Consider the following 44275-nt stretch of genomic DNA (forward strand, 5'->3'; position numbering starts at 1 on the left):
CATCAGGCACAAGATCATCCGACACCCGCAGAACTCTGCCGCCCACCAGCCCAACTGCCAAGCGTGTGAGCCAAACTCATTCTGAAACGATCAGTAAGGAGTCACCTCTCAACCGATCTTGGAACGTGTGGATCGAACGGAGTTCCTGGTTGGGTGATCTTCCGGCGGTACGCGCATGAAGGCAGGGTCTCCTGGTAGCTCGTGTCGACGCTCACGCAATTCCCCACTTCCGATGGTCTGAGCGTCACGTAATTCCCCACTCTCGCAGTCACGACTCCCCATGGGGACGGCGAACGTGAGCGGTGCTGGTCTCGTTCTCGGCCTTGTGCCGGTAGGGGCGTACAACAGCACCGTGGACGGCCGGGGGAGGCTACCCGCAATGCCTTCCGGCGCGGGCGTGCTGCAGCTTGTGGGTGAAGCGGTGCATGTGGGGGTCGAGCAGCTTGTCCGACTCCTCGAGCACCTGCTCGTCGGTCAGCCACCGGATCGCGTTGAACTCGTCCTGGTCGTAGGCGGTGATGGCAACCGGGATCCCCCACGACGTGGGAGTCCGCGCTGTGAGGGGTACCGGCAGGGACCCCCGAAGACATCCGTAGAGATGACGGCACGCCTGGCGCACGCCGCGCGTGTAGTGCGGGGGCCTGGTGCAAGAGACGAACGACCGCCTCAGGGTGCGAGCAGGGCACGGAGGTTGATGGTGGCGCGCTGCAGTTTCGCGTCGTAGGGTTTGGTGAGTCCGGCGTTAGTGATGTACAGCCGCTTGCCGCTGACCGCGGTGGCGGTGGGCGAGGCGTGGCCGTTGGAGGCGCTTAGCACGGTCTTGGTGGTGCCATTCGGACGGACCACCGCGACCTGGTCCGTCAAATCGTTCTCCGCCGCGAACACCACGTCGGACCCCTCGCTCAGGAAGTTGAAGTCGTCGACGGCAGTGAGGCTGCTGGTGAAGGTGTGGATCCGGTCGGGTGCTCCGGTGGCGGTCAATGCGGCTCTGTCTGGCCTCCCGCACCACCTCCGCGAGGACCCGGTCATGCTCACGCTTCACATAGCCAGGCAGCACCCGGTGCGCCGGCAGGCCGGGACTCTCGGTAGCAACGCTGGCCGGATGAACCGCCAGCGTATGCGGATCCCACTGCCCGATGGGCCAGCCGGGCTCCGGCCGTTCACTGATCTCGCTGCGGGCCGCTACCCGCTGCAGTCTCCGCAGCTCCTCCGACGGCCGCAGTTTCAGCGCACCTGCCAACGCGGTCACTGTGGCTTCCGACGGCACCGGCCCTTCGGCCTGGAACGCCAGCTGCACCGTCGTACGGCTCAGCCTTGTCCGAGCGACGAGATCCGTCTTCTTCAACCCGGCCCGTGCCAAAGCACTCTCTGGAGCGCGTAGAGCATCTGGCCGCGATCGGGATGCGCTGGTCGTAGGACATTGGTACCCGGGCCGGACAGCCTCACTCGATCGGTATGTTCAGCACCATCGTGAGACGTACTCCGCTTCTCAGCGGAAACGTATGCGCGCCCTCGGCGCGCAGCCCGAGTCTGTCGCCTGTGCCGCAGCGGCGGGCTTCGGTGATGCCGGCGGTGTGGAGCACCATGCGGTTGCCGGACTGGAGCTGCCCCTCGTACACGGTGCTGAGAAGTTGCGTTCGGTGCCGGGGTGGGCCCGTCGGCAGGCGAGCTGGACGCTCCAGCGGATGCAGCGGATGCTGATCGGCGGGGGGTGGCCGCGGTTGACCCACTGCAGCACGCCGGTGCGGGTGGCGCGTGGTGACGGCGCCCCTGCACGCAGGCTGCCTCCACGCCGGGCACCTCCCCCGGCCTGAAGTGGCTGCCACTCGCTCTGTACCGTGGTGGTCGGCGGCCGTGCCTCGACGGCGGCAAGGCTCTCACGGGCCGCGTCGGCGACCGCGGCGGCGGTGAGCCGGAACTGCTCGTACAGCACGGTGTAGGCCGAGCTGGTGCCGTAGCGCTACCGCCGGCCGCGCCACGTGTGACCCAGGTCGTCAGACGAGCCGTGCTTGCTGCCGCAGCGGGCTGCTTGCCCGGTGCAGGCTCCTGAGGGCTTGTCCGTAAGAGGCGAGGAGCGAGGTCTGGAGGTATGCCACGCCCAGTTCGTCGCAGTAACGGTGCACGAGGAGTTGTGCCTTGCGCAGATTCGGCGAGGGCATGCTCGGGAACAGGTGGTGCTCGATCTGGTAGTTCAGTCCGCCCAGCACCACGTCCGTGAACCGGTTTCCGCGCACGTTGCGGGAAGTGAGGACCTGGCGGCGCAGGAAGTCGGGCCGGTCACCGTCGGTGAGCGTCGGCATTCCCTTGTGGTTCGGGGCGAAGAGGGCTCCCAGGTAGACCCCGAACAGGCACTGGTGCACCAGGAGGAACACCACGGCCTTTCCCGGAGACAACAGGAGGAACAGTGCGCCGAGGTACAGGACGAAGTGAGCGACAAGGAGAGTTCCCTCGATCCGGCGCTGCTTGAGGGAGCGGTCCGCCAGCGCCCGGATCCCCGCGACGTGCAGGTTGAAGCCCTCCAGTGTCAGCAGTGGGAAGAACAGGTACGCCTGCACCCTGCCGAGCAGGCGGGGCAGGCCGGTGGCCTTGCGGGCCTGGGCCTGACTCCAGACCAGGATGTCGGGGGCCACGTCGGGGTCGAGTTCTTCGTGGTTGGGGTTGGCGTGGTGGCGGGAGTGCTTGTCCTGCCACCAGCCGTACCCCATGCCGATCCCCATGTTGGCGGCGAGCCGCCCGATCAGCGCGCTTGAGCGACTGCGCCGGAACACCTGACGGTGACCGATGTCGTGCGCGACGAGCGCGACCTGTCCGAACACTGCAGCGAGGAACACGGCGGCGAGCAGCGTCCACCAGCTGTCGCCGATCGTCACGAAGACCAGCCAGCCCACCGCGTAGGCCGCGGTCACCAGCGCCATGCGCACGCCGTAGTAGAAGGGGCGACGCCGCATCAGTCCGGCGTCCTTGATCTGCTTGGACAGACGCGAGAAGTCACTGCCTGCGCGGCGTTCCCGAGTTGGTGCGACGGTGTCGCTCGCGCGTTGCGTCGTGTCTGTGGTCATCGTCGATCCTGTCGTTCGTGAACGGAGCGGGGACAGGATGTCGTCGAAGGACTGACGAGGGGTCGGCATGATGTCTCTTTTCCCGGTGCCGGCCCGCACCACGGACGACGTCACAACGGCACGTCGCACACGGAATCGGGTCGGGGCGGTAGGGGGGTGGATCTGTCACGCCACTGCGGCGACGCATCCAGCGGATCGGTTCCACACGGTGCTGGCAGCACTTGGGTTCAGCACGCGTACAAATTTGGCGCGGACACCAGTACTTGCCCAAGAAGGTCCGGGACGAGCAGCCGTGAGCCGGGGCATCCGGACTTCAGAGTACACAAGGCGGTGTAAGGGCCAGGTGTGGCCTGAACTCGGCCACGCCTCGGCCCAGTGCTCGGTCCGCCTCCGTGCCGGGAACCATCCGCTGTGCAGTCGCCCTGAATCAACCGTCGAGATTCGAATCATCCATCGGGATCGGTCTTTTGACGCCCCTGTCCCCCGGATGGCAAAGCCGGTGATCCACGTTCATCCCGTCTGTGCGCCTCCCGCCGGGCGGGCTCACGGGACAACAGTGGTCTATGCCGAGTGCGCGCAGTTCGGACGGCCGAGGCGGATGAGGCGGACGCCTGATCCCGCCCAGGCGGCACAGGAACGGGTAGCGGGCGGCCTCGGCTGCGGCCTTCCCCGCGTCGCCCGCGTGGGTTCTGGTCTCAGCGGTGTCCTCCAGCGACGCCGACAGCTGGCCCTGTGCCTCACGCAGGACGATGTCGGCGAGCGCTCGCGGGCCGCTGTTCCCCGGCAACTGGGTGGCGCGGCGTCGTACGTCGACGGTGACGCGTGGGCGTGGCGAGTCAGTTGGAGGGCGATCTGCTTGTGGCGGCGGGTCGTGACTTCTCGGCGCCGTCGGGCCGCGTCGTCCTGGTTCTCGGTCTGCGTGGGCCAGTAAGGTCAGGAAAGGGACGCGGTAGACAGGTGGCTGGCCACGTGCCCTTCCTCGGAGTTCCAGAGCGCTTCCGCGGTCCGGTCGGTCTCTGCGGCGTTCCCCAGGTGCGCGGCCTCCTCCGTCAACGCGCTGCCGGTGGAGGTGCGTGTCGGGTCGCTCGCGGCGGCCATCAGCCATGCGGCCTGGGCGGGAGGTGTCTGCGGGGGCACCACCAGCAGGTTCCAGCGGCCCACGTGGTACGAGAACAGCAGCAGCTCGTGCTGGTCCTGTTCGGTGCGGAACCAGCCCACCTTCACCACGTGCCCGGTGACGGGCACTTTGCGCGGTATGACCGGACATTGGCCGGGATTGACGGTGATCCGGGTGATCCGTCCCCACAGCGGATCGAGAACGGCCGCGAGTGCGGGAAGTTCGGCGTCGAGGTCGCCCGAGCGCGGCCACCAGGCGCCGTCCAGCAGGGCCGGTGCGCAACCGGTGGGAGCGAGCGAGAGGCGAGGGACGGGTGCGAGCCCGCCTGCGGGTGAAGCCGGGCGGGAGATGGTCGCAGTCATGAACGCGAACCCTGCCTCGGGCCGATCGGAACCTGCCCGGCGTATTGGATCATCGAGGACGACACAGACATGAAGGCCGGTGTTCGAAGGGTCCTGGGTAACTCCAGCGTTTCCTGGTCAGTACGACTTGGACCGGTCGAGACCGGAGCCCGTTCCCTGCCGCTCGCACATTGCGTTGAAGCAGGTCGTACCGATCGTTGTCAACTCCGGAGTCATCGATCCGCTGGTGTGTCGGCCTGCCAACGCGTCCGCGGTTTCGGGCGAGGGTTTGCATGACTGGAAAGGCGGCATGGTGGAGGACATGGGAGATGAGGGGCGGTGCCGGTCGGCGGCCGAGCCGGATTTCTGGCGGCAGGTCGTCCGACGGCTGGGCACGGCTCTCATCGTGGTGGACCCCACCGGACGGATTCTCGCGGCCAACCCGGCCGCCGAGCGCCTGCTGGGCCGTGCCGCCGCCGCCATGCGGGGCGAGGACGCACACGACCTGCTGCACCGGGACGCGGCCGGCGGCCCGGTTCCCCGGGGGCAGTGCCCGCTGCTGCGGTCCCTGGCCGAGAGAGCCGAGGCACGGGGGGAGGGTGAGATCTGTCTGCGCGGTGACGGCCGCCTGACCGCGATCTCCTGGTCCGCTTCCCCTCTGAGGGACGAGGGCGCCTTCCAGGGCATGGCCGTGCTGTTGACCGACGCCGCCGGCGACCGCAGCACGCGTCGGGAGCGTGCGGCCTATACGCGTGCTCTGGAGGACCGTACCGAGCGGCTGACGCTGGTGGCGCAGATCACCGACGTGCTGGGTCAGACACTGGAGATCGACGAGGCCCTCGCCCGGCTGGGCCGCCTGCTGGTTCCCCGCCTGGCCGACTGGGCGGCCGTGGACCTGCGGGTCGGTTCCGGACAGGTCCACCGTGTGGCGGTGACGGGCCCGGGGGGCCGCCACGCCGCGCAGGAGGACTGGCGCGAGCGCCTGCCCCAGGCGGAGGTGGGAGCCCGCTCCCCGCTGGTCCAGGTGCTGAACGGCGGTGATCCCGTCCTGCAGCGCGAAGCTGACGTCGCCGCGCCGGCCGGCTCTGCCCTGGCCGCCGTCCACAGCGGCTTCCTGCGGGCGGTGGGCGCGACGTCCGTCATCACGGTGCCGCTTGGCCCCGCTCGTCAGGTCACCGGCGCCCTGACGCTGGTGCGCACCGACCCGGCGTCCCCCTTCGACACCGACGATCTGAAAGTGGTGGGCGACATCGGCCGCCGGGTCGGCCTGGTCATCGACAACGCCCGCCGGTTCGGCCGCCAGCGTGCCGTCGCCGAGGCCATGCAGCGCAACCTGCTCGCCCCGCTGCCCCGGCTCGGCCGCCTGCGACTGGCCGCCCGCTACCAGCCCGCCCCGGCCGGCTCCCAGGTCGGTGGCGACTGGTACGACGCCTTCGAGCTGAAGGACGGCACGCTCGCTCTGGTCATCGGCGACGTCGTGGGTCACGATCTCACCGCCGCGGCCGGCATGGCACAACTGCACGGCATCCTGCGGTCACTGGCGTGGGACCGCACCGGCCCGCCCGGTGCCGTCGTCGACCGCCTCGACGACGCCCTGCCCGCCATCACCACCGTCCCCATGGCCACCCTCGTCCTCGCCCTGCTCGAAGGCAGCCCGCACACCGGCCCATGGACGCTGCGATGGACCAGCGCCGGGCATCCGCCGCCCCTCCTGCTGACCCAGGACGGGCAGGCTCAGTACCTCGAAGCCGGGCAGGGGCTCCTCCTCGGCGCCGGTTCGGGCACCGTCGGCAGCCGGCCGAACGCCGCGCAGTCGCTGCCGCCGGGTTCCACCCTGCTGCTCTACACCGACGGCCTGATCGAAATCCCCGGCAGCGACCTCGACACCGGCCTCACCCGTCTGCGCCACCACGCCCTCGCTCTCGCCCACGAACCGCTCGACACCCTGTGCGATCAGCTACTCGACCGCATGCCGCCCGGCAGCACCGACGACGTGGCCTTGCTCGCCCTGCGGCTGCCGTCCTGAAAGACCATGCCGTGCTCAACTCTCGCCTTGGCCCAGGTCTTGAGGAGCGGTGGAAGGGATCCGGTGTGACGTGGACGCTGCCGGAGCCGATGCTGAGCACCCCCGCCTCACGCCGGATCTGAGGCCGGGCTGGGCGGGCGAGCCGAAGTGGGATGGGTTCCGGGCGGCCGTCTTGGTTGACGCGGGCCGGGTGGTGCTGCGCTCCCGGCATGGAACGCAGATGGGGCCGGCGTTTGCGGAGATCGTGGCAGGGGCCGTGCAGAAGCCGGATGCGACCGCGTTCGACGGCGAGCTGGTCGTGCAGGACGCCGCGGGTCGCCTCGCGTTCGCGCGGTTGCAGAACCGGCTGGCCCGACGCGGTGGCGGGGCGGTGCGGGCAGCCGAGGAGTGGCCGGCCCACTTCGTGGCGTTCGATCTGCTCAGGTCGTCCGGGACGGACACGACCCGGTGGCCGTACCGGCGGCGCCAGTCAGCGCTGGAGTCCGTGTTCGTCACCCGCCGGCTTTTCGCGCCGTGGGCGCTGTGCCCGTCGACCACCGATCCGGCCACCGTGCGCGAGGGGCTGTCGTGGGCGTCGGTCGGGACGGAGGGCGTGGTCTTCAAGCGGCTCACCGATCCGTACAGGCCGTCGGTGAGGGGCTGGGCAGAAGTACAAGGTCCGCCAGACGAGCGAGGCGATCGTCGGCGCGGTCACCGGCTCCCTGGCCGCTCCGCGGACACTGCTGCTCGGCCGGTACGACGACGAAGGCCGCTTCCAGTACGTCGGCCGCACGACCACGCTGGCCCGGGTGGCGGGCGCTGCCTCGCCGGCCTGTTCGCTGCGGAGCGGGGCGGGCATCCGTGGACAGGCTGGTCGTTTTCCGCAAACTGGGGGACGCAGCGCACGCTCGAGGTTTTCCTGGTGGAGCCCGAGGTGGTGATGGAGGTGGTGATGGAGGTGGCCGTCGACGTCGCCCGGGACAGTGGTGGGCGGTGGAGGCACCCGGCCCGGCCGCACCGCGTGCGCACGGACATCAGCGTTCAGGATGTGCCGCTGTTCGGCGAGGAACGTGTGTGATCGTGCCGCGCGTCGATGCTGTGCACACCGGTGAGTGCTGAGCTGCGGCCAGGAGCCGACCGGTGTCGTACGGTCAGCCGGCAGCAGCTGGACGCACTGGGCCAGCCGATTCCTACAAGGGGCTCCGTCCTGTAATGGCCCCGCCGGGGTCGTCCAGCAAGGCGATGCGAACAGTGATGCGCTTGCCGACCGGCTCCCGCTGGACCTCGAAGCCCTGAGCGACGGCCATCACGATCTCCAGCCCGTGCTGTCCCACCCGTCCGGCATCCGCGGCCCGGGCCACCGGCAGCACCGGCTCGGAGTCCCACACCACCACCTCGACCATGTCACCGGCGATGCGCAGGTCCATCAGCACCGGGCCGGGCGCGTACTTGCGGGCGTTGGTGACCAGCTCGCTGACCACGAGCTGCGTCAGGTCCACGGCACGCTGCGAGACGGGCAGGCCCTGTTCGGCCTGTACCCGGGTGAGGAACTGCGTTGCCAGGTGGCGGGCCTGGGCGATGACCGTGCCGTCACCTTCCAGGGCCACCGTGGTCTGCATGGTCTGCTCGCCTGGTGCGGTGCCGTCCTCATTCACCGGGACTGGTTCCATCACGGCCCGCTTTCGCTACCCCGTTCACACCCCCGCGCGTACCCGCGCCCGCGCGGTACACGCTCCACTCTCCTGCGCCGGCTCCCCACCGGCACAGCAGCATCGCCCGGACGTGCAGGGCAGCACTTCGGGCCGAAGGTCTTGGTGTGCAAGTATCACCGAATGGCCGAGGAACGAATGACGGACACCGGGCAAGCCGAACAGGAAGCCGGGCTGTCGGTCGTGGCCACCTCCACGGACGGCATCCGCGTGTTGTCCCTGGCCGGGGAGATCGACCACCACACCGGCGACCAGCTGCGCCGCGCCCTGGACGTCACCGGCGCCGTCCGGCCCCGAACCGTGATCGACATGTGCCAGGTCACCTTCATGGACTCCACCGGCATCAATATCCTCATCGCCGCCTACCGGGCCGTGACCGAGGCCGGCGGCTGGCTCCGCCTGGCAGGACCCACCGACTCCGTCCTGCGGGTCCTGCACATTGTCGGCGTCGACGACATCATCGAATGCCACCCCACCCTCCACGAAGCCATGGCTTCCTGAGCCGCTCACACCCTCACCGGCGCCCGGCACCCGGGGGGCTCACGGACCGCTGGGAAGGCATCCGGGCATGTCCTGGACACTGCCCAAACCAATGCTCACCGCGGCCGTGAACAGCCCCGACCTGACGCCGGACTGGGCGGCCCAGCCGAAGTTGTCGACAGGGTTTTGTGTTGTCCGTTGTCCATCGCGAACTCGGCCTCTGCCCCGGCCAGGGCGCCTGCATCGGGCAGTGTTGGACAAGGCGTTGTCCGTCGAGGCTGGCACCGTGGTGCTGCGCTCACGCCGGGGCTCCGACATGGGCCTTCCCCGAGATCGTGGCCGCAGCCGGGCGGCTGCCGGACGCGACCGCGATCGACTGCGTCATTGACCCGTGGGGGTGTCTCAGCCCCACGATGTCTCAGGCGGCGCAGCTCCCATAGACGAGACGTGACGGGCGTCGCGGCCACGTGCCGCAGCGGCCGCTCAGAGGTGGCCGTCCAGGAACTTCCGTACGTCGGTGATGGTCATAGGCCCCGTGCCGTGCGCCACCGCCTCTCCCTCCTTCAGCAGGACGCAGGACGGGGCTCCGGTGATCCCGTATCGCTCGGTTGCGGCCGGACAACGCGTGATGTCGGCGCGGACGGCCGTCAGGCGGCCCGTGTAGTCGTCGGCGATGCCACCCACGACGAGGTCCATCACCCGGCAGGGCTCGATTGCTTTGGGCCATGTCCCGGTGAAGTATGCGAGGACCGGAACTCCGCTCATCCCGAGAATGAAATTGAACTCCGCGTCCTCACGGGGTCGGTGAACCCTCTTCGCCATGGAAGCTCCTGACCTCACGTTCCGTCATTCCACCATCATCATCCCTCGCGCGGTGTGCCAGGCCGGCCCGGTCGGCCGTCCGGTTGACCTGTCGGAAGCACGGGGCCGTGGCACAACCACGGTGGTCCCCGGCGCGAGCGGCCCTGCCCCCGGCCCCTGGTGACCCGGCCTGGCCGCAGCGCCGGTCACCCAGCTGCAGCCCGCCGCGCGCCCGTGGGTCAGCTCGTGCCAGGGCAGCGCCCTCCACGACGACATGAAAGCCGTTTTCCAGGGCATAGCGGCCCAGGTCGCTGACCAGATGCTCGATGAGCACGTCGACGAGCGGGCCGGTGCGCATCGTCCACCGGATCCAGTCGAGCCGTATCCACCACCGCACTTCTCGAAGACAGCGCCCCCGACGGGGCTTCCCGAGGCCTTGTCCGGTCTTCACATCACCCCCCGGTCTCAGCTGGCCCATACCGCTCTTTCCCGGGCCGCATGAGCCAGCTGACGGCACCGAGAACGAGGCACGATTCCTGGACCGCTCGCGGACGCAGTCGTGGACGGTCGAAGTACGCGTCAGCTGACCCGAAGACCGACCGCCAGTGTCAGTTCAAGGACCCGGTGCGGCGATGCGAGATCCGGAAACAGCTCCCGCAGCTGCGACATCCGGTACCGGACGGTCTGGGGATGGACGAACAACGCCGCCGCCACCTCGTTCCGCCTGCCCTGGTGCAGCAGCCACGCCCGCAGCGTCTCCTCCAGCCGCCGTGCGGTCGCGACAGGCAAGGCCCGCAACGGTGCGAGGGCTCGGGCACGCAGGTCTGCGAACGCGTCCAGGTCGGCGCTCAGCACCAGCTCGGGCAGGTGGTCCTCGGTGTCGCGAATATCGGAGGAGAGGGAGCGCGCGCGTACGGCTCGTGCGTACGAGGCGGACGCACGAGTCCATGGCCGGGCCGGGCCGACCACGGCGGTGCGGTCGGTCAGCTGCCGCAAGAGATGTGATCGGTCGGCATCGGGGACGAGCAGCACACCGGTGGCGTCCGGCAGATCGTCGAGGACGAGGGTGCTCGGGTCGAGCGCGCGGTAGGCAGGCCGGGCCTGGGCGGCGGGCAGCAGGACCGCGGTCAGCGAAACCGGGGGCTGCCACCCGGCCCGTTGAGCAGAGACAAGCAGTACGTCCGGGCTCGCGCCGGCGAGGAGGTCGCGGGCAAGCTGTTCCAGGTGGCGCTCGTGGGCCCTGCCCTGGGCGGCCAGTTCGTCGGCGTGGCCCGCGGCGCTCGCGGCGGAGAGCTCGTCGATGTAGGCGAAGGTCAGCTCGGCGAACTTGGCGACCTCGGCAGCGGGCAGACCTGCGGGTACGGCGCCGGCGGCCAGGCAGCGCCAGGCTACGCGGGCGCCGACGCGGTAGGCGCTGAGCAGGGCGTCCATCGAACGGCCGTCGCGTACCTCGCCGCGGCCCAGTTCGTAGGCTGCGTCACCGCCGTCGCCGCCCGTGGCGTTGCCGCTCGCGAGGTCCAGGTAGTGTCCCAGGGCAGTGCGGACGGCTCGGCGGATGGTGCCGCCCATGCTGCCCGAAAGGGCGTTGGCGTAGGAAGGGACCTCGTCGATGATCGCCTGGACGACCTCGTCGGCGGTGGTCTTCAGCTCGGCCCGAAGTGCGGTGACCGTCGTCTCGTCCAAGGCCAGTTCGCTGGCCCTCTGGATTGCATGGCTCACGTTTTGTTCCCCGCGAACAATTCAGCTGATCAGATTTACGTCCTGCGGTCAGGACTTTACGCCTTGAGGCGCAGCAAGCTGGAGTCATGACGAGTACAGCCCTGCGCAGCAGGGCGTGGAAACTGCTGGAGATGGTCACGACGCCGCTGCTGCCGTCGGACTACCTGGACCTGGTCAGCCCGCTGCGTGCGGGCGCCGACCTGCGTGGGCGCATCGAGGCCGTGCACCCCGAGACGGGTGACGCCGCGACTGTCGTGATCAGGCCGGGACGGGGCTGGCGCGGCCACACAGCCGGTCAGTACGTGCGGATCGGGGTCGACGTCGACGGGGTGCGCCTGTGGCGTGCCTACTCCATCACCTCGCCGACAAACCGTCAGGACGGCCGCGTCACGATCACCGTGAAGGCGATCCCGGACGGCAAGGTCAGCAACCACTTGGTCCGCAGGGCGAAACCGGGCACGCTGATCCAGCTCGACCAGCCGACCGGTGACTTCGTACTGCCGCAGGCCAAGCCCGCCAAGGTGCTCTACCTGACGGCCGGCAGCGGCATCACGCCCGTGATGGGCATGCTGCGCGACACCGAGTTCGACGACGCCGTCATGGTCCACTGCGCGCCGCAGCCCCAAGACGTGATCTTCCGCGACGAACTGCACGACCTGGTCGCCGACAAGAAGCTGCGGCTCACCGAGGTGCACACCGACACGGACGGCATGCTCGACATCGCCCGTCTCGACGAACTCGTGCCCGACTGGGCCGAGCGCGAGACGTGGGCCTGCGGACCTGCGGGCCTGCTCGACGCCGCCGAAAAGCACTGGAGCGAACACGGCGTCCCAGAGCGCCTGCACACCGAACGCTTCCGCCCCAGCGTCGTCGTCACCGGCGACGGCGGCCAGGTCACCTTCAGCACCACCGGCAAAACCGTCGACGCGGACGGCGCCACGCCGTTGCTGGACGTCGGTGAAGAGGCCGGCGTGCTCATGCCGTCGGGGTGCCGCATGGGCATCTGTTTCGGCTGCGTCACTCCGCTCAAAGCGGGCGCCGTCCGCGACCTGCGCACCGGCGAGCTCACCGAGGCCGAGCCGGGCGTCCTCATCCAGACCTGTGTGTCCGCCGCGGCGGGCCCCTGCGACATCGAACGGTAGGAGCACTTTGACCGCCATTGACCCCACCGCCCACCTGACCGCGCAGCAGATCGAGGAGCTCGGCCGCGAGCTGGACGCGATCCGCGACGAGGTGATCGCCGGCCGAGGCGAGAAGGACGCCGCCTACATCCGCAAGGTCATCTCGGCGCAGCGCAAGCTCGAGTTGGTCAGCAGGGGGGTGCTGCTGTTCTCGATCTTTCCGCCCGCGTGGGTGATCGGCACCGCCGGTCTGTCCGTGGCGAAGATCATGGACAACATGGAGATCGGCCACAACATCCTGCACGGCCAGTGGGACTGGATGCGAGACCCGAAGATCCACTCCACCACCTGGGAATGGGATCACGTCTCGCCGGCCGACCAGTGGAAGCACTCGCACAACGAGCTGCACCACACGTACACCAACGTGATCGGCAAGGACAACGACCTCGGCTACGGCATCATGCGCGTCGACGAAGACCAGAAGTGGCACCCGTTCCACCTCGGCCAGCCGCTGTGGAACTTCCTCAACGCCTGCTTCTTCGAGTACGGCATCGCAGCGTACGACCTGGAGCTCGGCAAGAACCTGCACAAGCGCCGCCGCAAGAACCCGGAGTTCCGCGCGCGGGCCAAGGCCGTGGGCCGCAAGATCCGCAAGCAGGTGCTCAAGGACTACGTGATCCACCCGCTGCTGTCGGGCCCGTCGTTCCTCCCCACGCTCGCCGCCACGTTCACCGCGAACCTGGTCCGCAACATCTGGTCCCACTCGGTGATCATGTGCGGGCACTTCCCCGAGGGCGTGCAGGTCTTCGAGCGCCGGTCGATCAAGGGCGAGACGCGCGGCCAGTGGTACCTGCGCCAGATGATGGGCTCGGCGAACATCAGCGGCAGCAAGGCCATGCACTTCATGACCGGCAACCTGTCGCACCAGATCGAGCACCACCTGTTCCCGGACCTGCCGAGCAACCGGTACGCCGAGGTCGCGGTGAAGGTGCGCGCGCTGTTCGAGAAGTACGAGCTGGAGTACGTCACCGGGCCGCTGCCCAAGCAGGTGTTCTCCGCGTGGCACAAGGTCTTCCGGCTGTCGCTGCCGAACAAGAAGCCCAAGGCCAAGACGCCGGACCGCGAGCAGGAGCTCGTCGCCGCCTGATTCCCGGTATCGGTTCAGATCTGGTTCAGATCTTTCGGCCGTACCGGCGGCACCGCCGGGTTCGGTGAGATCCGTTGCGGACGGTGGGCGGCCGCGACATCGGACCGTACGACACGGGATCCGGGCAGCCCGGTGTCCGGCTGCGCTGCCTGGACGTGCGCCAGAAGCTCAGCACACAGCCCCCGGCGAGGGTGTTGCAGTGCGCTGAACTGCCGTGGTCGGGCCGGTAGTCGGGTGCGTACGCGCACTCGGTTTGCCGACGGGCGGACTGGGTGGAAGGCATGGGCTGTGACGTGGACACTGCCGGAACCGATGCTCGCCGCCCCTGTGTCCGACCCTGCGCTGCTGCCGGGTGGGCGGGTGAGCCGAAATGGGATGGCTACCGTGCTCCGCTCGCCGTGTACGCAGGCGGGCGGGTGCTGCTGCGCTCACGGCGCGGCACGGACATGACGGCCTCGTTCCCCGAGATCCGGGCGGCGACCCTGGCGCAGCTGCCGACGGACACCGGGATCGATGGCGAGCTAGTGGTGCGGGAGCGGGACGGGCTGGCGTTCCAGCGGCTGCAGCAGCGGCTCGCCCGGCGCGGGGCAGCTGCCGCTCAGGCGGCGCGCCAGTGGCCGGCGGCGGCGTCGAGGGCCCGCCGGATCGCGCGGTCGCCTGTGACTGCAGATGGCTGCCGATCTCAAACGGCCTGGCTTTCGCGGAAGTCCCGCTCGCCGTGGAGACGGAAGTCCTGGCGATCGTCGGCCCCGTGACGACATTTGTACAAGACCGAGGCCGGCAGCCCAGGCATCCTCCCGTGCATGGGTATCTACGACGGCGAGCACTTGCACGGGATGCACATGGTCCACGACGGCCCGCGGGAGGCGCCACCGCTGGTGCTCATCCACGGATCGGGGGCCTCGGGCAGCTCCTGGGGCCCGGTAGTGCCGGCACTGGCCAGCCGGTATCACGTCATCCGGGTCGACCTCCCGGGCCACGGTCAGTCCCCGCCCGCACCGTCGTACGACGTGCCTGAGCAGGCAGCCCGCCTGGCCGCGGCGCTCGATGAGCTCGGCCTTCGTCCGGTCACCGTGGCCGGGCACTCCAGCGGCGGATACATCGCCACCGCCCTCGCCGAACAGCGCCCGGACCTAGTGGGTTCGCTCGCACTGATCAGCAGTGGCCCGAGTCCCGACGCGCTCCTTCCGCAGCCCGTCCTCCTTCGGGTCCTGATCGCCCCGCCGCTCGGCCCGCTTCTGTGGAGAGTCCGTTCCGACGCGATGCTCCGCCGGGGGGTGACCGCGGTGTGCAACCGCCCGGTGGACGTCCCGGACGACCTGGTCGCCGAGGCACGGGCCATTGGCTACCGCACGTTCAGGACGGTGCTGCGCCAAAACGGCGCGTACATCGCCGAGACGAGCGTACCCGCGCGCCTGACCGCACTCGACGTCCCGGTTCTGGTGATCTTCGGTGCTGCCGACCGCCGCTGGGATCCGTCTTCAGTGCACCGCTACGACACGGTGCCGAACGCGCGAGTCGAGCAGCTGTCCGACGTCGGACACCTCCCCATGCTCGAGGCGCCGGAGGCGACCGGCGAGTTGCTGCTGGGCTTCGCGGCGACGGGCCGCTGACACCCATCGCCTAGCCTGGTGCTGTGAAATCCACCGAATCACCACCTGACTGGGCGTCGGTGGAGGTCGCCGTGCCCCGGCAGCCGGGCCGACTCCCGGGGGTCAGCATGGCTGGGTTCCGCCAACGTGCCCCGGCGCGCGTGGATATCACCATGGTCGCGCACCCCTCGGTCACTCTGTTCGTGGACCTGAGTGAGGGAGACAGCCTTGTCTACGACACCCACGGCCGGCGCGAATGCGGCAGCGCGGTCGTTGGACTGGTACCGCGCGACCTTCGGCTCGGAGGCCGGGCGGCCACGGGGATCGAGTGCCTCCAGATCCGGTTGTCGCCGGTCCTGGCGGTTGCGGTGCTCGGCGCATCGACCGACCTCAGCGGGACGGTGGTCTCCCTGGAGGATGTCTGGGGCCGCGACGCCGGGCGAGCCGAGGACAGGCTGCGGGCCGCCGCGTCGTGGGACGAGCGGTTCACGATCGCAGTGGATGCCCTGGGCCGACGGCTGAGCGCCCGCCCGTCGCTTGATCCAGAGGTGGCTGCTGCCTGGTGGCTGATGCTCACCAGCCGGGGACGGGTACGCGTCGACAGCCTGGCGAACGAGGTCGGATGGAGCCGTAAGCGCCTGTGGTCCCGCTTCCGGTCCCAGATCGGCCTCACCCCCAAGCACGCCGCCCGGCTGGTGCGCTTCGACCATGCCGCCCATCTCCTCGCGGCGGGTAACGCCGCCGCCCAGGTGGCGGCCGCAAGCGGCTACGTCGACCAGGCCCACCTACACCGCGAGGTCAAAGCGTTCACCGGGGTGACACCCACCGCCGTAGCCGCTGCGCCGTGGCTCGCCATCGATGACGTCGCGTGGCCGACCTCGTTCGCGGACCTGCCGCCGTCGACGTCTCCGATCCGTCAGGTTCCGGCGAAGTGAGCTGAGGTCCCACGAGAGACGAGGCATCGTCTCTCAGCACGTGCCCGGATGGAAAGCGGACAGCACAAACCGGCACGTCGTGCCGGTGGTGCTGCCCGCCGGCCGCGCCAGGACACACAGATGGACGGTGTGCCCTATAGCCCGGTGCAGATCCAGCAAGTACGGAAGCGCGACGGCGGACCGCTCCTTCGGGCGACGCTGCACAATGGCCATCATCTGTAACGCGATCCGGTAGCCGGTGCCCTCATGTTCGACCGCCCCCACCCTGACGAACATCCCGAGGACGCGATAGGCCGTCGACTTCGGCAGAACGGCTTCTTCCACTGCCGCCACATCGTCAGCCTCGGCAGGGCCCCGGGTGCCGCGACGTGCGCGGCACCCCGGCGACCAGATCATTGCCGCCGTTGGAACTCAGACAGCCGACAGTCCGTGGCCTACTCAGGCTTCCGCTACCTGATCAGGCACACAGACCGTTGCAGTCGTACGCCCAGAACGTCCCGCAGTCCGAGGGGACGATGGTGCAGCCCCCGCGTCGGCAAGAGCCGCTGCAGTAGTCGCTCTCCGTCGCGCACGAGCAGTAGGCCAGTGGTCCGAGCCCGGCGTCCGCAGGTCCGAGCCGGGCGAGCAGGTCGGCAGCTCCCTCGCGGCCGAACTCACGCTTCGCCACGTCCTCCAGACGCCGTACCTTCTGGGAGACGTCCTCCGCGGACAGAAGCACCTTGGGTGCCAGTTCGCGAGCCTGGTCGATGACCTGCGTCTGGGGGGCCGACAGGTCGGGATGTGCCGCGCGGTAGTGCTCGAGGTGGTCCAGCCAGAGTTGCGTTCGGTCCTGCGGTGACAGCGCACGCAGAATCGCCTTGCGGTACGGCTCCGAGTGTTTGGCTATCTCCGTATAGGTGCGTGGCAGGTTGCCTTTGTTGGCCTCGACCCATGCCCGCGCCTGGGTCTGGCCCGATTGTGCGAAGGCAGGCGTCTTGCCCGTCACCGTCAGGGCGGCCGCCGCAGCGATCCCGCCGCACAGTTGCAAGAACCGCTTGCGACCGATCGACATGCTGTCGGATTGCGACGAGCCGTGCTTGGCCTCGTAGCGCAAACGGCCCAGAGCGCGCAGGACCCGGACTGTCGCGCCTGGCCCGAGCCGCCTTACCAGCGGAACTGTCATGGCGGGTCCCGTCCACGCGCGGACGGCAGGTCCGTCGACGCGGAGTAATGTCGGGGTCCACTCAGGGTCGAGGCCCATACTCTGGTGCCGCCACCCCTGCACGTCGGGGTCGGTCAGCGGAAGCACCTCCAGCTTGCCGTCGCTCGCCTCGGCCACGGCCGAGGAGATCGCCGTGCACGTGCCGCATGTGGCGTCGAACGCCATAACCCACTGCTTCTGCTCCTTTGCAGGTGTCACTGATGTTCCGCCTTTCGGATGCTCGGACTACTCCGGTCGATGCGAGAGCATGCCACCGGGCGGCAGGGGCCTCCGTGCTGAACTCCGTCATCAGCATTCCCACCCCCGTAGCCGGATCCCTCGCGGCTTCGAACGTGGCATGGGGAACGTACGCAGTCCAGCAGCACGTCGGCCATATGTGACGCCACGCGCCTCTTCGCAGGCAACGACCGACTATCCAGATGTCGGCCGCCCCCGACGATGGCGTCGAAGCCGTCGGCGAACGCGACCCGCTGATCCGCTGGGTCGAGCAAGAACCCTGCGACCGCAGCCTGCCGTTCTACCCATGGCGCTCCGGGCCGTCCCGACCATGAGCAGGTGGACACCCGCTGACGACCGTGTTCTCCCTGCGGCGGACCCCATCGGCCCCAGCCGTCGTCGGCTACGTCCGCGCGGCCGCAGGACAGAGCCCCGTCCCGCAGATCGACAGGCTCATGCGGGCCGGCTTCGCCGAGGCCGGCCAGCTGCCTCCCAGTAACCGCGGAAAGGGCTGTTCTGCCGACCGCGGAGACGCAAGCCAGTAGCCTGATCGAGCGGAGTCCGTGAGGCATGGGGGTGGTGAGTGCAGGCGCCTGCGACCGTCGTGCAGCTCGCTCTGCTCGTCCTTCTGGTGCTGCCCGGGGTCACCTATCAGTTCGTCCGGGAACGCCGCCGTGGGCCGGTGCCCGGCGAGCGTGATCTGGGTGAGCGGGTGCTGCGGGCGATCGTCGCGTCGATCGCGCTGGACGCCCTGTACGCAGTGGTGGCGGGGCCGGCGCTGGTTCGCCTGGCTCGAGGCGCCGGCGGCGGCTGGGACGGCTTCGTGGAGCGGCCGCGAGTGGTCGGCTTCGTCGCCGTGGTGCTGTTCCTCGTCGTGCCGGCCGTGGCGGCGGTCACCGTTTCCCTGGTGGATCGGCGGCGGCGCAAGGCTCGGTTCCTGCGCACGCCCAGCGCCTGGGACCACGCGTTCCGCGACCGCGAACCGTGCTTCGTGCGCGTGCGGCTCAAGGACGGCAACTGGGCGGGCGGCTGGTACGGCAACCGGTCGTACGCCTCGTCGTACCCCCACCCGGCCGAGCTGTACCTCGAATCGGCGCGCGTGATGGGTGCCGACGGGGCGTTCGGCGCGCGCGTGCACGGGACGGCGGGCCTGCGGCTGCGGGCGGAAGACTTCGATGTGCTGGAGTTCGTCGAAGCCGGAGAACCGGCGGCCGTGCCGAGGGAGGAGCGATAATGGCGCACGAACCCGAGCTCTCGTACGAACCCGAGCTCACGCCCGAAGAGGCGGCGCTGCTGCAGGAGGCCGCGGAACGCGGCTACACCCCGAAACGCACGGTCGCCGAGCCGGACGAGGCGCCCGGCGGCCCGGCCGGCACCTCGAACGGCAACGAGGACTGACGCGTGGGCGGCGGACCCGCGAACGGTCTGGCCGAGCGGTTCTGGGAGGCGTTCCGGGTGGCCCGGCACAGCGCGGACCCCGCGTCGGTCGAGAAGGCGATCGACCTCGGCCATGCCGTGCTGGCCGCCGAGGACGTGGCCGAGCGCCGCTTGGTCCTGTCTAATCTCGGGGGCCTGCTGCAGACCCGGTACCACCAGACCGGCGACTTCGAGTTCCTGCAGGAAGCCGTCCGCAAAGTCACGGAGGCTTACCTCCTGGCGTACGAAAGCCCGGAAGACTCGGCCGGCTACGCCAACAACATCGGCATGCTGCTGCACACCGCGTTCCAGCAGAACCAGGACCGCAGCACCCTGGCCGACGCGCTCGACTGGAGCCGGGCGGCCGTCGAGGAGGAACCGTCCACGAAAAGGGCGTTCTACCTGGGTAACCTCGTTGTCGCGCTGCGGACGGCGTTCACTGTGACGAAGGACCTCGCTCCCCTGGCGGAAGCCGTAGAGCACGCGCGGGCCGCCGTCGAGTGCTCCCCCGACGACGTGCTCACCGCGAGGAGCCTGCACTTCCTCGCCGTCGTCCTGCGCGACTGGTCCCATGACACCGGGGAGACCGGTGTCATGTAGGAAGCCGTCGACGCCGCGCGGCGAGCGGTGGAGCTCACACCGGCGGGGTCGGCCGACGTGCTCGACCGGTTGAAGATCCTCGCGTACCTTCTCGACGACCGCTACCGGGCTCGCGGAGCGCGGGATGATCTGGCCGAACTGCTCCTGGTCCGGCAGACGCTGGTAGCCCACACCCCGGTCACCGATCCGCGGCACTCGCAGAACCTCGTCGAGCTGACAACCACGGAACGAGCCTGGACCGCGCTCACCGGCGAGCGCCCGAAAGCGACCCCCGGCTGGGAACGCGCCGACACCGAAGCCGAAGCGTGCGGCCGGTACGCCGCCGAGTTCGAGCAGACCCGGGACTCGGACCTGCTCGAGCGGGCGATCGAGCTCGGACGTTCGGCGGCGGCGGCCACCCCCGCCGGGCACCCCAGCCGCGGCGTGCGGCTGGACCACTTCGCCACGGCGCTGGCCACCCGGGGTGAAGCGTTCGGGGACCGCGCCGCGCTCGCGGAGGCCGTCATCATCGAGCGGGAGGCGGTCGCGTGCACCTCGGCGGGCCATCCGCTGCGCGTCCAGTTCATGGGCAACCTCGCCGTCAACCTGAACGCGTTGTTCCACGCGACCGGAGATCTGGCCCACCTCATGGACGCGATCGACGTCGCCCGCCGTGCCGCCGAGGCCACCGCCGGGCAGGGTGACCACCCGCGTTCGCTCGGGATCCTCGCCGTCGTGCTGCACAAACGGTTCCGGGTGACCGGCGAACTGCAGGTGCTGTCGGAGGCGGTCGACCGCGCGAGGGAGTCCGTCCGCCTCGGCGCGAGGCTGGTCGCCGGGCAGGCCCAGCGGCTCTCCAACCTTGGCGCCATGCTGTCCGACTTGTTCACCAGGACCGGCGACGCGAGCGTGCTCGACGAGGCGATCGACGCGCACCGCGCGGCCGCGGATGTGACGGCGGACGACGACCCGGGCCGGGCAGTGCGGCTGGCCAATCTCGGCGGTGTGCTGGGGATGGCGTACGAGAAGTTCGGAGACCGGAACGCGTTGCGGGACGCGATCGCCGCGCGTCGCGCGTCCGTGGCCGCGACTCCGCAGGACAGCCCGCACTGGCCCGGGCACACCGCGAGTCTGGCCGCCGCGCTCGGCGACTGGTGCACGAACCCCGTCGTACCCGCCGCCGCGCGACGGGAGCCGCCGGATCCGCAGGTCCTCGCCGAGGCGGTCGGCCTGGCCCGGAGTGCGGTGCAAAGGCCCGAGCAGGACGCCTATTCCCGGGCGGGTTTACTGACCCGCGTCGCCAACGTCCTGGCGCTCGGCTTCCGGCACCTCGGCGACGGCGACGCGCTGACCGAGGCACTCGGCTACTACCGGGAGGCCGCGGCGTCCGCCGGATCGCCGGCGGAGAGCCGGGCGGAAGCGGCGGACCGGTGGGGCGATCTGGCCGCCGAGGCGGGGCAGTTCGACGTGGCCGCCGAGGGGTACGCCGCTGCGGTCCGGCTGCTGCCCCGCCTCGCCGGGCGCCGCCTGGGCCGCGAGGACGCCCAGTACTGGCTCGGCCGGTTCGCCGGGGTCGCCGCCGACGCGGCCGCGTGCGCGCTGGCCGTCGGCGACGAGGTGAGCGCGGTGACCCTGCTCGAATCCGGGCGCTGCGTGCTCGCCGCCCAGACACTCGACAGCCGCGGCGATCTTTCCGACCTGCGCGAGCGGGCACCCGAGCTGGCCGAACGCTTCCGGACGCTCACCGCGGAGTTCGAAACCGACACCGCGAGCGACCGCGTGGCCCTCGCCGACGAGCTCGACGCGGTGACCGACCGGATCCGCGCGCTGCCCGGGATGGAGCGGTTCCTACGACCCCCGCTGCTCACCGACCTCACCGCGCAGGCACACGAGGGCCCGATCGTGTACGTCAACGTCAGCAGGCACCGGTGTGACGCGCTGATCATCACTCCGGACGGGGTCCGGTCACGCGCGCTGGACCGGCTGAGCGAAGAGACCGTAAGCCACCGCGTACGCGCTCTGCACACCGCGTTCACGAAGGGGCGGCTGGCCGCCGAGCAGGCGATCCATGACACGCTCGAGTGGCTGTGGGACACCATCGTGGGCCCTGTGCTCGGCGAACTGGGGCTGACGGCGGAACCGGCGGCGGATGGTCCGTGGCCAAGGATCTGGTGGGCCCCGGTCGGGCCGCTCAGCCTGCTCCCCCTGCACGCGGCGGGCCACCACCGCGACGGCGGACCTGTGCTCCTCGACCGCGTCGTCTCCTCGACGACGCCGACGATCCGCGCCCTGGGTCACGCCCGCGCGGGCCGCCGCGACGACCGGAACGAGCCGCGGCTGCTGGTGGTCGCGATGCCGCACACTCCGGATGCCCCGGACCTGCCCGGCGCACAGGCCGAAGCCGACCACCTGGCCGCTCTCATACCCGGCGCCACGGTCCTGGTCGGCGCGGACGCGACTCGTGACGCCGTTCTCGACGCCTTGCCGGCCAGTGGCTGGGCGCACTTCGCCTGCCACGGGTACAGCGACCCGGACAACCCTTCGGACAGCCACCTCGCGCTGCACGACCACGACCGCGCGCCGCTTCGGGTGCTGGACCTTTCCCGGCTGCGTCTGCGGAACGCGGAGTTCGCGTTCCTGTCGGCCTGCGACACGGCCCGCACCACTGCGCGCCTGTCCGACGAGGCGATCCACCCGTTGGCGGCTTTTCAGATAGCCGGTTTCTCCCAGGTGGTCGGCACGCTCTGGCGCGTCGACGACGTGGTGGCGCCAGCCTTCAGCCAGCAGCTCTACGGCGAGTTGATCGCGGATCGATCCGGTGCGTTGTGCGCGTCGGCGGCGGTCCATCGCACGGTCAGGCAGCTCAGGGCGAAGTATCCGAACCTGCCGTCGGTGTGGGCCGCACACGTCCACGCGGGCGCCTGATGACGCGCAAAGGTGAAGGCGAGGACCAAGGCGGAGGGTCGCCCGGCAGTGCTGGTGCTGTCGGGCGACTTCGACGCGAGCGGCATGGACATCAGCCGCTCCTTCGTCGAGATGACCCCGTGAGGATGTCGGCCCACTCTGGTTCGCCCAGGAGGTCCTGAAGCATCAGGGTGTTCACGAAGACCAGAGCCGACTGCAAGATGCGCAGGCACAGGACGAACATCTCCTGCTCGTCGCGCCGGTTTGAGGCGATCTCCCCCTTGAGGATGCGGACATGCTCGGCACTGAGGACCTCGAGGCGTTCGGCCTGAGCGAACCACTCCTCCCACTCCCCCTGGGAGTACGACCGGTAGTCGCCATCGACGGTCGGGTCGGCTGGAATCGCGCACCGTGCAAGGTCAGCCACGAGCCCGCCGGCCCATGCCGCCAACGGTTCCGACGCCGGCGCGGTCGGATGCGCGCCCTCGACGAAGCACACCGCACGGGCGTAGAAACCGTCCCCGATCGGTCGGTCGCCACAGCCCCGCGCACCGAAGCCGCCCGAACCTGCGACGTTCCACCAGACGCAAAAATGAAGCTTCGGGGTGTGACGTTTTCCGCCCCAGTGACGCAGCATCATGTGAGCCGACTGGTCACCGGGCGTCGAAGCCCGCACGACGCCAGGGAGGCGCTATGAGATCCGAGTTTTGGCGGACGATCCAGATGGCCATCGAGAAAGACAACTGGACGGCCCGCCTTGTCGTGGCCCTCTGCGCTGCAGCAGTGGCCCTGCTCAATGCGACTAGACGTTGGGGGACATGACGTTGGTTGCTCAGTCCAAATGCCGGTGAAACCGAGGTGCCTCGACGAGCATCAGTCGGGTACCGTGCGTGCCATGTCGAGTCCTGAGTCAGACAAGGTGGGGGCTTTCGGTCACGCCGTCAGCCCCCTGAACCACTGAGCTCGTAGCCCTGTCGTCGCACCGCATTCTGCGGGCGGGCGAGGGTGCCCTTGGGGCTGGCCGCGGTGACGAGATGACCTTCTCGTGCTTCTCCTCACCTCGGAGCCACTCGATGCCTCTCCCGCTGTATCTGCTTGCCATGGCGGTCTTCGCCATGGGTACCTCGGAGTTCATGCTCGCCGGCCTGCTGCCGGACATCGCCTCAGATCTCGGTGTCACAGTCGGGACAGCAGGCACGCTCACCTCGGCCTTCGCGGTCGGTATGGTCATCGGTGCTCCCCTTGTGGCCGCGCTTGCCCGCAACTGGCCCAGGCGCTCCGGCCTTCTCGGGTTCATCCTCACCTTCGCGGCAGCTCACGCCGTGGGCGCCATCACCACCAGCTTTCCGGTCCTGTTCGCCACCCGGGTAGTCGCCGCGCTCGCGAACGCAGGGTTTCTCGCCGTCGCTCTCACGGCTGCCGCCGCGCTGGCCCCACCCGACAAGAAGGGACGTGCGCTGGCCGTGCTGCTGTCCGGCACCACGGTGGCCACGATCGCCGGTGTCCCTGGCGGGTCGGTACTCGGCACGGTGCTCGGCTGGCGGGCCACATTCTGGGCCGTCGCCGCTCTCTGCCTGCCTGCAGCTCTCGGCATCCTCAAGGCAATCCCGGCGGGACGTGTGAAGCAAGAGGCGACTGTCGGGCCAGCCTTGCAAGCGGAGCTCGCCCAGCTCACAAGGCCGTCGTTGATTCTGGTGATGCTGCTCAGCGCGCTGGTGAACGCAGCCACGTTCGGAAGCTTCACCTTCCTCGCCCCCGTCGTGACCGACGTCGCCGGGCTGGGAGAATTGTGGATCTCTGTCGTTCTGGTGCTCTTCGGTGCCGGTTCCTTCGCCGGGGTCACCATCGCCGGCCGGCTGTCCGACCAGCGTCCCGGCCTGGTCATCGCAGTCGGAGGCCCTCTGCTGCTCATCGGCTGGCCGGCCCTGGCAGTGCTGGCCAACAAGCCGGTCGCCCTGTTCGCCCTCGTGTTCGTGCAGGGCGCCCTGTCGTTCGCGCTGGGCAGCACCCTGATCACGCGGGTCCTCTATGAGGCCACAGGAGCCCCGACCATGGCTGGCTCGTACGCGACGGCGGCACTCAACGTCGGCGCCGCCTTCGGACCCCTCATCGCCGCGACCACCCTCGGCACCGCAGTTGGAAATATCGGGCCGCTGTGGTCGAGCGGGTTCTTGGTCGCAGTTGCGCTGCTCATCGCATTCCCTCTTCGCACAGTGATCGCGGCTGGCCGGAGCGTCGAGGTGCTCCAGTGACGCATGCGAACGCTCCTTTGACCATTGAGGGACGCCGACGGCTTGCGGAGCGAGCAAATCCCACTTCCGGTCACTGAGTTCGTATCGGCGCATCCGACCATGATCTGCCAGGGAGTGATCTTTGATGACGGGCAGCAGTGCCCGCACAATCACGGCATGACCAACACTGTTGAAGCAGCCTGGCGCAGGATCCTCACCACGGCCGGCGAACCTCGCCGACCGGAAGAATCGCCGCTTGCTGCTCCGTTTGCCGAGCTGGTGCTGGTGGCGCATGCCGAGCCGCTGCTTCGCCAGCTCTACCCCTGGGCCGGTATGTGGGAGCTGCACTTCAGCAGGTGCACGGAGATCCGCCACACCTGGGACCTCCCCTACATCGGCACCCTGGGAGACGGCCGGTACTACGTCGACGGGCCGAGCCGAACCAGCCCGCGGATCGCCGAGACAGACAGCGCGCAAGCTGCGGTAGCGATGGTCGTCGATCGCCTGCCACCACATTGCGGCCCAGCCTTCATCGGCAATGCAGAGGAACTGGCCGCCTACGAGAGATCGCGGGGCAAAAGGTAGAAACGAGATACCGATCTCGCGTCGGCAGCTCAAAAGGCACCTTTGAAGACGGGCCCTAAAGAACCCTTTACGAGGTTTGCCGCCGGCGCTTCAGTGCTCGAAGAGCGCCGTCGCCACCGGCACTGCCAGCAGCAGGCTGAGTCCGACCAGGGGGAGGCGGTCCAGCCACAGGATGGCGGCGAATTCGCGCAGTGTCGCGGCCAGCCAGTAGGCGGGGGAGGTCGGCGCGCCCACGACGTGCACGGGCACGCCGACGCGGCGGGCCAGCAGGGTCGTGCGGTAGACGTGGAAGCCGCTGGTGACCACCGTGGCGCAGTGGCCGGGAGTGGCGCAGTCCACGAGGGCCGCGCTGAAGCGGAGGTTCTGCCCGGTGTTGACGGAGCGGTCTTCCCGCACGATCCGGTCGGCGGGCACTCCGCGTCCGCGCAGATAGTCGGCCATCGCGTCCGCCTCGGAGCGGACCTCGTCGTCGCCCTGGCCGCCCGAGACGACGAACACCACACGAGGCGTGTCCGGTGCGCGGGCGGCGTCGATCGCCAGGGCGCGCTCGAGCCTGCGGGTCAGCAGCGGGCCGGGCCGGTCGCCGTTAAGCCCGGCGCCCAGGACGACGACATGGGTGGTTTCCGGCAGGGGGATGCTTCGGCCCCGGACGAAGACGTAGCCGGCGAAGACCAGGAAGAGCAGACTGAGGTATCCCGCGGCCGCGTTCACCGCGAGAACGAGGGCACCGAACGCCTCACCGCCGACCGCGTGGAAGACCACCTCGAGGCCGAGCACCGCCAGCACCGCGCAGCCGGCGGCCCCGGTCGCCAGCAGGGCTGCCTGCGGTCCGTAGCGCCGGACCAGGAGGACGCCGTCGGCCAACAGCAGCAGGCCCAGTGCGAGCGCCAAGAGCAGGGCGGCGACGGCGAGGACGGTGGCGATGGTCGGGTGGGCGGCCGCACTGCGAGCGGCCACGCCGAGTCCGGCAGAGGTCACCGCGAGGCAGAACAGGACGCCGGTGGAGAACCGGTGCGGTGCCAGCAGGGCGTTGACGACCCCGCCCGCGGCGAACACGACCGCGGCGAGGTACTCCGGGTACTCCGGCATATGCCGCACCGCTCCGCTCTCCCGCCCACCGGGCCGCTGCCCGCACCCGCCCGCCTCTCGCCGCCCGCGGGTTCCCGGACCCGGTACGGACTGCTGCCGGCCATCCTCCCAGACCTGCTGTGGTGCGCCGAACACGCGCGGGCGGCGGTGCGTCCATCGGAACCGGCACACCGTGCCGGTGGTCCTGCCCGGCAGCCGCGCAGGACACACAGATGGACGTGACGCCGAGCCTGGTCGCCCGCTCAGCGACAGCCAGTGCCCCGGCCACCGCCCTACAAACCCCAGCGTCAAGCGTGAAGTCGCGCAGTTCACCGGCCGCCGACAGGAGTAAGTGCCGCCGCGTCACGGCATCGACACGCACACTCGTCGTACCGACCAGTCGGCCTTCCCACTGGCGCGCAACGCGGTGGATCACGTCGGCTACGTTCTGCGCTTCTCACCGGCCTCCGGCTCGACCTGCAGAGCCACCCGCGTAAGTGCCCTGCGTTCACATGCTCCTGAAGTTCTGTAATCAGCAGAGTTGCGGCGGCCAGGTCAAGATCACCGTGTCCCTGTCGCCCACACGGAAGGCGGGCTATTCGACCCCGACCACTCCGGCGGCTGCGAGGACTCCAATGATGATCAGGAACACTCCTACGATCAGCGGACCAGTCCGCACGGTGGACTCCCCAGCGGATGCGGTCGCCCTGCCGAAAACGTTGCGCTGGCTTGTGGTGGCGCGCGCGAATTTCTTGCTGTAGATGATCAGTAAAAGGCCTGCGAGGATGCCGAATGCCGAGAGGAAGATTCGCACCCAAACTCCTGGTGTTGAAATGTGGGGCCTGAGCCCGCCCCAGGGACTGGGGCGGGCTCAGGTTTCGGTTTCGGTTCTATGACTACGAGTGGTTGTTTCGGTCAGAATTGAATCTGCAGCTTTCGTGCGCGAGATGTCGAGGAGATCGGCGAGGTCGGCCGGGTAAGCGAGCGCCTCACCCACGGGCGCTCAGGATCGGCGGAGGATCGGAGCGGTCAGGGCGTCGAGAGCGGCGGCAAGCAAGCCCTTCCTGATGTCGGCGAATCGTGTATGCAGCCTGTGGATACCTCCTGCCCGTCCGTTCCCGAAGCGGTGCCAGGCCGGGGGCCGCGCACGCTCGATCAGCCGGCTGTCGCTTCCTCCTCCACCTCCGCCGGGATCGCGGCAGCGCGTGCCGCGAGACCGCGGTGGTAGCGGCGCAGGAGGAGCAGGGCCGTGGCGGCGAGGCCGGTGAGGAGGCCGAGCCAGACGCCGGTGGTGTCGAGTCCGGTGAGGTGGCCGAGGACCCAAGCGGCGGGGAGGCCTATGGCCCAGTAGCCGATGAGGGTGACGTGGAAGCCGCCCTTGGTGTCGTCGAGGCCGCGCAGCAGGCCGACGCCGATGTTCTGCGTGCAGTCGAAGAACTGCAGGACGGCCGCGATCAGCAGGAGGTCGGCGCCGATCGCGATGGCCTGGGTCTCGTCCGGGGAGAGGAAGGGGCGCAGGACCAGCTCGGGGGCGAGGAGGTAGACGGCGGCGACGACGGCCATGACGGCCGCGGCGCAGGTCAGGGCGGTGTTCTTCAGGCGGCGGGCGGCGTCGATGCGGCCGAGGGCGAGTTCCCGACTGACGTTGATGGAGGCGGCGTGGGAGAGGCCGACGGCGATCTGGAAGACGATGTAGATGAGCTGGTTGACGGCGGTGTGGGCGGCGAGGGCGGCGCTGCCGAACGAGCCCACGATGAGGGCGACGACGAAGAAGAAGCCGGCCTCGGACCCGTAGGTGGCGGCGATGGGGGTGCCCAGGCCGATGAGGCGGCGCAGCGTGCTCGGGCGGGTCTTCCAGACGCGGATGTCAAGGAGCGGGGCGAGCTGCGGATCGCGGGCGGTCGACGCGTACAGGGCGAGGCAGGTGAGCAGGTACACCAGGGAGGTGGCGACGCCGATGCCCGGCAGGCCCAGCTCGGGGAGGATCCCTGTGCCGTGGATGAGGCCCCAGTTGAGGGCGGCGTTGACGGCGATGGACGCGAGGGTGATCTGGAGCAGGGCCTGGGGGCGGCGCATGCCGACGGTGAACTGCCGGATGGCCTGGAACCACAGGCAGGGGATGAGGCCCGGGGCCATGGCGTAGAGGACTGGCTTGGCCGCGTCGACGACGGAGGCGTCCTGGCCGAGCCAGGCGACGGCGTGGCCGATCAGGATCATGAGGATGGCGCCGGCGAGTCCGGCGAGGGTGGCCAGGGCGAGGGCCGCGCGGACGAGATCGCGTACGTCCTCGTCGGCCTCGGCCCGTGCCGTGTCGGTGTCCGCCGTTTCGGCGCGGGCTGCCGCGGCGGCAACCTGGTTGCCGACAGCGGTGACCATGCCGACGCCCATGGTGCGCAGCTGGTTGAAGATCACCATGGCGAGGCCGCCGGCCGCGAGGGCCTCGGCGCCCATGAGGCCCATCATCACGGTGTCGGTCGTGGTGAGGGCGACCTGGGCGAGCTGGGTGAGGGCGAGCGGTACGGCCAGGCCGGCGAGGGCCCGGCTGTCGGCCAGCAGGGTGCGTATGGGTGTCGGCATCGGTGTCAGTTCCCGCGGAGCTTGGTGAGCAGTTCGTCGATCTCGCGCTCGACCGTGGGGTCGATGAGGTCGCGAGCGTTCATCCAGTCGTCGTTGAAGACGGTATCCATGTACTTCTCGCCGCCGTCGTTGACGAACGCGACCATAGTGGTCTCGGGCGGGAGGGACGCCATCCGGGTCAGGGCCTCGTACACGACTCCGCCGGCCGAACCGCCGATGAGGAGGCCCGTCTTGCGGGCGACGACGCGGGCGGTGGCGAAGGCTTCGACGTCGCCGACCTTGACGCCTTCGTCGATCATTTCGAAGTCGACCAGGGCGCCGATGGTGGCGCCCTCGGGGGTGCCGGTGCCGGACTGGTAGTAGTCGTGGGCCGGGCCGCCGAAGGCGATGGAGCCCTTCGGTTCGACGCCGACGATGCGGACGTCCGGGACGGTGCGGCGCAGCTCGCGGCCCGTACCGCACAGCCCGCCGCCGGTTCCGACGGCGCCGATGAGGATGTCGATGCGGCCGTCGAGGGCAGCGTCCAGCTCACGCCCGACGGCGTGGTAGCCGACGCCGTTGGCCGGGTTGTTGTGCTGCTCGGTGAAGATGGCGTTGTCGTCCTCGTCGGCCATCTTCTCGGCGAGGTCCTCGCGGGCGGCGGTGGCCAGTTCCTCGGTGCCGTCGTCGACGACATAGACGAGCTCGGTGCCCATGGCCTTCATGCCGCGCAGTTTGTCGGCGGCGGCGTGGTTGTCGACGACGGCGGTGAAGGTGTAGCCGCGTTCGGCGGCGATCACGGCGAGGCCGAGGCCGGTGTTGCCGGAGGTGGACTCGATGATGCGGCCGCCGGGGCGGAGTTCGCCGGCCGCTTCGGCGGCGTCGATCATGGCGCGGGCCATGCGGATCTTCGCGGTGCCGGTGGGGTTGAACTGCTCCAGCTTGAGCAGCAGGCGACTGCCGTTCTCGGTTCTGCACAGCTCGAAGAGAGGGGTGTAGCCGATGAGGTCGGAGACACGGCTGACGACGGCGGGGCGCATCAGGTCCTTGTGCATGAGGGACTCCAGGTGAGGGGGCGGGTCAGGAGGGCGGGCGGCGGTCGAGCCGCCAGCGGATGCGTCCGTCTGCTTCGCCGACGACGACCTTCGGGGGGAGCGGAAGGTCGTGGAAGGGTGACTCGTTGGAGTCCATCTGGTATCCGGCGGTGTTGGGGTAGACCAGGAGGTCCCCGGGGCGCGGCCGGGCCGGGAAGGTGACCTTGCGCCAGGTGAGCATGTCCGACTCCAGGCAGGTGGCGCCGCCGACGCAGGCGCGTACGGGTGCGCCGTCCGGCCGGTCGCCAGTGGTGAGGAGTACAGGGTCGGGGAGGTACTCGCTGTTGAACCACTGCTCGGACAGGCTCAGGCTGGTGCCGTCCACGGTCAGGATCGCGTACCCGCTCCGGTCCTTGATGCCCTGGACGCGGAAGACGGTGCAGCCTGCCCGGTCCAGTAGGGCGCGGCCGGGTTCCATCAGGAGCATGACCCCCGCCTCGCGGAGCCGGTCCGCGAGCGGGGCACCACTGCCGGACGGAGCGGCGGTGAGAACGGCCCGCAGCGCGTCGGCGCCGGCGATGGGTGAGTGGTAGGGGTAGAAGTCGGCCGTCGTGAAGGACTTGCCTGCGTGGTAGTCGCCGGGGCCCTGCTCCCGTAGGAACCGTTCCCAGTCGCTGGCCGCCGCGTAGTCGACGGCGAAGCCGCCGCCGATGCTGATGCGGTCGGCCTGCAGGCCCATGACGCGGGCCTTGAGGCACAGCTCGACGAGTTCGCCCGCGAGGTCGGCGCGGGGCTGGGTGGCGTAGCCGGACAGGTGGAAGGAGAAGCCCTCCATCCGTACGGCGTCGGCAGCCTCCGCGCACCGCTCCAGGGCCGTGGCCAGCTCGGCGTCGTTCAGGCCGAAGCGGCTGTGGGGCTGGGCCGGGGGGAGTCGGCGCAGCAGCAGCCGGGCCGGGCGGGTGACCGTGGTCAGCGAGACGACTCGGTCCAGTTCGTCGAGCGCGTCGACGGCGATCAGGCAGCCCTGCAGGACGGCGACGCGCAGCAGGTCGTCGGACTTGGAGGGGCCGGTGACGACGATGCTCTCGCCGCGTACGCCGTGGCCGAGCGCCTCTCGGAGCTCACCCAGGGAGGCCACGTCGACACCCGTGCCGTGCACGGCACACCGCTCGATCCAGGCGGCCGCCTTGTTTGCCTTCTTGGCGTAGTACACGCGGCCGTCGACGCCCGCCTCGTCGAGCGCGGTACGGAAGGCGGTGACGTTGACGTCGAAGCGTTCGGGCAGCAGCAGGTGGACCGGTCCGCCGAACGCGTACGCCAGCTCGTGCGGCAGGTCGCCGTGCAGGATCGTGTCGAGCCACGGGTCGGGGTGGGCCGGCAAACTCGGCGGGGGCGTCACTGCCACAGCGGCACCCGCGTTCCGGCGCCCTGGGCGAGGGCGAGCTGGGCGAAGCGGTGGCCGAGGGCGATGTCGGTGACGACGAGACCGCTGTTGTACGCGAAGATGCTCTGACCCGCGTCGGTACGTCCGGACGCACGGCCCGCAAGAATCTCGGGGAACTCGGCGTCGACGTCACGGAGTTCGCCGTTCTCGTCGGCCATGTCGGTGCCGGTGACCTTCATCTGCGCGGCGCTGGTGGCGATCACCCGGTCGGCGCGGTGGAGCGTGGAGGGCGCGATGCCGTGGCCGACGAGGATGCAGAGAGCGGCGGGCTTGAGCCAGCCGGCCTCCACCTCCGCGCTGTGGGGCCCGGCGGTGGCGACGACCACGTCGGCGGCTCCGGCCGCGGCGCGCAGGTCGTCGACGATCTCGACCTCGCGGTCGGGGAAGTGGGCGTGCAGCTGCTCGCGCACGGCGCGTATGCCGTCGGGGTGGGTCCCGAAGACCATCAGCCGGTCGAGCTGGGGCATGGTGGTGAGGAGGAACGGCAGGGCGAGGCGGCCCTGCGTACCGGTGCCGATGACCAGGGCGGTGCGGCTGCCGGGTGCGGCCAGCTCGCGGGCGAGCAGGGCGGACACGGCGGGGGTGCGCAGGGAGCCGATGCGACCGCAGTCCATCATGGCGACGGGCAGACCGGTCACGTCGTCGTAGATCGTCAGCGCCGTGTAGTAGTGCTGCTTGTCGCGCTCCTCGTGCAGGCCGTGCTTGTACGAGGTCTTGATGGCGACGACGTTGCGTACGCCGTCGCGACCGAGCATCGCGTACGAGACGGAGTGACCGTCGGCAGGCTTGACCGTCAGCTTGCGCGGGTTGTCCGACTGCCCGTCGGCGAGCGTGCGGTACGCCTGTTCGACGACGTCCACGACGTCGGTCAGCGTGATGTCGATGCCCGCGATGTCACTGGTGCTGAGCACGCACAGGCTTTTGTCGTCCGCGAGTTCGAGGCTGGCGGTCATGGGAGTCCCCTTCGTCCGGTGGGTGTCCGGTGGATGGATGCGGCGAGCGGCGGATTACGCGTACGCCTGGATCGCGGCCTGGCCGTAGCCGTGCTCGTGCGCCTCGGCGGCGGGCCGGGTGCGGCGGCCGGGCACGCGTACGGAGGCCCGCTTCAGCCAGCGGTCGGTGCCGTCGTAGCGGGCCTGGAAGGGCACACGGCCGTGGACGACGAGGTCGTTGTCGACGACGAGTACGTCACCGGGCTCCAGGCTGACGGCCACGGACACCCGGGCCAGTTCGTCCTCCAGCCGACCGTACGCGGCGCGGTGTTCGGGAGTGGCGTCGTCGAGCGGAGTGTAGGCAGGATCGAATCGGAGGGTGAGTCCGTCCCCGGATTCCCACACGGTCGGCACCTTCGGCGGCAGGCCGTCGAAACCCTGCGCCTCGGCGTAGGCGTCGTCGGGCAGGATCGGAAGCTCCGGGCGGGACAGCAGCGCCACGTCCTCCTCCGCGAGCCGCGCCTTGCGGATGCTGGCGGCGGTGGTCGCGATGCGGTCGTGATTGCGCATGCAGCCGAGCATCAGCAGGTGAGCGCGGCCGGGGTGGAAGGCGTCCTCGGTGTGCGGGCTGAGCAGGACGGTGCTGCTGGCGCCGGTCTGCTCCTGCTCGTGGCCGGGGCTGGGGACGATGTTGTGGACGAACCGGCCGTCCTGCTGGCCGGCCCAGGCGATGGGGTTGCCCATCACCGTGGCGAGCAGCAGCAACAGCACGTCCCACACCGCACCGCTGTCGCCCGCTGCGGCCCAACTCAGCGGCGTGGAGCCGATCTCGGCGTCGTCGACGGGCAGACCGCGCAGCACGAACAGGCCGTCTGCGGTGTCGACCGGGCGGCACTGGTGACGAATCGTTTCGCTCAGACCGGCCGCCGTCTCGGCGACACGCTCCAGCAGCTCGGGCCGGGTGGCCGAGCTGCCAAACTCGTCGACGATCCTCTGCGCCGCTCGGGTCAGTTCGTCGATCGTGGCGTCATCGAGCGCACGGACAGGGGCGGGTGCGGGCGCCGGAGTCATGGCTGGGGTGTTCCGTTTCCGTTGCGGGACGTGCGGGAGGAAACCGGGGCGAGGCCGGAAGATGGCATGCGAGGTAAGACCCCCGGAAGGAAGCGGAGGCCTGAATGGCGTGGCCGCGTCAGCAGCCGAACGGGAACGTAGCAGGGCGAATCAGGTAAGGCAATCCTTACCTTGAGGCGGCAAGTCACCGTCGCCAGAGGTTAGTTCACCGTTGAATCGCCTGGTCAAGACCAACGCCTGGATCATTTCGGACTTCACGCCCGTAAGCGACCCGCCCCCTTGTCACGGGCATGACTCTTAGGGTAGGCACACCTAAGTAGTATTGATTTTCGGTATGAACAAGCCAAGGACGGACGCGTGGAACTGAATCGACGGCAACTGCTGTGGGCCGGTGGCGGCATCGGCGCGGCGGCCCTGCTGGCCGCCTGCGGAGCCGACGGCGACACGTCGTCCCCCGACAACGCCAAGAACACCACGGCCAAGCCGAAGGCCGGTGGCACCCTGCGCGTCGGCGCCCTCGGCCGAGCGAACGCCATCACCCGTGATCCGCACGGCAGTCAGGCCAACGAGAGCGACTACCTCATCCTCTCGCTCGTCTACGACACCCTCACCATCCCCGGTGCCAAACCGAACACCCTCCCCCGCCTCGCCTCGTCGTGGACGCCCTCGGACGACATGAAGACCTGGCGCTTCACCCTCGCCAAGGGCGCGAAGTTCCACGACGGCTCCCCCGTCACCGCAGAGGACGTCGTCTTCTCGCTGCGCCGCCTGCGCGGCACCCCGTCCGGCGCCTCCCGCCTGCCAGGCATCAAGGCCGCGAACATCAAGGCCGAGGGCGCGGACACCGTCGTCCTCGTCTCCGACTACGCCAACGCCGAGCTTCCGCTGCTCATGCGCCTGACAACCTTCATCGTCAAGAAGGGCACCACGGACAAGGACATCGAAAAGGCCCCCGGCACCGGCCCGTTCAAGCTGGAGTGGTTCCGCGGCGGCAACGCCCGCCTCGTCCGCAACGACGACTGGTACGGCGGCAAGGTCCTCCTGGACGCCATCGAGGTCAAGATCTTCGAATCCCCGCAGGCCATGGCCAACGCGCTGCTCGCCGGCCAGATCGACGTCGCCTCCAACGTCGGTGCCGTCGCCGCCCGTACCGCCGAGAAACGCAAGGACGTCCAGGTCGTGCGCCGCCCCAACGACATGGCGATGCCCATCGTCATGCGCACCGCCGCCGGCTCCCCCTTCGCCGACCCGAAGGTCCGCGAGGCGCTGCGCCTGGCCGTAGACCGCGAGGCCATGGTCAAGCAGGTGCTCTCCGGCTACGGCTCGGTCGCCAACGACATCCTGGGCACCGGCGACCCTGTCTACGCCAAGGATCTCCCGCAGCGGGCCCGCGACCTGGCCAAGGCCAAGTCGCTGCTGAAGGAGGCAGGTTTCGACCTGTCGAAGACATACGAGCTGATGACGACCGAGGACGTCCCCGGCCTCGCCGAGATGGCCACGCTCTTCGCCACCCAGGTCCGCGAGGCGGACGTCAAGATCAAGGTGGTCAAGCAGGAATCGGGCGCCTTCTGGGACAAGACCTGGCTCAAGGGCGACCTCTACACCACGTACTGGGGCACCAACGACTCCGTCGTCTTCTTCGCCAGCAAGGTCCTGCTCTCCGAGAGCGGCACGAACGAGACCGGCTGGAAGAACCCCGCCTTCGACACCGCGTACCGCACGGCGATGGCCACCAAGGACCCGGCGGCCCGCGCCAAGCTGCTGCACGAGGTGCAGAAGATCCAGTACGACTCCTCCGGCTACCTGCTGTGGGGCATGGCCGACGGCATCGACCTCGCCGGCGCTGCCGTGCAGGGCCTGCCCACGCTGCCCGGTTACGGCCGGGTCCAGCTCGAGCGGGCATGGCTGAACCGCTGACGGACACCGCCGAGCGGCCGGGTGCCGGGACGACCGGAGGGAAGACCTCCGCGCCGTCCCGGCCCTGGCTGTTCGCGGGTGTCCGCCTCCTCGGCCTTCTCGCGCGCCGGGCCCTGCTGCTCGCCGTTCTCCTGGCCACCCTCTTCGCCGCCGTCGAGCTGCTGCCCGGGGACGCGGCGACGGCGACGGCCGAGCGCGGCGAGAGCGCCGCCGACCTCGCCGAGCGTCGCCACCTGCTCAACCTGGACCGGCCGGTGCTCGAACGGTTCGCGGACTGGATGACCGGCCTGCCGACCGGCGACCTGGGGACATCGGCGCGCGGAGAGCCGGTCGCCGACCTGCTCGCCCGCCCGTTCCCCAACACGCTCCTGCTCGGCGCTCTTGCGCTGCTCGTCACGCTCCTCGCCTCCCTGGCGCTCGGGGGTTGGGCCGCACTCCGGCCCGGCGGCAGGACGGACCGGGCCGTCTCCGGCAGTGCGACGGCCGTCCTCGCCCTGCCCGAGTTCGTCGTCGCGGTGGCCCTCGTCCTGGTCTTCGCCCAGTGGCTGGAGTGGCTTCCCGCGGTCACCCTGGCCGACAGCGACGGCGCTCCCAGTTCCTGGCAGATGCTCGTCCTGCCGGTCGTTGCGTTGTCGATCCCCCAGATAGGCTGGAACACGCGGATCGTTCGGGCCGCCCTCGCCGACGAGGCCAGGGCACCGCACGTGGAAACCGCCGTCCTTGACGGACTGCCGAATCACCGCGTCCTGCTCCACCACGTGCTGCCCGGCGCGCTGCCCGCCATCGCCGCCGGCCTCGCCACCTCCACCGGCATGCTCCTGGGCGGCGCGGTCGTGGTGGAGACCATCTTCAACTACCCGGGCCTCGGCGCAGTCCTCGCGGGAGCCGTCACCGACCGCGACAGCCCGGTCATCGCCGGAATCGTCGCCGTGACCGGCGCCGTCATCACCTGCGTACTCCTGCTCGCCGACCTCGTCCGGGCCTGGGCATCCGGAGGACGCCTGTGACCACCGCACCCGCCGCGCGGCGCACCCGGCTCCTTCGGGGAACGCTGTTGCGTACCCTCCCCGCACTGCTCCTGGTGCTTCTCGCCGTGGCCGGACCCTGGCTCGCCCCCCACGCCATCGACGCCCCCATCACCGCCCCGTACGCCGAAGCCGGTGACGGAGCACCCCTCGGCGGCGACCAGCTCGGCCGCGACGTATGGACCCGACTCCTCGCCGGCGGTCGCGCACTCATCGCCACGTCCCTCGTCGTGGCGGCCCTCGTCACCGTGACGGCCGCCGTCCTCGGCACGGTCGCCGCCGTGCGTCCCGGGATCGGACGCGCCATCGACCGGGCGGCCGACGTCCTCATGCTGCTGCCGCCCGTCCTCGGCATCCTGCTGGTCGCCTTGTCCTGGCCGGCCGGCGGCCGGCTCGCGCTGATCGCCGCCGCGTACGTGCTGGGTGTGCCGTACGCGGTACGGCTGGTGGCGGCCGCAGCCGCGCCTGTCGTGGCGTCCGGCTACGTCGAGGCGGCGGCGGCCGGTGGCGAGCGTCTCGGCCACCTCGTGGTCAGGGAGGTCCTGCCGAACCTGCGGGCCACGCTCCTCGCCCTGTTCGGCCTGCGGTTCGTCGCCGCCGTGTACGTCGTCGCCACGGCCGGCTTCCTCCAGGTGGGGCCCCAACCTCCCGCTGCCGACTGGGCGCTGATGATCCGGGAGAACGCCGGCGGCATCCTCCTCAACCCCTGGGCCGTTCTGGCCCCCAGCATCGCCATCGGCCTGCTGGCCATGAGCGTCAACCTGGCCGCCTCGGCGCTCGTCCCGCCCGGCGGCCGCAAGGCGGTGACCGCACTGTGAACCACCTGCCGCGCTGGTACGCGGACCAGCAGCTCCCGGCGAACGAGACTGTCGTCCGCGTGGACGGCCTGACCATCGCCGGACCGGACGGCCGGCTTCTCCTGGAGAACGGCGGCCTCGAACTCCGCACCGGCCGGGTCATCGCCCTCACCGGCCCCTCCGGCTGCGGGAAGACCACCCTGCTACGGGCCGTCGCCGGTGTCCTGCCACCCGGCGCGCGCCGCGCCGCCGGCGACATCGACGTCCTCGGCCGCGACCCGTTCTCCCTGTCCGACGTGGAGCGACGCGAGCTGCGGCGCCATCGCCTCGCATATGTGGGGCAGGATCCCGGCTCGGGCCTCAACCCCCGCATGAAGGTACGCCGCCTGCTCGCCGAAGTCGCCGCCGACCGCACCCCGGAAGCACTCACCGCGCTCCTCGACGAGGTACGACTCCCCACCGACGGGGACCTGGCCGACCGACGCCCCGGCGCCCTCTCCGGCGGCCAGCAGCGACGCGTCGCCCTCGCCCGCGCACTGGCCCGCCACCCCGCCGTCCTCCTCCTCGACGAACCCACCGCCGGCCTCGACCCGCACCTGCGCGACGAGATCGGCGAACTCCTGCGCCACCTGGCGGAGCGCCACCACATCGCCATCGCTCTGTCCTGCCACGACGCGGACCTCGTCGCCCGGCTGGCCGATGACGTCGTGGAGCTCCGCCCCGGAACCGGCACGCCCACCCGACGCGTCCCCGCGCCCAGGGCCGCACGCCCCGAGGAGGCCGAGAGGCTCCCCGTACTAACTGTCACCGGACTCACAGCGGACTTCAGCCACCGAGGGCGCCCGGTCACCGCCCTCCACGGAATCGACTTCACTTTGCCCACGGGCGGCAGCCTGGGCCTCGTCGGCGCCTCCGGCTCGGGCAAGACCACTCTGATGCGCACCGTCGTCGGCCTGCACCGCGCCACCGGAGGAACCGTCACCCTCCACGGCACCCCGCTGCCCGCCTCCGCCACCCGCCGCACTCGCGAGCAGCGCCGCGCCATCCAGCTCATCCCCCAGAACCCCCTGGGCACGCTCAACCCCAGCCGCACCATAGGCTCAGCCATCCGCCGCCCCCTCACCCTCCACAACCGCACCCCTCGCCCACAGCGGGACGAGCGCGTCCTCGAACTCCTCGAACAGGTCGGCCTTCCCGCCGGCTTCGCGAGCCGCTACCCCCACGAACTGTCCGGCGGCCAGCGGCAGCGAGCCTCCATAGCCCGAGCCCTGGCGGCCGATCCCGAGATCCTCGTGTGCGACGAGGTGACCTCCGCCCTCGACGCGGCGACCGCCGAGGCCGTCATGGACCTGCTGGGCGAACTCCGCACCCGGCGCGAGCTCGCCCTCGTCCTCATCAGCCACGACCTCCGGCTCGTGGCCGACCGGACAGACACCCTGCTCGTCCTGTCGGAAGGCCACGCCGTCGAACACGGCGCCACACCCGACCTCTTCTCCCAGCCGACCCACCCGGCCACTGCGGCCCTGCTGGGAGCGGCGGTGCCCGCCGACTGAGCAGCGCGGCCCTCGACCGCCGCCGCGGGCCGCGGAGAGCCGTCATGCCGAGGGAGCCGCGACCGGGCTCGGGACGAAGGCGCTGGTGTGTTCCACGTCTTCTGCCCCCTTTGACGCGGGGGCCGGCGGCGGTCGGTGCGGGCGCTGGCCGCGCGCTGATGTGCCCGAACGATCGTGGAGTCCACTGAGAGGTCCCAGTCGATCCCGCCTGCAGCGTCGGCCTCGGCCCGAACCGCATGCGGCAAACGCTCCCACGTCCTGGTGATCTCGCTACCTGCCACAACGACCGTTGATGACCGGCAGGAATGGCCGCAGCCGCTCCCACTCTGCATTCGTCAGATCCTGCTCAAGGACATCACCGAACGCAATTGGCGCCACCTTCGTCTATGCCGGCTTCGACGTCACCACACGCACACGGAGGGGTCACCGGGGTACCCGAGCCGGTCCGGAGGGCGCCAGGTGTCAAGATGGGGACATGACTATCAAGGTATTCTTTGACATCACCATCGACGACGTTCCCGCCGGCAGGATCAACATGAACCTGTTCGACGACGTCGCCCCCAAGACCGTGGAGAACTTCCGCGCGCTGGCGACCGGCGAGAAGGGCTTCGGCTATAAGGGCTCGTCCTTCCACCGCGTCATCCCTGAGTTCATGCTCCAGGGCGGTGACTTCACCCGTGGCGACGGCACAGGCGGCAAGAGCATCTACGGCGAGAAGTTCGCCGACGAGAACTTCACGCTCAAGCACACCAAGCCCGGCCAGCTCTCCATGGCCAACGCCGGCCCGAACACGAACGGCTCGCAGTTCTTCATCACCACGATCGTGACGTCGTGGCTTGACGGCAAGCACGTCGTGTTCGGTGAGGTCGCCGACGAGAGCAGCATGGACGTCGTACGGAAGATCGAGGGTTACGGCTCACGGTCCGGCCGTACCTCGGCCACCATCACCATCGCCGACTGCGGCACTCTCTGAACCCTACGCCGCTTGTGCGGGCCGTAGTGGGGGTGATCGGTTCGGGCTGCACGGCACGTACGCCTCCCGTGCCCCTGGTCCTGGATCAGGTTACGGCCACCCGTCCGATGTGTGCGAAGCACAGCGCGGCGCCCGAGCTGGAAGGGCCCGTGAGGACGACGGGAACGGTCAATCGCGGCTGACCATCACAAGGCTGGTAGCGGTTTCAGCTGTGGTGCTGAAGAGGGAGCTGCCCTTGAGGGGTGTCGGGATCAGACGGCTTCCCGACACCCGCCCCACACAACTGGTTCGCGCCCGACCGGGAAACTGGACGCCGGATGACGTGATGCCGTCCCAGGCTGGAAGCTGGGTCCGAGCGGCTCACTACGGTCGAAGGGGCGCCGGGTGTGTCCAGCCGCTGACGCGCCTCCCCCGCCGCCCAGCGCGCGTGTCCCGAACGACGGTCGGAGGCTCGACCCGCTGTGACACACGGCACGGATGCGGTGCGGAAACGATGGAATGCAGGGCAGCGGGCAGAAGGTTGGCATATACATCTGACTGTGAGCCCGTGAGGTACCCATGAACCACTCCGCCCCTGAGCAGCCCGCCGACGTCGTCGCCCGCCTGCGCGCCACTTTCCGCACCGGCCGGACCAAGCCGGCCGAGTGGCGCATGACCCAACTGCGCCGACTGCGTGACATGCTCACGGAGAACGGCACGGACCTGGCAGCCGCCCTCCACACCGACCTGGGCAAAAGCGCCACAGAGGCCTTCCGCACCGAGATCGACTTCACCGTCCGCGAGATCGACCACACCCTCGACCACCTCGCCGACTGGCTGCGGCCGGAGCCCGCCCCTGCCCCGGCTCACCTCGGCGCCGACGTAACGGTCTGGACGCAGTACGACCCCCTCGGCGTCGTCCTCGTCATCGCGCCCTGGAACTACCCGGCACAGCTTCTGCTCGCCCCCGTGGTCGGTGCCCTGGCCGCCGGCAATGCGGTGATCGCCAAGCCGAGCGAGCTGGCCCCCGCCACATCCGCCGTCCTGGCCCGGCTGTTGCCGGCGTACCTCGACGCCGACGCGGTCGCCGTGGTGGAGGGCGGGGTTCCCGAGACCACGGCCCTGCTGGCCGAGCGTTTCGACCACATCTTCTACACCGGCAACGGCACAGTCGGCCGTATCGTGCTGCGCGCCGCCGCCGAGCACCTCACCCCGGTCACCCTCGAACTCGGTGGCAAGTCACCGGCGTTCGTCGACTGCGGCACCGACCTGGCCGTCGTCGCGGACCGGCTGACCCGCGGCAAGTTTCTCAACGCCGGACAAACCTGCGTCGCCCCCGACTACGTCCTTACTGATCCGGAGACCGCGGCGGCTCTGGAGCCGTTGCTCACGAACGCCGTGAAGGCGCTGTACGGCAGCGACCCGGCAGCCTCCGGCGAGTACGGACGAATCATCAACGAACGGCACTTCGACAGGCTCACCGGCCTGCTTGACTCCGGCCGCACCGTAGTGGGCGGCACGAGCGACCGGGCGACGAAGTACCTCGCGCCCACCGTTCTGGCCGACGTTCCCCCCGACGCGCCCGTCATGCGGGAGGAGATCTTCGGCCCCATCCTCCCGATCGTCACCGTCCCCGGACTCGACGAGGCGATCGACTTCATCAACGACCGGGACAAGCCGCTCGCCCTGTACGTCTTCACCGAGTCCGACGCGACGCGGCGCCGGTTCGCCGCCGAGACCTCCTCGGGCGGCCTGGGCTACGGCCTGCCGCTCGCCCATCTCACCGTCTCCGACCTGCCGTTCGGCGGGGTGGGAGAGAGCGGCATGGGTAACTACCACGGCCGCTACTCCATCGAGACCTTCAGCCACCGCAAGGCGGTCCTGGACAAGCCGCTGCACTGACGCCCACGGCCGGGGTCGACGCGGCCTCGGCTCACCAAGGTTCTAATCTGCCTGCCGCCCAGCACCTATGTCGGGGTCACGGCTCCATGATCAGACGTGCCCCGGATGGAGACGAGAGGCGCGAGCTACCTGTGGCGGCCTGTCTGTCTCGGAGTTCGGCGAAGCCGCCCAGTGACTGGGGGCCGCTAGTCGTTCAGGTCGCGTGCGCTGTTGATAACCGCTCGAAGTTGCAGCCACGACGGATCCGATACGGATGCCGTGGCGACGGTTTCCAGGTCGTCCGGTTCCCAGGTCCGCTCGCCGTCGGTCGTGACCAGATGTGCCCAAAGGTCGCCGTCATCGGGAACCTCGGATGGTGCCTCCAAGAACGCGGCCACCGCAGCTTGCGGTGCGGTGGCGTCGGCGCCTTCGGCCTTGGTGGAGGTCGCCCTCGCAGGCAAGAGCAGAAGATCGCCCGTTCCGTCGACGATGACGATCTCGCCTGTCGCTGTGCGGCTCATCGCGGACACCGGGATGCCGGCGAGCACGTCATGCTCTACCGCCTGTGGAGCTTCGATGCCGACCTCTATGAGGGTCCCGGTGGAAGTTCCGACCCAGAGCACGTCGGGTCGGGTTCCGAACGTGATGTTGTGGCGTGACCAGCGTGCAACTGGTCCAGCCACTCCAGTGGGTAGGGGTAGCACGGGTTCGGCTCACCGAGGGTTGTCGCCATAACACGGCGGAGCGAAGGAAGTTCGAAGACTTCCAGCGAGTTGTCGTACACGTTGCCGCGGATCGCGAGATGGCGTCCGTCCGCACTGAAGACAGGCGTCTCGTAGCCGCCGGCATCCCAGCATGCGCATCGACGCAGCAGTGCTCTCGGGGTCGAGCCGTGCGAATAGCCCGAGGGTCGCGCCCTGATCGCTGGCAAGCGTAGCGACCAGGCCGCAGCCGGGGTGCTCCGTGATGCCGGTATCCCAGCGGGGGCCGGTGCCGACAGCTCCCGAGGCGAGGCACCTCCGTCGGCGCGGCATCCGGGCCGTCATCCCACAGCACGCCGACCAGATTGGCCACCGTCTTCGGCGAGGTCCCGCCGGAGGCCGCCCGCCCGGCTTCGACGCTGAGAAGTACAAAGAGCGCAATACCGTCGAGCGGTGTATCCCTGCTGGTCGACGTGCACGATCAGGCTGTCGTGACCGTCGATCACCTCGGAGATCACGCGGGTCTCGATGGTGTTCGACCACGCGTCCAGGGGCCGAACCACTTGGGCAGCCCGCACGGTTCTCTCACCGCGTCCCAGAAGTCGTTGAGTGTCTCGACCAGCCGACCGATGCTGCCGGCGGAGTTGTGGACGCATCCGCTACGGAACTCCCGTCCCTATCCGTTGTGGCCGACCCGGCGATGATCGCTTCGCCTGCGTGGATGATCGAGCTGAGCATGGCGTGGGCGGCTTGGAGCTGTTCGATGGAGCGGCTCAGGCGCTCGCGTTCGTGCTTGAGGTCCTGGGCCATTTCCTCGCAGGTTGGCGCCAGGATGGCTCCCTCTTCAGCCGTGCAGGGCAGCACCTCCCGGATCAGGTCAGTATTCAGCCCGGCCGCCAGCAGGATCCGGACCCGGCGCACGGCGGCCACGTCGGACTCGTCGAACTCTCTGTAGCCGCTGGCTCGCCGCTGCGGTCGCAGCAACCCCTGCTGCTCGTAGTACCGCAGGCTCCTGGTGCTGACGCCGGTGCGCCTCGACAGCTCGCCGATGAACATGTGACTCCCGGCACAGAAGTTTGACTCTGACATTGACGTCAAGGTCTAGCTTAGCCGCCATGTCAACGAACCAGAGCACTCAGCAACGTTCGACCATCGATCCGAAGACCCTGGCAGGCAAAAGGGCTGTCGTCACCGGCGGCACCATCGGTATGGGCCGGGCCATCGTCCAAGCCCTGACCGACCGCGGCGCCGAAGTGATGTACACCGGGCGCAGCGACCAGCGGCTCGCCGAGGCCCAGGCGGCGCTCGACTCCCCGCTGGCCCACCCGGTGCGCTCCGATGCCACTGACGCCATCGCCATCGCCGCCCTCGGCGATCAGGTCGCCGACCGCCTCGGCGGCATCGACTACCTGTTCATCAACCAGGGCATCGCCGAGTTCCAGACGCTCGAAGAGGTCACAGAGGAATCGTGGGACCGCATCTTCGACGTGAACGCCAAGGGTGCCTTCTTCACCGTCCAGCGACTGGTGCCGCTGATGTCTGAGGGTGGTTCGATCGTGTTCACCACCGTCTCCAACGACCGGATCTTCCCCGGCCTCAGCGCCTACTCCGGGGCGAAGGAGGCTGTCGCCGCCTTCGCGAAGGTGCTCGCCGCCGAGCTGCTTCCCCGCAAGATCCGCGTCAATGCGATCGCCCCGGGCTTCATCCTCACCCCCACCATGGGCGTCGCCGAACTGACCGACGAGCAGCGCGCCGAGTTCATCGAACAGGGCAACGCCTCCACGCCGATGGCCCGAGGAGGCACCGTGGAAGAGGTCGCCGCCGCCGCGCTGTACCTGGCCGCCGAGGCTACCTTCACCACCGGCGTGGAACTGCCCGTGGACGGTGGGTTCGGCCAGGGTCTCGGCGAATGACCGCCTCCGCCCGGTAGGCGGCGTTCTCCTGCGACCGGCTGAGCCGGTCGCAGGAGAACGTGAATTCTGCGTGGCGACCACGTCGCAACCGCCCTACCCCAGGTCGCCCGCCTCCACAACCGCGCCCGCACGCCCCAACACCTCCGGCGCTGCCTCGCGCTCAAAGAAACAGGTCCTAACTGATCGTTTCAGAATGAGTTTGGCTCACACGCTTGGCAGTTGGGCTGGTGGGCGGCAGAGTTCTGCGGGTGTCGGATGATCTTGTGCCTGATG

40 protein-coding genes and 1 pseudogene are annotated in these 44275 nt (G+C 69.7%); 22 read left to right on the top strand and 19 right to left on the bottom strand.

Features of this window, described 5'->3' with window-relative positions:
* Window positions 1–370 precede the first annotated feature (370 nt).
* The 4 genes from ACIRDU_RS37640 to ACIRDU_RS37655 all read right to left on the bottom strand — a co-directional run bounded on the left by ACIRDU_RS37640 (window position 371) and on the right by ACIRDU_RS37655 (window position 4538).
* The gene (locus ACIRDU_RS37640) at window positions 371–619 is read right to left on the bottom strand and encodes a hypothetical protein (protein WP_403588550.1); all 249 of its coding nucleotides are present in this window, start codon (window positions 617–619) and stop codon (window positions 371–373) included.
* Between the two features lie 47 nt (window positions 620–666).
* On the bottom strand, window positions 667–981 hold the full coding sequence (locus ACIRDU_RS37645) for a hypothetical protein (protein WP_403588552.1): 315 nt from the start codon (window positions 979–981) through the stop codon (window positions 667–669).
* 1013 nt (window positions 982–1994) lie between these two features.
* Window positions 1995–3059, bottom strand: a complete 1065-nt coding sequence (locus ACIRDU_RS37650; protein WP_403588554.1) for a fatty acid desaturase family protein — start codon at window positions 3057–3059, stop codon at window positions 1995–1997.
* Window positions 3060–3992: 933 nt separating this feature from the next.
* Window positions 3993–4538 (bottom strand): DUF5994 family protein, encoded by a 546-nt coding sequence (locus ACIRDU_RS37655; protein WP_403588556.1) that lies wholly within the window; start codon window positions 4536–4538, stop codon window positions 3993–3995.
* 301 nt (window positions 4539–4839) lie between these two features.
* On the opposite strand from ACIRDU_RS37655, the gene ACIRDU_RS37660 reads away from it, so the two are divergent.
* Window positions 4840–6543: a SpoIIE family protein phosphatase gene (locus ACIRDU_RS37660; protein ID WP_403588558.1), complete on the top strand. Its 1704-nt coding sequence runs from the start codon at window positions 4840–4842 to the stop codon at window positions 6541–6543.
* Between the two features lie 70 nt (window positions 6544–6613).
* Window positions 6614–7600, top strand: coding sequence for an ATP-dependent DNA ligase (locus ACIRDU_RS37665; RefSeq protein WP_403588560.1), 987 nt, complete (start codon window positions 6614–6616; stop codon window positions 7598–7600).
* Window positions 7601–7712: 112 nt separating this feature from the next.
* Here the strand turns inward: ACIRDU_RS37665 and ACIRDU_RS37670 are convergent, their stop codons facing one another.
* Window positions 7713–8192, bottom strand: a complete 480-nt coding sequence (locus ACIRDU_RS37670; RefSeq protein WP_403588562.1) for an ATP-binding protein — start codon at window positions 8190–8192, stop codon at window positions 7713–7715.
* Between the two features lie 162 nt (window positions 8193–8354).
* Here ACIRDU_RS37670 and ACIRDU_RS37675 point away from each other — a divergent pair, with 162 nt between their 5' ends.
* On the top strand, window positions 8355–8732 hold the full coding sequence (locus ACIRDU_RS37675; protein WP_403588564.1) for an STAS domain-containing protein: 378 nt from the start codon (window positions 8355–8357) through the stop codon (window positions 8730–8732).
* A gap of 462 nt (window positions 8733–9194) precedes the next feature.
* On the opposite strand, the gene ACIRDU_RS37680 is transcribed toward ACIRDU_RS37675, so the two are convergent.
* On the bottom strand, window positions 9195–9533 hold the full coding sequence (locus ACIRDU_RS37680) for a thioredoxin family protein (RefSeq protein ID WP_403588566.1): 339 nt from the start codon (window positions 9531–9533) through the stop codon (window positions 9195–9197).
* Between the two features lie 558 nt (window positions 9534–10091).
* Window positions 10092–11231, bottom strand: coding sequence for a PucR family transcriptional regulator (locus tag ACIRDU_RS37685; protein WP_403588568.1), 1140 nt, complete (start codon window positions 11229–11231; stop codon window positions 10092–10094).
* Window positions 11232–11317: 86 nt separating this feature from the next.
* Between ACIRDU_RS37685 and ACIRDU_RS37690 the strand changes: the two genes are divergently transcribed.
* From ACIRDU_RS37690 to ACIRDU_RS37710, 5 genes are all read left to right on the top strand, one after another.
* Window positions 11318–12373 (top strand): ferredoxin reductase, encoded by a 1056-nt coding sequence (locus tag ACIRDU_RS37690; RefSeq protein WP_403588570.1) that lies wholly within the window; start codon window positions 11318–11320, stop codon window positions 12371–12373.
* Between the two features lie 7 nt (window positions 12374–12380).
* Window positions 12381–13499, top strand: a complete 1119-nt coding sequence (locus ACIRDU_RS37695; RefSeq protein ID WP_403588572.1) for a fatty acid desaturase family protein — start codon at window positions 12381–12383, stop codon at window positions 13497–13499.
* Window positions 13500–13780: 281 nt separating this feature from the next.
* Entirely contained in the window at window positions 13781–14254 is a 474-nt protein-coding gene (locus ACIRDU_RS37700) for a hypothetical protein (RefSeq protein ID WP_403588574.1), read from the top strand.
* A gap of 48 nt (window positions 14255–14302) precedes the next feature.
* Window positions 14303–15112 carry an alpha/beta fold hydrolase gene (locus ACIRDU_RS37705; RefSeq protein ID WP_403588576.1) on the top strand — a complete coding sequence of 270 codons (810 nt, stop codon included), beginning with the start codon at window positions 14303–14305 and terminating at the stop codon, window positions 15110–15112.
* 23 nt (window positions 15113–15135) lie between these two features.
* The gene (locus tag ACIRDU_RS37710; protein ID WP_403588578.1) at window positions 15136–16026 is read left to right on the top strand and encodes a helix-turn-helix domain-containing protein; all 891 of its coding nucleotides are present in this window, start codon (window positions 15136–15138) and stop codon (window positions 16024–16026) included.
* 33 nt (window positions 16027–16059) lie between these two features.
* On the opposite strand, the gene ACIRDU_RS37715 is transcribed toward ACIRDU_RS37710, so the two are convergent.
* Window positions 16060–16359 (bottom strand): hypothetical protein, encoded by a 300-nt coding sequence (locus ACIRDU_RS37715; protein WP_403588580.1) that lies wholly within the window; start codon window positions 16357–16359, stop codon window positions 16060–16062.
* Window positions 16360–16483: 124 nt separating this feature from the next.
* A complete protein-coding gene (locus tag ACIRDU_RS37720; RefSeq protein WP_403588582.1) occupies window positions 16484–17392 on the bottom strand; it encodes a bacteriocin fulvocin C-related protein in 909 nt (302 codons plus the stop codon).
* Between the two features lie 634 nt (window positions 17393–18026).
* Here ACIRDU_RS37720 and ACIRDU_RS37725 point away from each other — a divergent pair.
* From ACIRDU_RS37725 to ACIRDU_RS37740, 4 genes are read left to right on the top strand one after another with little or no spacing between them, the layout of a single operon-like run.
* Window positions 18027–18677: a DUF6338 family protein gene (locus ACIRDU_RS37725; RefSeq protein WP_403588584.1), complete on the top strand. Its 651-nt coding sequence runs from the start codon at window positions 18027–18029 to the stop codon at window positions 18675–18677.
* Window positions 18677–18841, top strand: coding sequence for a hypothetical protein (locus tag ACIRDU_RS37730; RefSeq protein WP_356928804.1), 165 nt, complete (start codon window positions 18677–18679; stop codon window positions 18839–18841). Before ACIRDU_RS37725 ends, ACIRDU_RS37730 begins: the two co-directional genes overlap by 1 nt.
* Before the next feature lie 3 nt (window positions 18842–18844).
* Window positions 18845–19459 carry a hypothetical protein gene (locus tag ACIRDU_RS37735; RefSeq protein ID WP_403588586.1) on the top strand — a complete coding sequence of 205 codons (615 nt, stop codon included), beginning with the start codon at window positions 18845–18847 and terminating at the stop codon, window positions 19457–19459.
* A gap of 27 nt (window positions 19460–19486) precedes the next feature.
* Window positions 19487–22363 carry a CHAT domain-containing protein gene (locus ACIRDU_RS37740; protein ID WP_403588588.1) on the top strand — a complete coding sequence of 959 codons (2877 nt, stop codon included), beginning with the start codon at window positions 19487–19489 and terminating at the stop codon, window positions 22361–22363.
* 91 nt (window positions 22364–22454) lie between these two features.
* On the opposite strand, the gene ACIRDU_RS37745 is transcribed toward ACIRDU_RS37740, so the two are convergent.
* A complete protein-coding gene (locus ACIRDU_RS37745) occupies window positions 22455–22982 on the bottom strand; it encodes a Tn3 family transposase (RefSeq protein ID WP_403588590.1) in 528 nt (175 codons plus the stop codon).
* Between the two features lie 433 nt (window positions 22983–23415).
* On the opposite strand from ACIRDU_RS37745, the gene ACIRDU_RS37750 reads away from it, so the two are divergent.
* Window positions 23416–24594, top strand: coding sequence for a Cmx/CmrA family chloramphenicol efflux MFS transporter (locus ACIRDU_RS37750; RefSeq protein WP_403588592.1), 1179 nt, complete (start codon window positions 23416–23418; stop codon window positions 24592–24594).
* Between the two features lie 156 nt (window positions 24595–24750).
* Entirely contained in the window at window positions 24751–25158 is a 408-nt protein-coding gene (locus ACIRDU_RS37755) for a DUF6193 family natural product biosynthesis protein (RefSeq protein ID WP_403588594.1), read from the top strand.
* A gap of 90 nt (window positions 25159–25248) precedes the next feature.
* Here the strand turns inward: ACIRDU_RS37755 and ACIRDU_RS37760 are convergent, their stop codons facing one another.
* The 7 genes from ACIRDU_RS37760 to ACIRDU_RS37790 form a co-directional block, all read right to left on the bottom strand.
* Window positions 25249–26247, bottom strand: a complete 999-nt coding sequence (locus ACIRDU_RS37760; protein ID WP_403588596.1) for a YdcF family protein — start codon at window positions 26245–26247, stop codon at window positions 25249–25251.
* A 574-nt stretch (window positions 26248–26821) separates the two neighbouring features.
* On the bottom strand, window positions 26822–27040 hold the full coding sequence (locus ACIRDU_RS37765; RefSeq protein ID WP_403588598.1) for a hypothetical protein: 219 nt from the start codon (window positions 27038–27040) through the stop codon (window positions 26822–26824).
* Window positions 27041–27381: 341 nt separating this feature from the next.
* On the bottom strand, window positions 27382–28803 hold the full coding sequence (locus tag ACIRDU_RS37770; protein WP_403588600.1) for an MATE family efflux transporter: 1422 nt from the start codon (window positions 28801–28803) through the stop codon (window positions 27382–27384).
* A gap of 5 nt (window positions 28804–28808) precedes the next feature.
* On the bottom strand, window positions 28809–29837 hold the full coding sequence (locus tag ACIRDU_RS37775; protein ID WP_403588602.1) for a cysteine synthase family protein: 1029 nt from the start codon (window positions 29835–29837) through the stop codon (window positions 28809–28811).
* 25 nt (window positions 29838–29862) lie between these two features.
* On the bottom strand, window positions 29863–31221 hold the full coding sequence (locus ACIRDU_RS37780; protein WP_403588604.1) for a Y4yA family PLP-dependent enzyme: 1359 nt from the start codon (window positions 31219–31221) through the stop codon (window positions 29863–29865).
* Window positions 31212–32213 (bottom strand): ornithine cyclodeaminase family protein, encoded by a 1002-nt coding sequence (locus ACIRDU_RS37785; RefSeq protein WP_403588606.1) that lies wholly within the window; start codon window positions 32211–32213, stop codon window positions 31212–31214. The genes ACIRDU_RS37780 and ACIRDU_RS37785 overlap by 10 nt, the downstream gene beginning before the upstream one ends.
* A 54-nt stretch (window positions 32214–32267) precedes the next feature.
* Entirely contained in the window at window positions 32268–33263 is a 996-nt protein-coding gene (locus tag ACIRDU_RS37790) for a TauD/TfdA family dioxygenase (RefSeq protein ID WP_403588608.1), read from the bottom strand.
* A gap of 357 nt (window positions 33264–33620) precedes the next feature.
* Between ACIRDU_RS37790 and ACIRDU_RS37795 the strand changes: the two genes are divergently transcribed.
* The 6 genes from ACIRDU_RS37795 to ACIRDU_RS37820 all read left to right on the top strand — a co-directional run bounded on the left by ACIRDU_RS37795 (window position 33621) and on the right by ACIRDU_RS37820 (window position 41409).
* The gene (locus ACIRDU_RS37795; protein ID WP_403588610.1) at window positions 33621–35180 is read left to right on the top strand and encodes an ABC transporter substrate-binding protein; all 1560 of its coding nucleotides are present in this window, start codon (window positions 33621–33623) and stop codon (window positions 35178–35180) included.
* Window positions 35165–36187 (top strand): ABC transporter permease, encoded by a 1023-nt coding sequence (locus tag ACIRDU_RS37800; RefSeq protein WP_403588612.1) that lies wholly within the window; start codon window positions 35165–35167, stop codon window positions 36185–36187. Before ACIRDU_RS37795 ends, ACIRDU_RS37800 begins: the two co-directional genes overlap by 16 nt.
* Window positions 36184–37023, top strand: coding sequence for an ABC transporter permease (locus tag ACIRDU_RS37805; RefSeq protein ID WP_403588614.1), 840 nt, complete (start codon window positions 36184–36186; stop codon window positions 37021–37023). The genes ACIRDU_RS37800 and ACIRDU_RS37805 overlap by 4 nt, the downstream gene beginning before the upstream one ends.
* Complete coding sequence (locus ACIRDU_RS37810; RefSeq protein ID WP_403588616.1) at window positions 37020–38555, top strand: ABC transporter ATP-binding protein; 1536 nt, start codon at window positions 37020–37022, stop codon at window positions 38553–38555. Before ACIRDU_RS37805 ends, ACIRDU_RS37810 begins: the two co-directional genes overlap by 4 nt.
* A gap of 475 nt (window positions 38556–39030) precedes the next feature.
* Entirely contained in the window at window positions 39031–39528 is a 498-nt protein-coding gene (locus ACIRDU_RS37815) for a peptidylprolyl isomerase (RefSeq protein WP_403588618.1), read from the top strand.
* A gap of 558 nt (window positions 39529–40086) precedes the next feature.
* Entirely contained in the window at window positions 40087–41409 is a 1323-nt protein-coding gene (locus ACIRDU_RS37820) for an aldehyde dehydrogenase family protein (protein ID WP_403588619.1), read from the top strand.
* Between the two features lie 185 nt (window positions 41410–41594).
* Here the strand turns inward: ACIRDU_RS37820 and ACIRDU_RS37825 are convergent, their stop codons facing one another.
* Window positions 41595–42011 (bottom strand): hypothetical protein, encoded by a 417-nt coding sequence (locus tag ACIRDU_RS37825; protein WP_403588621.1) that lies wholly within the window; start codon window positions 42009–42011, stop codon window positions 41595–41597.
* 388 nt (window positions 42012–42399) lie between these two features.
* On the opposite strand from ACIRDU_RS37825, the pseudogene ACIRDU_RS37830 reads away from it, so the two are divergent.
* Window positions 42400–42546: pseudogene (locus ACIRDU_RS37830) on the top strand (IS5/IS1182 family transposase); the annotation flags it as partial.
* A 128-nt stretch (window positions 42547–42674) separates the two neighbouring features.
* On the opposite strand, the gene ACIRDU_RS37835 reads toward ACIRDU_RS37830, so the two are convergent.
* Window positions 42675–43145 (bottom strand): MerR family transcriptional regulator, encoded by a 471-nt coding sequence (locus tag ACIRDU_RS37835; RefSeq protein ID WP_403588623.1) that lies wholly within the window; start codon window positions 43143–43145, stop codon window positions 42675–42677.
* Window positions 43146–43204: 59 nt separating this feature from the next.
* Here ACIRDU_RS37835 and ACIRDU_RS37840 point away from each other — a divergent pair, with 59 nt between their 5' ends.
* Complete coding sequence (locus tag ACIRDU_RS37840; protein ID WP_403588625.1) at window positions 43205–44002, top strand: SDR family NAD(P)-dependent oxidoreductase; 798 nt, start codon at window positions 43205–43207, stop codon at window positions 44000–44002.
* Window positions 44003–44275: the final 273 nt, after the last annotated feature.

Origin of the sequence: Streptomyces sp. NPDC093598 (genome assembly GCF_044764825.1) — a bacterium.
Classification (GTDB): domain Bacteria; phylum Actinomycetota; class Actinomycetes; order Streptomycetales; family Streptomycetaceae; genus Streptomyces.

Excerpts from the sequence above, each read along its gene's own strand:
- ACIRDU_RS37745 (WP_403588590.1), bottom strand. The coding sequence starts at position 22,982 with ATGATGCTGCGTCACTGGGGCGGAAAACGTCACACCCCGAAGCTTCAT.
- ACIRDU_RS37820 (WP_403588619.1), top strand. The coding sequence starts at position 40,087 with ATGAACCACTCCGCCCCTGAGCAGCCCGCCGACGTCGTCGCCCGCCTG.
- ACIRDU_RS37730 (WP_356928804.1), top strand. The coding sequence starts at position 18,677 with ATGGCGCACGAACCCGAGCTCTCGTACGAACCCGAGCTCACGCCCGAA.
- ACIRDU_RS37775 (WP_403588602.1), bottom strand. The coding sequence starts at position 29,837 with ATGCACAAGGACCTGATGCGCCCCGCCGTCGTCAGCCGTGTCTCCGAC.
- ACIRDU_RS37800 (WP_403588612.1), top strand. The coding sequence starts at position 35,165 with ATGGCTGAACCGCTGACGGACACCGCCGAGCGGCCGGGTGCCGGGACG.
- ACIRDU_RS37835 (WP_403588623.1), bottom strand. The coding sequence starts at position 43,145 with ATGTTCATCGGCGAGCTGTCGAGGCGCACCGGCGTCAGCACCAGGAGC.
- ACIRDU_RS37770 (WP_403588600.1), bottom strand. The coding sequence starts at position 28,803 with ATGCCGACACCCATACGCACCCTGCTGGCCGACAGCCGGGCCCTCGCC.
- ACIRDU_RS37650 (WP_403588554.1), bottom strand. The coding sequence starts at position 3,059 with ATGACCACAGACACGACGCAACGCGCGAGCGACACCGTCGCACCAACT.
- ACIRDU_RS37720 (WP_403588582.1), bottom strand. The coding sequence starts at position 17,392 with ATGGCGTTCGACGCCACATGCGGCACGTGCACGGCGATCTCCTCGGCC.
- ACIRDU_RS37840 (WP_403588625.1), top strand. The coding sequence starts at position 43,205 with ATGTCAACGAACCAGAGCACTCAGCAACGTTCGACCATCGATCCGAAG.
- ACIRDU_RS37750 (WP_403588592.1), top strand. The coding sequence starts at position 23,416 with ATGCCTCTCCCGCTGTATCTGCTTGCCATGGCGGTCTTCGCCATGGGT.
- ACIRDU_RS37660 (WP_403588558.1), top strand. The coding sequence starts at position 4,840 with ATGGGAGATGAGGGGCGGTGCCGGTCGGCGGCCGAGCCGGATTTCTGG.
- ACIRDU_RS37815 (WP_403588618.1), top strand. The coding sequence starts at position 39,031 with ATGACTATCAAGGTATTCTTTGACATCACCATCGACGACGTTCCCGCC.
- ACIRDU_RS37755 (WP_403588594.1), top strand. The coding sequence starts at position 24,751 with ATGACCAACACTGTTGAAGCAGCCTGGCGCAGGATCCTCACCACGGCC.
- ACIRDU_RS37670 (WP_403588562.1), bottom strand. The coding sequence starts at position 8,192 with ATGGAACCAGTCCCGGTGAATGAGGACGGCACCGCACCAGGCGAGCAG.
- ACIRDU_RS37675 (WP_403588564.1), top strand. The coding sequence starts at position 8,355 with ATGGCCGAGGAACGAATGACGGACACCGGGCAAGCCGAACAGGAAGCC.
- ACIRDU_RS37700 (WP_403588574.1), top strand. The coding sequence starts at position 13,781 with ATGGGCTGTGACGTGGACACTGCCGGAACCGATGCTCGCCGCCCCTGT.
- ACIRDU_RS37785 (WP_403588606.1), bottom strand. The coding sequence starts at position 32,213 with ATGACCGCCAGCCTCGAACTCGCGGACGACAAAAGCCTGTGCGTGCTC.
- ACIRDU_RS37690 (WP_403588570.1), top strand. The coding sequence starts at position 11,318 with ATGACGAGTACAGCCCTGCGCAGCAGGGCGTGGAAACTGCTGGAGATG.
- ACIRDU_RS37655 (WP_403588556.1), bottom strand. The coding sequence starts at position 4,538 with ATGACTGCGACCATCTCCCGCCCGGCTTCACCCGCAGGCGGGCTCGCA.
- ACIRDU_RS37790 (WP_403588608.1), bottom strand. The coding sequence starts at position 33,263 with ATGACTCCGGCGCCCGCACCCGCCCCTGTCCGTGCGCTCGATGACGCC.
- ACIRDU_RS37680 (WP_403588566.1), bottom strand. The coding sequence starts at position 9,533 with ATGGCGAAGAGGGTTCACCGACCCCGTGAGGACGCGGAGTTCAATTTC.
- ACIRDU_RS37760 (WP_403588596.1), bottom strand. The coding sequence starts at position 26,247 with ATGCCGGAGTACCCGGAGTACCTCGCCGCGGTCGTGTTCGCCGCGGGC.
- ACIRDU_RS37705 (WP_403588576.1), top strand. The coding sequence starts at position 14,303 with ATGGGTATCTACGACGGCGAGCACTTGCACGGGATGCACATGGTCCAC.